38 protein-coding genes, 2 tRNA genes and 2 pseudogenes (1 of these 42 cut by a window edge) are annotated in these 45019 nt (G+C 66.8%); 26 read left to right on the top strand and 16 right to left on the bottom strand.

Going from position 1 to position 45019, the window contains the following annotated elements; all coding sequences use genetic code 11:
• Positions 1 to 83 precede the first annotated feature (83 nt).
• From ACOGXD_RS15670 to fabD, 5 genes and pseudogenes are all read right to left on the bottom strand, one after another.
• Positions 84 to 314, bottom strand: a pseudogene (locus ACOGXD_RS15670) (beta-ketoacyl synthase); the annotation flags it as partial.
• Between the two features lie 53 nt (positions 315 to 367).
• On the bottom strand, positions 368 to 601 hold the full coding sequence (gene acpP / locus ACOGXD_RS15665) for an acyl carrier protein (RefSeq protein WP_419853812.1): 234 nt from the start codon (positions 599 to 601) through the stop codon (positions 368 to 370).
• Positions 602 to 707: 106 nt separating this feature from the next.
• The gene (gene fabG / locus ACOGXD_RS15660) at positions 708 to 1427 is read right to left on the bottom strand and encodes a 3-oxoacyl-ACP reductase FabG (RefSeq protein ID WP_419915939.1); all 720 of its coding nucleotides are present in this window, start codon (positions 1425 to 1427) and stop codon (positions 708 to 710) included.
• A gap of 58 nt (positions 1428 to 1485) precedes the next feature.
• A complete protein-coding gene (locus ACOGXD_RS15655; RefSeq protein ID WP_419915938.1) occupies positions 1486 to 2451 on the bottom strand; it encodes a beta-ketoacyl-ACP synthase III in 966 nt (321 codons plus the stop codon).
• Between the two features lie 29 nt (positions 2452 to 2480).
• A complete protein-coding gene (gene fabD, locus ACOGXD_RS15650; protein WP_419915937.1) occupies positions 2481 to 3665 on the bottom strand; it encodes an ACP S-malonyltransferase in 1185 nt (394 codons plus the stop codon).
• Positions 3666 to 3856: 191 nt separating this feature from the next.
• Here fabD and ACOGXD_RS15645 point away from each other — a divergent pair.
• The 5 genes from ACOGXD_RS15645 (at position 3857) to coaE (ending at position 9740) form a co-directional block, all read left to right on the top strand.
• Positions 3857 to 3939 (top strand) — tRNA-Leu (locus tag ACOGXD_RS15645).
• Positions 3940 to 4056: 117 nt separating this feature from the next.
• On the top strand, positions 4057 to 4632 hold the full coding sequence (locus ACOGXD_RS15640) for an ANTAR domain-containing response regulator (RefSeq protein WP_419915936.1): 576 nt from the start codon (positions 4057 to 4059) through the stop codon (positions 4630 to 4632).
• 62 nt (positions 4633 to 4694) lie between these two features.
• Complete coding sequence (gene polA, locus ACOGXD_RS15635; RefSeq protein WP_419915935.1) at positions 4695 to 7421, top strand: DNA polymerase I; 2727 nt, start codon at positions 4695 to 4697, stop codon at positions 7419 to 7421.
• A gap of 322 nt (positions 7422 to 7743) precedes the next feature.
• A complete protein-coding gene (gene rpsA / locus ACOGXD_RS15630) occupies positions 7744 to 9051 on the top strand; it encodes a 30S ribosomal protein S1 (RefSeq protein WP_419917422.1) in 1308 nt (435 codons plus the stop codon).
• 65 nt (positions 9052 to 9116) lie between these two features.
• A complete protein-coding gene (coaE, locus tag ACOGXD_RS15625; protein WP_419915934.1) occupies positions 9117 to 9740 on the top strand; it encodes a dephospho-CoA kinase in 624 nt (207 codons plus the stop codon).
• A 4-nt stretch (positions 9741 to 9744) separates the two neighbouring features.
• Here coaE and ACOGXD_RS15620 read toward each other — a convergent pair whose 3' ends face one another.
• The gene (locus tag ACOGXD_RS15620) at positions 9745 to 10269 is read right to left on the bottom strand and encodes a hypothetical protein (protein ID WP_419915933.1); all 525 of its coding nucleotides are present in this window, start codon (positions 10267 to 10269) and stop codon (positions 9745 to 9747) included.
• 173 nt (positions 10270 to 10442) lie between these two features.
• Between ACOGXD_RS15620 and uvrB the strand changes: the two genes are divergently transcribed.
• Positions 10443 to 12557: an excinuclease ABC subunit UvrB gene (uvrB, locus tag ACOGXD_RS15615; RefSeq protein ID WP_419915932.1), complete on the top strand. Its 2115-nt coding sequence runs from the start codon at positions 10443 to 10445 to the stop codon at positions 12555 to 12557.
• On the opposite strand, the gene ACOGXD_RS15610 is transcribed toward uvrB, so the two are convergent.
• The gene (locus tag ACOGXD_RS15610) at positions 12554 to 13645 is read right to left on the bottom strand and encodes an S-(hydroxymethyl)mycothiol dehydrogenase (RefSeq protein WP_419915931.1); all 1092 of its coding nucleotides are present in this window, start codon (positions 13643 to 13645) and stop codon (positions 12554 to 12556) included. The two genes, uvrB and ACOGXD_RS15610, sit on opposite strands and share 4 nt — an antisense overlap.
• Positions 13646 to 13801: 156 nt before the next feature.
• Here ACOGXD_RS15610 and uvrA point away from each other — a divergent pair.
• Positions 13802 to 16656, top strand: a pseudogene (gene uvrA / locus ACOGXD_RS15605) (excinuclease ABC subunit UvrA).
• 39 nt (positions 16657 to 16695) lie between these two features.
• A complete protein-coding gene (locus tag ACOGXD_RS15600; protein ID WP_419915930.1) occupies positions 16696 to 17274 on the top strand; it encodes a carboxymuconolactone decarboxylase family protein in 579 nt (192 codons plus the stop codon).
• Here ACOGXD_RS15600 and ACOGXD_RS15595 read toward each other — a convergent pair whose 3' ends face one another.
• The 5 genes from ACOGXD_RS15595 to ACOGXD_RS15575 form a co-directional block, all read right to left on the bottom strand.
• Positions 17275 to 19521: an ATP-binding protein gene (locus ACOGXD_RS15595; RefSeq protein ID WP_419915929.1), complete on the bottom strand. Its 2247-nt coding sequence runs from the start codon at positions 19519 to 19521 to the stop codon at positions 17275 to 17277.
• Positions 19518 to 20810: an ABC transporter substrate-binding protein gene (locus ACOGXD_RS15590; RefSeq protein WP_419915928.1), complete on the bottom strand. Its 1293-nt coding sequence runs from the start codon at positions 20808 to 20810 to the stop codon at positions 19518 to 19520. The genes ACOGXD_RS15595 and ACOGXD_RS15590 overlap by 4 nt, the downstream gene beginning before the upstream one ends.
• A complete protein-coding gene (locus tag ACOGXD_RS15585) occupies positions 20803 to 21231 on the bottom strand; it encodes an ATP-binding protein (protein ID WP_419915927.1) in 429 nt (142 codons plus the stop codon). Before ACOGXD_RS15585 ends, ACOGXD_RS15590 begins: the two co-directional genes overlap by 8 nt.
• A 91-nt stretch (positions 21232 to 21322) precedes the next feature.
• Complete coding sequence (locus tag ACOGXD_RS15580) at positions 21323 to 22495, bottom strand: PP2C family protein-serine/threonine phosphatase (RefSeq protein WP_419915926.1); 1173 nt, start codon at positions 22493 to 22495, stop codon at positions 21323 to 21325.
• An 8-nt stretch (positions 22496 to 22503) separates the two neighbouring features.
• Entirely contained in the window at positions 22504 to 22839 is a 336-nt protein-coding gene (locus ACOGXD_RS15575; protein WP_419853797.1) for an STAS domain-containing protein, read from the bottom strand.
• 268 nt (positions 22840 to 23107) lie between these two features.
• Here ACOGXD_RS15575 and ACOGXD_RS15570 point away from each other — a divergent pair, with 268 nt between their 5' ends.
• The 7 genes from ACOGXD_RS15570 (at position 23108) to ACOGXD_RS15540 (ending at position 31063) form a co-directional block, all read left to right on the top strand.
• The gene (locus ACOGXD_RS15570; protein WP_419914603.1) at positions 23108 to 23950 is read left to right on the top strand and encodes an IS5 family transposase; all 843 of its coding nucleotides are present in this window, start codon (positions 23108 to 23110) and stop codon (positions 23948 to 23950) included.
• A gap of 38 nt (positions 23951 to 23988) precedes the next feature.
• Complete coding sequence (uvrC, locus tag ACOGXD_RS15565; protein WP_419915925.1) at positions 23989 to 25863, top strand: excinuclease ABC subunit UvrC; 1875 nt, start codon at positions 23989 to 23991, stop codon at positions 25861 to 25863.
• A 35-nt stretch (positions 25864 to 25898) separates the two neighbouring features.
• Positions 25899 to 26813 (top strand): RNase adapter RapZ, encoded by a 915-nt coding sequence (rapZ, locus tag ACOGXD_RS15560; RefSeq protein ID WP_419915924.1) that lies wholly within the window; start codon positions 25899 to 25901, stop codon positions 26811 to 26813.
• 89 nt (positions 26814 to 26902) lie between these two features.
• A complete protein-coding gene (gene gap, locus ACOGXD_RS15555; RefSeq protein WP_419915923.1) occupies positions 26903 to 27904 on the top strand; it encodes a type I glyceraldehyde-3-phosphate dehydrogenase in 1002 nt (333 codons plus the stop codon).
• Positions 27905 to 27921: 17 nt separating this feature from the next.
• Entirely contained in the window at positions 27922 to 29100 is a 1179-nt protein-coding gene (locus tag ACOGXD_RS15550; RefSeq protein ID WP_419917421.1) for a phosphoglycerate kinase, read from the top strand.
• 19 nt (positions 29101 to 29119) lie between these two features.
• Entirely contained in the window at positions 29120 to 29893 is a 774-nt protein-coding gene (gene tpiA, locus ACOGXD_RS15545; protein WP_419915922.1) for a triose-phosphate isomerase, read from the top strand.
• Positions 29894 to 30154: 261 nt separating this feature from the next.
• Positions 30155 to 31063: a hypothetical protein gene (locus ACOGXD_RS15540; protein WP_419915921.1), complete on the top strand. Its 909-nt coding sequence runs from the start codon at positions 30155 to 30157 to the stop codon at positions 31061 to 31063.
• A 111-nt stretch (positions 31064 to 31174) separates the two neighbouring features.
• Here the strand turns inward: ACOGXD_RS15540 and ACOGXD_RS15535 are convergent, their stop codons facing one another.
• Together ACOGXD_RS15535 and ACOGXD_RS15530 are read right to left on the bottom strand one after the other, a co-directional pair.
• On the bottom strand, positions 31175 to 31528 hold the full coding sequence (locus ACOGXD_RS15535) for a DUF5615 family PIN-like protein (RefSeq protein ID WP_419915920.1): 354 nt from the start codon (positions 31526 to 31528) through the stop codon (positions 31175 to 31177).
• 10 nt (positions 31529 to 31538) lie between these two features.
• The gene (locus tag ACOGXD_RS15530; RefSeq protein ID WP_419915919.1) at positions 31539 to 32024 is read right to left on the bottom strand and encodes a hypothetical protein; all 486 of its coding nucleotides are present in this window, start codon (positions 32022 to 32024) and stop codon (positions 31539 to 31541) included.
• A gap of 201 nt (positions 32025 to 32225) precedes the next feature.
• On the opposite strand from ACOGXD_RS15530, the gene ACOGXD_RS15525 reads away from it, so the two are divergent.
• From ACOGXD_RS15525 to ACOGXD_RS15505, 5 genes are all read left to right on the top strand, one after another.
• On the top strand, positions 32226 to 33821 hold the full coding sequence (locus tag ACOGXD_RS15525) for a thioredoxin (protein WP_419915918.1): 1596 nt from the start codon (positions 32226 to 32228) through the stop codon (positions 33819 to 33821).
• A gap of 555 nt (positions 33822 to 34376) precedes the next feature.
• Complete coding sequence (locus ACOGXD_RS15520) at positions 34377 to 35213, top strand: hypothetical protein (protein ID WP_419915917.1); 837 nt, start codon at positions 34377 to 34379, stop codon at positions 35211 to 35213.
• 107 nt (positions 35214 to 35320) lie between these two features.
• Entirely contained in the window at positions 35321 to 35548 is a 228-nt protein-coding gene (gene secG / locus ACOGXD_RS15515) for a preprotein translocase subunit SecG (RefSeq protein ID WP_419917420.1), read from the top strand.
• Positions 35549 to 35614: 66 nt separating this feature from the next.
• Complete coding sequence (locus ACOGXD_RS15510; protein ID WP_419915916.1) at positions 35615 to 36454, top strand: TIGR03560 family F420-dependent LLM class oxidoreductase; 840 nt, start codon at positions 35615 to 35617, stop codon at positions 36452 to 36454.
• Between the two features lie 81 nt (positions 36455 to 36535).
• Positions 36536 to 36619: transfer RNA gene (locus tag ACOGXD_RS15505), tRNA-Leu, on the top strand.
• Positions 36620 to 36637: 18 nt separating this feature from the next.
• On the opposite strand, the gene ACOGXD_RS15500 is transcribed toward ACOGXD_RS15505, so the two are convergent.
• A complete protein-coding gene (locus ACOGXD_RS15500) occupies positions 36638 to 37480 on the bottom strand; it encodes a phytanoyl-CoA dioxygenase family protein (RefSeq protein ID WP_419915915.1) in 843 nt (280 codons plus the stop codon).
• Between the two features lie 183 nt (positions 37481 to 37663).
• On the opposite strand from ACOGXD_RS15500, the gene ACOGXD_RS15495 reads away from it, so the two are divergent.
• From ACOGXD_RS15495 to ACOGXD_RS15485, 3 genes are all read left to right on the top strand, one after another.
• Positions 37664 to 38965: a Rieske 2Fe-2S domain-containing protein gene (locus ACOGXD_RS15495; RefSeq protein WP_419915914.1), complete on the top strand. Its 1302-nt coding sequence runs from the start codon at positions 37664 to 37666 to the stop codon at positions 38963 to 38965.
• Positions 38966 to 38968: 3 nt separating this feature from the next.
• Positions 38969 to 40375 (top strand): glutamine synthetase family protein, encoded by a 1407-nt coding sequence (locus ACOGXD_RS15490; RefSeq protein ID WP_419915913.1) that lies wholly within the window; start codon positions 38969 to 38971, stop codon positions 40373 to 40375.
• 342 nt (positions 40376 to 40717) lie between these two features.
• Entirely contained in the window at positions 40718 to 41050 is a 333-nt protein-coding gene (locus ACOGXD_RS15485) for a hypothetical protein (protein ID WP_419915912.1), read from the top strand.
• Positions 41051 to 41466: 416 nt separating this feature from the next.
• Here ACOGXD_RS15485 and ACOGXD_RS15480 read toward each other — a convergent pair whose 3' ends face one another.
• Complete coding sequence (locus ACOGXD_RS15480) at positions 41467 to 41862, bottom strand: hypothetical protein (RefSeq protein WP_419915911.1); 396 nt, start codon at positions 41860 to 41862, stop codon at positions 41467 to 41469.
• A gap of 244 nt (positions 41863 to 42106) precedes the next feature.
• On the opposite strand from ACOGXD_RS15480, the gene ACOGXD_RS15475 reads away from it, so the two are divergent.
• The 3 genes from ACOGXD_RS15475 to ACOGXD_RS15465 form a co-directional block, all read left to right on the top strand.
• A complete protein-coding gene (locus tag ACOGXD_RS15475; RefSeq protein ID WP_419915910.1) occupies positions 42107 to 43195 on the top strand; it encodes a hypothetical protein in 1089 nt (362 codons plus the stop codon).
• Positions 43195 to 44187, top strand: a complete 993-nt coding sequence (locus ACOGXD_RS15470) for a hypothetical protein (RefSeq protein ID WP_419915909.1) — start codon at positions 43195 to 43197, stop codon at positions 44185 to 44187. Before ACOGXD_RS15475 ends, ACOGXD_RS15470 begins: the two co-directional genes overlap by 1 nt.
• Before the next feature lie 77 nt (positions 44188 to 44264).
• A protein-coding gene (locus tag ACOGXD_RS15465) for a DNA cytosine methyltransferase (protein ID WP_419915908.1) crosses the window boundary here: on the top strand, positions 44265 to 45019 show its 5' portion. Its footprint extends 163 nt past the window's final position; only the first 755 of its 918 coding nucleotides appear in the window; it begins with the start codon at positions 44265 to 44267; its stop codon lies off the right edge, out of view.

The raw sequence follows: 45019 nt of genomic DNA, 5'->3' as shown, positions 1-45019 counted from the left end.
AGTACCTGGTCTTCGAAGGTCTGCAGGCCGCCGACACCGGTGCCGTAGATCACGCCGCAGCGATCCGGGTCGGTCGCCAGTTCCCCTGCGTCGGCGATGGCCTGTGCCGCCGATGCCATGCCGAGCTGGGTCGAGCGATCTGCCCGTCGAGCCTCCTTGGGATTGTCGTAGTACGGCGACGGATCGAAGTCGGCGACGCGCCGTTCGCCCTCCGGCGGCTCGGAGTTCAGCCCGTGCCAGAAGTCGTCGACGCCTGTCCCGGCGCACGAGACGACGCCGAGGCCGACGACAGCTACCCGACGGCTGGCGCTCATTGCTGAGCCCTCATTGGCCCGCGCTCACTGTCCATGACGCTGCAGGACAGGGCTCACAGTTTCGATTCGACCAGCTGGATCGCGTGGGCGACGGTGGTGACGTCTTCCAGTTCTTCCTCGTCCACGCTGATGTCGAACTCCTCTTCCAAGGCCATCACCAGCTCGACCAGGTCCAAGCTGTCGGCGTCGAGGTCGTCGGCGAAGCTGGCCTCTGGCGTGACTTGCTCGGGATCCACGGCCAGCACCTCGACGGCGCAGTCACGGAACCGATCCAACGTGTCACTCATGCTGATCCCCTCATGTGTGGGCGGTCTCCGCACGAGCCCCCGACGGCCGTGCGAATGCGCAGTGTAGGTCCCGCAGCGCTACGGCCCTGCACGGTTTGAGTGTCGCTCAATGGCCCATTCCCAAGCCGCCGTCGACAGGTATCACGGCGCCGGTGATGTACGCGCCCTCGTCGGACGCGAGAAACGCCACCGCAGCGGCTATCTCGGACGGTTCTGCCACCCGGCCCAGCGGCACCGCATCGGTGATGGCGGCTTGCTGGTCGTCGTTCAGTGCACCGAACATCTCGGTGGCCACCGGCCCGGGCGCGACGACATTCGCAGTGATGCCGCGCGAACCGAGTTCACGCGCCAGTGATCGGGCCATGCCCACCAGGCCTGCCTTGGATGCTGCGTAGTTGACTTGTCCGGCCGAGCCCAGCAATCCGACCACTGAGGACACGAAGATCAACCGCCCCCAACGGGCGCGCAGCATCGGGCGGGCCGCCCGCTTGGCCATCCGGTAGGCGCCGGTCAGATTGGTGTCGACGACCGCCGCGAAGTCGTCGTCTGCCATGCGCAGCACGAGCTGGTCACGGGTGATGCCGGCATTGGCCACCAGGATCTCCACCGGACCCAGCTCAGCCTCGATGGACCCGTAAGCGGCATCGACGGCGTCGCTGTCGGCCTGATCGCATGCCACCCACAGCAGGCGGCTGTCGTCTGGGGCCTCGGTGCGGCTGGTCACGGCTACGCGGTGGCCTGCATCGGCAAACAACCGGGCGGTGGCCAGGCCGATGCCGCGGCTGCCGCCGGTGACGAGGACGGTGCGTGCCGTTGCGGGGCGCACTCGAGGCAGGCTCGTGGGCTGATTCATCGTGAGCCGTGTGCGTGACGCTCGGGGGCGATCAGCAAGCTCGGGCGGGGGCGCCCGACCAGCGCAGCAGTGCCGAAGCCGAGGTCATGCCGGCGCCGAAGCCGACGAGCAGCACATTGTCGCCCTCGTTGATCCGGCCGCTGCGCACGGCGTCGTCGAGGGCGAGGGGGATGGAGGCCGATGAGGTGTTGCCGGTGCGCTCGATCACCATGGCGGCCTTCTCATAGGGGATGCGCAGCCGCTTGCAGGCCGTCTCGACGATGCGGACGTTGGCCTGATGGGGCACCACCACGTCGATGTCGTCGGCCGTCAGGCCTGCCTGCTTCATCGACTGGCGCGCCGACTCCTCCATCACCAGCACGGCCTTCTTGAACACCGCCTGGCCGGCCATCTGGATGTAGCCGTCGTGCTCGCAGTACAGCTGCTCTTCCATGGAGCCGTCGCTCGCGACGTGCCAGCCGAGCAGGTCGGAGCCCTGCTCGCTGCGCTCGAGCACGGCGGCGCCCGAGCCGTCGGCAAACAGGATGCAGGTGGCCCGATCGGTCCAGTCGGTGATCCGGGAGAGCACTTCGGCACCGATGACCAGCACCCGCTCGTGACCCATCGCGATCATGCCGTGACCGGCCACCAGCGAGTAGACGAATCCCGAGCAGGCGGCGTTCACGTCCATCGCGCCGCAGTCGAGGCCCAGCGCCTCTTGCACCCGCGACGACGAGGCCGGAACGCAGCGATCTGGTGTCGTGGTGGCCAGGATCAACATGTCGATGCTCGACGGGTCGACGCCGGCGACCTCCATCGCAGCGGATCCGGCTCGTGCGGCCAGGCCGGCAGTGGTGCCGCCGATGTTCCGCTGCCTGATGCCGGTGCGCTCGATGATCCATTCATCTGAAGTGTCGACCATCTCGGCCAGTTCATCGTTGGTGAGAACGCGCTCGCCGAGTGCCGTCCCGATGCCGACAATGCGCGCGCTAGATGCGTTACCCACGCTGAGCGTCATCTGTGGCCTCCCCTTCTGGTGCCGGCTGTTCAGCTGCCAGCCGGCGTCCGCAGCCACGCAACGGGCTGCCGTGCGGTGACCCGTTCGCCTTCTACGGCCATGATCCCCATGACAGTACCCGCGAACGCAGAGCGCACTTCCTCCCCGGCCACATGGCCGATGACATCGCCCACCGCGATCTGCTGGCCGTCGCCGGCACCGGCGCTGAGTGTGAAGATGCCGGCGCACGGGCTCACGATGAGGCGCTCGGTGACGTACAGGTTCTCGCCGCCGAGCACGGTCGGTGCCGACGGGGCATCGGTTGCGAGCGTCTCCATCAGCGTGTCGATCTCGGCGGGTGTGCCGACCGACATAGATGTCGCACCTCGATGCGTCCGCTTGGTCATGCCGGTCAGCACCTTGCCGGGGCCGAGCTCCACAAAGGTGGTGACGCCGGCGTCGGCCAGCGCATGGAGACTGGCGCGCCACAGCACCGGGCTGGTGAGCTGCTGTGCCAGCAGGGTTCGCCATTCGTCAGCGTCGGCACGCGGCCGGGCGTCGACATTGGCGACCACGGGAACGCTCGGGGCCCGGATCTCGACTTCGGCCAGCGCCTTGCGCAGCCGATCCCTGGCCGGCTGCATGAACGGCGTGTGGAATGCACCGCCCACGGGCAAACCCATGAGCCGTTTCGCGCCCGCCGCCTTCGCTTCGTCGCCGGCGACGGCGACGGCGTCCGGTGCGCCCGCAATCACCACTTGGCCGGGCGCGTTGTAGTTGGCGACCCAGACGTCGCCGGGCGTGGCGTCGCACGCCTCTGCCACGAGGTTGTCGTCGAGACCCAGCACGGCCGCCATGGTCCCTTCCTGCTCGTCGGCTGCCACCTGCATCGCCTCGCCGCGCTCGGCAACGAGTCGCACGGCGTCGTCGTAGGCCAAGGCCCCGGTTGCGGTCAGAGCGCTGTATTCGCCCAGCGAGTGCCCTGCGGCACACGAGAACGTCGCGCCGGTGCGCTCGACCGCATCGAGCACCACCATCGACAGCACGAACGTCGACAGCTGCGAATTGCGCGTATGGCGCAGCTCGTCGGCATCGGCCTCCAGCAGCAGCGCGCCGACATCACGCCCGCAGGCGTCGGATGCCTCGGTGACCAGCTCCCACGAGTCGTGCGCTGTCCATGGCTCGCCCATGCCTTGCTGCTGCGAGCCCTGGCCCGGGAATGTGAATGCGAGCACTCAGCCTCCTACGCAGCGCCTAGGCGGGAGACCGGGTCGGTGCTCGAACCGCAGCGCAGTGAACGCACAATGGGATTAGGGCAAAAGGGTAGGTGGCGGCCCATGCCGAGAGCGACCTTTCCGGCCACCGGCGCCGCGCCGTGGATGGCTGCCTCTCGGCGCCGCCCCTCGGTACGCTGAGCCGCTCCACGGCCCGGGTGGTGAAACGGCAGACACGGGGGACTCAAAATCCTCTGCCCTCACGGGCGTGCGGGTTCAACTCCCGCCCCGGGCACTCGACGCCTGCATGAACTTCTGAGAGGCATGACAACCCGACCGGTAGGCTGACCGATCCGCACCAGCCCGGCAGGAGCTGCCTGCTGAGCGATCCTGTCCCGCGAGGGGAGCGCGAGTGTCGAAGCGAGTCGTGATCGCAGAGGACGAGGCCATCATCCGGCTCGATCTGCGCGAGATGCTCGAGGACGAGGGCTACGTCGTGGTGGCGGAGACGGGCCGCGGCGACGAAGCCGTGGAGCTGGCACGCCAGCACCAGCCCGAGATATGCATCTTCGACATCCAGATGCCCGGCCGCGACGGCCTCGATGCGGCACGAGAGGTCGCCGGCGACCGTACTTCCGCAGTGCTCATCCTCACTGCGTTCAGCAAGCGCCATCTCATTGCCGAGGCTCGCGACGCCGGCGTGCTCTCGTACCTGGTGAAGCCGTTCCAGCGGGAAGAATTGGTCTCGGCCATCGAAGTGGCGTGGGGTCGTTTCACCGAGATGCGAGAGCTCGAGGACACGGTGGAGAGCCTCGAGGACAAGCTGGAGACGCGCAAGGCGGTGGAGCGCGCGAAGGGCCTGCTCATGGACGAATTCCAGCTCTCCGAGCGCGACGCCTTCGAGTTCATCCGGAGTACGGCGATGGCTAACCGTGCGAGAATGCGGGACATCGCCCAGCAGATCGTGGATGGACTGCTGACCCCCTGAGCCCGCTCCTCGACATGGGCAGGCTTCCGCAACCGTTACCCGCCACCGTTGGGAGAATTCCCATGTCGAAGCTCCTCTTGCTCGACGGGAATTCGCTCACGTACCGGGCCTTCTTCGCTGTGCCCGAAGACATGGCCACCCGGTCGGGGCAACCCACCGGCGCCGTGTTCGGATTCACGTCGATGCTGATCAACCTTCTGCGAGATCACCGTCCTGACGCGATCGCGGTGTGCTTCGATCGCCGGGAGCCGACGTTCCGCCACACCGCGGCCCCCGAGTACAAGGCTCATCGCGACGAGACGCCTGCGACCCTCATCGAACAGCTGGGCCTCGTGCGTCAGGTGCTCGAATCGCTGAGCATCCCGGCGTTCGACTGTGCCGGCTTTGAGGCCGACGACCTGCTGGCGACGCTGGCCTCAGAAGCGGAACAGCGCGGCGACGATGTGCTGATCGTGAGCGGCGACCGCGATGTGTACCAGCTCGTGCACGACCCCAGGGTTCAGGTGCTCTACAACCGCCGGGGGGTCACCGACTACGCGCTCTACGACGAGGCGGGCATCGCCGAGCGCACCGGCGTTACGCCCGATCTTTACGTGCAATACGCGGCGCTTCGCGGCGATCCGTCCGACAACCTGCCGGGGGTTCCCGGCGTGGGGGAGAAGACGGCCGCCAAGCTCCTCAACAAGTACGGCAACGTCGAGGCGCTGCTGGCCGCAGCCGCCGAGCAGACCCCGAAGCTGGCCGAGAACCTTGCGGCTCACGGCGACAATGTGCGGCGCAACGTCGAGCTGATGACTTTGCGGACCGACGCACCGATCGACGCCACGCCCGTCGACCTGCAATGGAGCGGGTTTGACGCCGACCTCGTGACGCGCACGTTCGAGTTCTTGGAGTTCGGCACCCTGCATGCGCGACTGCGCGACGCCTTGGCGGGCACATCGTTGGACGGTCTGCTGGTGCCGAGCGCGAGTTCCCCCGAGGCTGCCCAGCTCGCAGAGGTACAGCTGCAGCCGGTGGATGCCGAGGGTGGCGCCAGTGCCGCTGGGCTGCTGAGCAAGCTGTCGCGCCGAGACGAGCCGGTCGCGCTCGGGTTCACCGTGGAGGCTGACGGCGGCCTGGGTGTGCTGGCTGTTGCTGCCGACCCATCGCAGGGCGAGGTGCTGGCGCTCGGTCCCCACGATCTCGTTGTGCCTGAGATCGCAGCGGAATGCGCTTGCCTGCTGGGAGCTGACGGGCCAGGCGTTCACGTCCACCAGGCCAAGGAGTTGATGCGTGCGCTCGGCTGCCTGCCTGGCGATCTGGACACTGGCGCTGCGCTCGCCGGGCTGGCCGTCGACACTTCGATCGCCGCCTATCTCATCCATCCTTCAGAGGGCCGCGACGAGCTGAGCGCGTTGCTCGCCCGGCATTGCGGCATGGAGCTTGCCGGCGGCATCACCGAGGGCCAGCTGGGCTTCGACGACCTCGACGCCGACGGGCCCACCGACGGCGTCGTGGCCGGTCGTGACGCCTTGGCGGTGGCGATGCTGGCGCCGATACTCGATCAGCAGCTCGACAGCTTGGGCATGTCTGACCTGTACCGGGATGTGGAGCGCCCGCTCATCAGCGTTCTGGCTCGCATGGAAACCGCCGGCATCGGCGTCGACCGAGGCGAGCTGGAATCGTTGCGCGACCATCTCACCGGCGAGGTGTTCGCGCTGGAAGCCGAGGTGCGCGAGCTGGCCGGCCGTGACGACCTCAACGTCAACTCGCCCAAGCAGCTTGCCGAGGTGCTCTTCGAGGACCTGGGGCTGACCCCCCAGCGCAAGACCAAGACCGGCTATTCCACGAGCGCAGCGGCGCTGGAGTCGCTGCGGGGCGAGCACCCCATCGTGGACCGGCTGCTGGCGTTCCGGGAAGTGGAGAAGCTGCGCTCCACCTACGGCGTCAGCCTGCTCGAGTGCGTCGAGCCCGACGGACGCATTCACGCCACGTTCAACCAGACGGTGGCGCGCACCGGCAGGCTCAGCTCCGAAGACCCAAACCTGCACAACATCCCGGTCCGCACCGAGCAGGGCCGGCTGTTCCGGCGTGCATTCGTGCCGGCCGAGGGCTGCGAGCTGCTGATCGCCGACTACAACCAGATCGAGCTGCGGGTGATCGCCCACCTGTCCGGCGATCCGGGCCTCGTGGGCGCCTTCGAGGCAGGCCACGACATCCACAGCGCGACCGCCGCATCGCTGTTCGGCATCGGCCCCGCCGACGTCGACCCGCGGCAGCGGTCGGTGGCGAAGATGGTGAGCTACGGCCTGGCCTACGGGATGGAGGCGTACGGCCTCGGCCAGCGACTCGGGGTGCCCACCGGCGAGGCGGCTGAGATCCTGGACGCCTACTTCGAGGCGTTCCCCAAGGTGCGCTCGTTCATGGACGGAGTGGTGGCGCAGAGCCGCGAGCGGGGCTACACCGAGACGGCCTTCGGCCGGCGCCGCCCGCTGCCCGAGCTGACATCGCGCAACTTCCGGGTACGCCAGGCCGCCGAGCGGCAGGCCATGAATGCTCCCATCCAGGGGCTCGCGGCCGACATCTTCAAGGTGGCGCTCATCCGGCTGGACGAGGCGCTGCAGGCCCGGTCCGCAGCCAGCCGGCTGGTGCTGCAGGTGCACGACGAGGTGATCCTGGAAGTGCCTCCTGCCGAAGCCGCCGAGGTGACCGAGCTGACGGTCGACGTGATGCGCAATGCCGCCGAACTGGCGGTGCCGCTGGAAGTGCATGTCGCCACCGGCGCCACCTGGGCAGACGCCAAGGGCTGACCCGCGAACAGGCCACGTCTGAGCGCTCTGGGCCTGATGGCCGCTGGCGCCGGTAGCCTTTCCGTGCGCTGTGCGCGGCATGCTCAGCCGCCTGCGCCCGTACTCCCGACCTGAGCATCCCCCCGTGACCGACGCCATTGCCCCCGCTCCAGACCTCGAAGACCCAGCACTCGCCGAGTCGCCGCCACCCGACGACTCGCCGGAGACACCGCCCGAGGCGCCAGACGGGGAGAGCACGAGCGAAGAGAGCGGTAACGGAGCCTCGACGGGCGACTTCGGCACCTTCACTGATGCGGGCGACTATGTGCCGCGCACGGTCACGATGGATGACCTCGGCGACACGTCGTTCGAGGACGCCGTCGCGCAGACCATCGTCGAGTTCGACGACGGCGACATCGTGGCCGGCACCATCGTGCGGGTCGACCGCGACGAGGTGCTGCTGGACATCGGCTTCAAGTCCGAGGGTGTGATCCCGTCGCGCGAGCTCTCCATCCGTCACGACATCGACCCGTCGGAGGTCGTGGACGTCGGCGATCAGATCGAGGCCCTCGTCCTCCAGAAGGAAGATCCCGACGGCCGCCTGGTGCTGTCCAAGAAGCGGGCGCAGTATGAGCGTGCCTGGGGCCGTATCGAGGAGATCCGCGAGTCCAACGGGGTCGTCAAGGGCCCCGTCATCGAGGTGGTGAAGGGCGGGCTGATCGTCGACATCGGGCTGCGCGGCTTCCTGCCGGCATCGCTGGTGGAGCTGCGGCGCGTCCGCGACTTGGCCCCCTACGTGGGCCAGGAGCTCGAAGCCAAGATCATCGAGCTCGACAAGAACCGCAACAACGTGGTGCTCAGCCGGCGTGCCTGGCTCGAAGAGAGCCTCAAGGAGGAGCGGGAGGGCTTCCTGCGGGACCTCCAGCGCGGCGAGCGGCGAACCGGCCGGGTCTCGTCGGTGGTCAGCTTCGGCGCATTCGTCGACCTCGGCGGCATGGACGGTCTCATTCACGTCTCGGAGCTGTCCTGGAAGCACGTCGATCACCCCAGCTCGGTGGTCAGCATCGGCGACGAGGTCACGGTGGAGGTGCTCGAGATCGATCGTGAGCGTGAGCGCATCTCGCTCTCGCTGAAGGCGACGCAGCAGGATCCGTGGGAAGCGTTCGCGAACTCCCACCGGGTCGAGGAGCTGGTGTACGGCCGGGTCACCAAGCTGGTGCCATTCGGTGCGTTCGTGCAGGTCGGCGACGGTATCGAGGGCTTGGTGCACATCTCGGAGATGTCGGCCCACCACGTCGAGCTGCCCGAGCAGGTGGTGACGCCCGGCGAGGAGCTCTGGGTGAAGATCATCGATCTCGACCTGCAGCGCCGCCGCATCAGCCTGTCGATCAAGCAGGCAGCCGAAGGCGGTGTGGTCGCGGAGGAATACCGCGAGGCATTCGGCGATCATGCCTACGACGAGGAAGGCAACTTCATCGGCGAGTTCAGCTACGAGACGCCTGCTGACGGCGAGGAGTCCGAAGCCGAGCGGGCGTGGCGCGAGTACTACGAGGAGCACGGCGAGGAGGCCTACCGCCAGGCCCTCGCGCACTACGAGAACCAGGGTGCCGACGGCGAGCCTGCTGCGGCCGCCCCAGAAGGCGACGCCTAGCCCGCTGGCTCCCTGCCGAGCCTGAACCTGCAGCCGTCGGGCTCCATTCAGTTGACTGCAGTCTGGTGATCACAATCGGACTGACCGGCGGCATCGGCAGCGGCAAGAGCACAGTTGCCTCGGGCTTTGCCCGCCGGGGTGCCGCGCTGATCGACGCTGACGCCATCGTTCGCGAGCAGCAGGCACCGGGCAGCCCGGTCTTGGCGGAGATGGTGGAGCGCTTCGGCGATCACATCGTGGCGCCCGATGGCACGCTCGACCGAGGCTCGGTTGCGGCCATCGTGTTCAACGACGCCGACGCCCTTGCCGATCTGAACGCGATCACCCATCCGCCGGTCGGTCGGGAGATCCGTCGCCGGCTGGGCGAGCTGGAGGGCACAGATCGACTGGTGGTGCTCGACATCCCGCTGCTCGGCGAAGGCTTGGCCAAGGGCCGGCCGCCGCGCTACCAAACCAGCGGGATCCTGGTGGTGGACACGCCGACCGAGGTTGCTGTGGAGCGGCTCGTGACCTCGCGGGGCTTCTCCGCCGATGACGCACGTGCGCGCGTCGCAGCGCAGTTGTCGCGTGACGAGCGACTGGCCATTGCCGACTGGGTCATCGACAACTCCGGCGGCCCCGACGAGCTCGAAGCCGCCATCGAAGCGGCTTTCAGCTGGGCCAGCGCACTCCCGCACGTGCCGACCTGAGCAGTCAGATGATGATCGGGGTTCCGCAGTGAGGGCAGCTCGGCTCGGGTGAGCGCGTATCGAACTGCGACGGCTTGATCAGCAGGAAACAGCCTTCGCAGAGGATCTCGTCTTCCTGCTTGGAGGCTGAACGGGAACCTGTGACCATGCCGATCTCATCGTCATCGTCGTCCTCGTCTTCGTCTTCCGACGCCAGCCGTTCCTTGAGGATCTCGCCGAGGTCTGCCTCGAGCTCCTCGTCGTCTTCGTCGTCGTCTTCGTCGTCGGAGGCGGGGCGCACCCCGGCGGGCACTTCGCGGCTCGGCCCGGCGTCATCGTCCGACGACGCTGTCTCGCCATCACCCAGCCCGTCCGTGTCCAAGTCGTCGACATCGTCGACGTCGTCGTCGAGGTCGGCCACGCCCAGCTCTTCGTCTTCGAGATCGTCGGGGACCGGCTCGAAGTCGTCGCCCAGCAGGTCTGGGTCATCCATGGCGTCGTCGAGCGCGTCGTCGTCGGACTCAGATGCGTCTGGTTCGTCGCGGCTCATGGGCGGTCTCGGGTCGTGAAGGAGTCGGGTTTCGACAGGTCGGCGGTCAGCGCGGCAGGATAACCACCCGGCCGGTCGCACGGGGGCACCGCTCCGGCGGGGTCGTTCCCCCTGCGCGCGAGCGGTTGATTGCTGCCGGAATCGCGTGGCGCTGCGGCCGTAGCCTCTCGGTCATGGCATCCGTCTCTACGGCGCCGTCGCAGCAGGACGCAGGCGCAGTCGAGCCCGGCCGAGCCCGCCCTTGGCTGCCCGAACCGACTGCCGCCCACCCGTTCCGGGTCAGCGCAGGCTTCGAGCCGGCCGGCGACCAGCCGCGCGCCGTGGCCGAGCTCGCGGACGGCGTCATCCGCGGCGACCGGTTCCAGACGCTGCTCGGCATTACCGGTTCGGGCAAGAGCGCCACGATCGCATGGACGATCGAGCGGGCGCAGCGCCCGACGCTGGTGCTCGCTCCGAACAAGTCGCTGGCGGCACAGCTTGCGAACGAGTTCCGCGAGTTCTTTCCCGACAATCGCGTGGAGTACTTCGTCTCGTACTACGACTACTACCAGCCCGAGGCATACATGCCGGCCTCGGACACCTACATCGAGAAGGACTCCAGCATCAACGACGAGATCGACCGGCTGCGGCACTCGGCCACGGCGGCCCTGCTGACCCGACGGGACGTGATCGTGGTGGCATCGGTCTCGGCCATCTACGGCTTGGGCGCACCGGAGGAATACCTGCGCCAGATGCTGTACCTGCGCGTCGGCGAGGTGGTCGACCAGCGTGCGGTGCTGCGCCGGCTCGTCGACATGCAGTACGAGCGCAACGACACGAACCTGGTGCGGGGCCGGTTCCGGGTGCGCGGCGACACGCTCGAAGTGCATCCGGCCTACGAGGAGTTCCTGGTGCGGGTGGAGCTGTTCGGCGACGAGATCGATCGGATCAGCCGCATCGATCCGGTAACCGGCGAGCGCCTCGGCGAGCTCGAAGAGGTCACGGTCTTCCCGGCGTCGCATTACGTCACCGGCGAGGACAAGATGCGGACGGCGATCGCCAAGATCGAGGCTGAGCTCGCCGAGCGGCTGCAGTTCTTCGAGAAGGAGAACAAGCTGCTCGAGGCGCAGCGGCTGCGCATGCGCACCGAATACGACCTCGAGATGCTGGCCGAGCTGGGCTACTGCAACGGCGTCGAGAACTACTCGATGCATCTCGACGGTCGGGTGTACGACGAGCCGCCGTACACGCTGCTCGACTTCTTCCCCGACGACTACCTGCTGGTGATCGACGAGAGCCATGTTGCCGTTCCCCAGCTGCACGGCCAGTTCGCCGGCGACCGGCGGCGCAAGGACACCCTGGTGGAGCACGGCTTCCGGCTGCCCTCCGCGCGCGACAACCGGCCCCTGCGCTTCGACGAGGTGATGGAGCGGCTGAACCAGGTGGTGTTCCTGTCGGCCACGCCGGGCGACTACGAGCTGCGCACGAGCAGCCAGGTGGTGGAGCAGATTGTCCGGCCGACCGGTTTGGTCGATCCTGAGATCGTGGTGCGCCCCACCAAGGGCCAGATCGACGACCTGATGGGCGAGATCGAGCGGGTCACTGAGCAGGGCCAGCGGGTGCTCGTGACCACGCTCACCAAGAAGATGGCCGAAGACCTCACCGACTACCTGCTGGAGCTGGGCGTGCGGGTGCGATACCTGCACAGCGAGATCGACACCATCGAGCGCATCGAGATCCTGCGCGACCTGCGGCTCGGCCACTTCGACGTGCTGGTGGGCATCAACCTGCTGCGGGAAGGCCTCGACCTGCCCGAAGTGAGCCTCGTGGCGATCCTGGACGCCGACAAGGAGGGGTTCCTGCGCAGCGAGACGTCGCTCATCCAGACCATCGGGCGAGCGGCACGCAACGTCGACGGCCAAGTGGTGATGTATGCCGACGAGTTCACTCCGTCGATGCACCGCGCGGTGTCCGAGACCAACCGGCGGCGGGGTTTGCAGCAGGCGTACAACGCCGAGCACGGCATCGACCCCCAGACGATCCGCAAGGCCGTCACCGACATCCTCGAAGTGCTGCGAGGCCCGGCCGAGACGGCACCGGTGCCCGAGAAGCTGGTGTCGGGCCGCGTAAACGCAGAACGGATGAAGGCCGCCTACGGCGACCTGCCGGCCGATGACCTGACCCGGCTCATCGCCTCGCTGGAGGAGGAGATGGCCGAAGCGGCCGCCGACCTGCGATTCGAGTACGCAGCCCGCCTGAGAGACGAGCTCAGGGAGCTCCGCCGGGACCTGCGCGACGCCAGCGCCTAGAGCATCACAACGGAGCGCAGCACTTCGCCGTGCTCCATTTTCTCGAACGCTTCCTCGACGCCTTCAATCCCGATCGTCTCGCTGACGAACTGGTCGAGCGGCAGGCGGTCCTGCAGGTGCAGGTCGATGAGCATGGGGAAGTCACGGCTCGGCAGGCAATCGCCGTACCACGAACTCTTGAGCGAGCCGCCGCGCCCGAAGACCTCGATCATCGGCAGCTCGATCTTCATGGTGGGGTTCGGCACGCCCACCAGCACCACCGTGCCGGCCAGGTCGCGGGCATAGAAAGCCTGCTCATAGGTCTGGGGCAGACCCACGGCCTCGATGGCCACGTCCACGCCGTTGCCGTCGGTCAGCCCGCGGATCGCCTCCACGACTTCGTCGTTGCTCAAGCCCGCCGAGTTGACGGTGTGGGTGGCGCCGAAGTCGCGGGCCCAGTCGAGCTTGCGGTCGTCGAGGTCGATGCCGATGATCGTGTGCGCTCCGGCCAGGCGGGAACCGCAGATCGCGGCATCGCCCACGCCGCCGCAGCCGAACACGGCCACGCTGTCGCCGCGTCCGACGCCGCCGGTGTTCATTGCGGCACCCAAGCCGGCCATGACACCGCAGCCGATGAGACCGGCAACCTGGGGCGGGGCCGCAGGGTCCACCTTGGTGGCCTGTCCTGCCGCTACCAGGGTCTTCTCGGCGAACGCACCGATGCCCAGCGCGGGGGACAGCTCCACGCCGTCACGGGTCATCTTCTGCGACGCGTTGTGCGTGGCGAAGCAGTACCACGGGCGGCCACGCTGGCATGACCGGCAGAGGCCGCAGACTGCTCGCCAATTCAAGATCACGAAGTCGCCGACGGCGACGTTGGTGACGCCGGCGCCCACTTCCGACACGACGCCTGCGGCCTCATGGCCGAGCAGGAACGGGAACTCATCGTTGATGGCTCCCTCGCGGTAGTGCAGGTCGGTGTGGCACACGCCGCATGCCTGGACGTCGACGATCACCTCGCCCGGCCCGGGGTCGGGCACCACGATCGTCTCCACCGTGACCGGTTCGCCGACTGCTGCGGCTACGACACCTTGTACTTCATGTGGCATGACGCGACCCTACTTCTGCCGATTGCAGCTCTAGAGCGTGCGCGGATTGGCGCACGAACTTGTGTTTGCGTCCGGGATGACTGGCGGGGTCGCAGGTAGGCTCCACCCGAATGGGCGGACGCCGGACCGACAGACGCCGACGGGGCGGGCGGCAGGATGGGTGAGCGGCTCATCGTTCGCGGGGCGCGAGAGCACAACCTGCGCAATGTCAATGTGGAGTTGCCCCGCGATCGCATGATCGTGTTCACCGGGCTGTCGGGCAGCGGCAAGTCGTCGCTGGCCTTCGACACCATCTACGCCGAGGGGCAGCGGCGCTATGTGGAGTCGCTGTCGGCCTATGCACGCCAGTTCCTGGGCCAGATGGACAAGCCCGACGTGGACTTCCTGGAAGGCCTGTCGCCGGCGATCTCCATCGACCAGAAGAGCGCCAGCCGCAACCCGCGTTCCACCGTCGGGACGATCACCGAGGTGTACGACTACCTGCGGCTGCTCTACGCCCGCATCGGCACTCAGCACGACCCGCAGACCGGCGAGATCGTCGAGCGCCAGACGGCCCAGCAGATCGTGGACCGGATCATGCAGCTCGGGGAGGGCTCCCGGTTCGAGGTGCTGGCCCCGGTGGTGCGCGGACGCAAGGGCGATTACCACACGCAGCTCGGCGACTTCGCCCGGCAGGGCTACGCCCGTGTGCGTGTGGACGGCGAGATGCTGGATCTCGGCAGCACCGACGAGATCGAGCGGCTGGATCGCTACGTCAACCACGACATCGAGGTGATCGTCGACCGGCTGGTCATGCGTGCCGACATCGAGCAGCGCCTGACCGAATCGGTGGAGGCTGCGCTGGGGCTGGCCGACGGGCATGTGTGGATTCACCAGGTTCCGGGCGGCAACGGTGTCCCGGACGATGCGCCCGAGATGCTCACCTTCAGCCAGCACCTGTTCTCGCCCACCACCGGCCGCTCCTTCGAGGAGCTGGCGCCCCGCAACTTCTCGTTCAACTCCCCGTACGGTGCCTGCCAGACCTGCGACGGCCTCGGCACCCGGTACGAGGTGGACCCGGAGCTGGTGGTGCCCAACACCGAGCTGTCGGTGGCGAACGGCGCGCTCGCCCCGTGGGCGGGAGCGACCGGCAAGTGGTTCACCCGGCTGCTCGAAGCGATCGGCGAGCAGCAGGGCATCCCGCTCGATGTGCCGTGGGCAGAGCTGGAACCGGGACAGCGAAAGCTGCTGCTCGAGGGCGCGCCTGCCGGCGAGCAGATCACGGTGCGCTACCGCAACCGCTATGGCCGCTCGCGCAGCTACACCACCCGCTACGAGGGCGTGATTCCCTTCTTGCGCCGCCGCCATGCCGGCACCGAGAGCGACTGGTCGCGCAACCGCATCGAGGGCTACATGCGCGAGGTGCCGTGCGGCACCTGCCACGGTGCGCGGCTCAATGAGGTGTCGCTGGCCGTGCGCGTGGCCGGCCGGAACATCTTCGAGCTCTGCTCGGCATCCATCGGGGAGGCAGCGAAGATCGTCGACGGCCTGGATCTCACCGAGCGGCAGCGCATCATCGCCGCGCCGATCATCAAGGAGATCGATGCCCGGCTGAACTTCCTGCTCGACGTCGGCCTCGACTACCTGACGCTGAACCGTTCGGCGGCCACGCTGGCCGGCGGCGAGGCGCAGCGCATCCGGCTGGCGAGCCAGATCGGCAGCGGGCTGGAGGGCGTGCTGTACGTGCTCGACGAGCCGTCGATCGGGCTGCACCAGCGCGACAACCGCCGCTTGATCGACACGCTGCTGCACCTGCGCGATCTGGGCAACACCGTGCTGGTGGTGGAGCACGACCTGGAGACCATCTCGGTTGCGGACTGGGTAGTCGACATCGGCCCGGGCGCCGGCGAGCACGGCGGCGAGATCGTTTACAGCGGGCCGGTGGACGGCCTAGCGGGTGCACCGGGCTCGGTGACGGGGGAATACCTGGCCGGTGTGCTGGAGATTCCGATGCCGTCGCTGCGGCGCCCCCGCGGCGATGACCGGCTGGTGGTACGGGGCGCACGCGAGCACAACCTGCGCAAGATCGACGTGGAGTTCCCCCTGGGCTGCTTCATCTGCGTGACCGGGGTGTCGGGCTCGGGCAAGAGCACGCTGGTGAACGAGATCCTCTACAAGGCGCTCATGCAGCGGATCTATTCATCCAAGCAGGTGCCGGCCTGCACACGGCAATCGAAGGCGCCGAGGCGCTCGACAAGGTGATCGACATCGATCAGTCGCCGATCGGCCGCACGCCCCGGTCGAACCCGGCCACCTACACCGGTGTCTTCGACCACATCCGCAAGCTCTTCGCCGCTACCAACGAGGCCAAGGTGCGGGGCTACCTGCCGGGCCGATTCAGCTTCAACGTGAAGGGTGGGCGCTGCGAGGCCTGCTCGGGCGACGGCACCATCAAGATCGAGATGCACTTCTTGCCCGACGTGTACGTGCCCTGCGAGGTGTGCAAGGGCGCCCGGTACAACCGCGAGACACTCGAGATCCGCTTCAAGGGCATGACGATCGCCGACGTGCTGAACATGCCCTGCGAGGACGCGTTGGAGTTCTTCTCTGCCCAGCCGCCCATCCGCCGTCACATGCAGACCCTCGTCGACGTCGGGCTGGGCTATATCCGGCTGGGACAACCCGCGACGACGCTGTCAGGCGGCGAGGCGCAGCGAGTCAAGCTGGCCAGCGAGCTGTCGAAGCGATCGACCGGCCACACCATCTACATCCTCGACGAGCCCACCACCGGCTTGCACTTCGAAGACATCCGGCGCCTGCTGGGCGTGCTCGACCGGCTCGTGTCGGGCGGCAACACCGTGGTGGTCATCGAGCACAATCTCGACGTGATCAAGACCGCCGACTGGATCGTCGACATGGGTCCCGAGGGCGGCATCGGCGGCGGCACCGTGGTGGCCGCCGGCACGCCTGAGCAGGTCGCGGCCACGCCCGAGTCTCATACCGGCCGCTATCTGGCGCCGCTGGTCGGCTGAGCATCCCCCAACGAATTCTCCGAACGAAGGAGCACTGAGATGAGACTGCCCGAGATCACTCCTGAAGAGCTGACCGGCGGCGGTCGCGAGGTGTACGACGCCTTGCGCAGCGGGCCGCGCAGCGCAGCCACAGCCGACCTGAACGTCAAGAGCATCGTGGGCCCGTATGGCGTCTGGGTGCGGGCGCCTGCCATCGGGGGGCCCACCCAGGCGCTCGGTGCCGCCGTCCGGTTCGCGGGCGGCCTGCCCGAGCCGGTCAAAGAGGCGGCCATCTGCACGGTCGGGGCGCACTACCGGTCGAAGTTCGAGTTCGCCGCCCACGAGCGCCTGGCTCAGATGGCGGGCATCGAACAGCGCCACCTCGATGCGCTCCGCGACGGCAGGCTCGCGGAGTTCACCGGGCAGGAAGCCATCGCTCACCGCGTTGCGGCAGAGCTGCTCGAGTCGCACGCCATGAGCGATGAGACCTACGCAGCTGCGGTCGAGGAGTTCGGCACCGAGGGCGTCATCGAGCTGGTGACCACGGTGGGCTACTACTGCCTGATCTCGCTGACGCTGAACGCCTTCGAGATCCCGCTGCCGCCCGATTGGGAAGATCCCTTCCCCGACGGAGACTGATCAGCTCGCCGGAGACGGTTCTTCGGTTTCGATCGGCTCGACGGGGGCTGCGCGCTCGAGCGGCAGCTCCACCGTGAACTCGGTGTACTCGCCGGGCTCGCTCTCCACCGAGATCTGCCCGCCGTGACCTCGCACGATGTCATTCGACATTGCCAAGCCCAGCCCCGTGCCCTCGTTGGTGGGCTTGGTGGTGAAGAACGGCTCGAATATGCGCTGAACGACGTCTGGCGGGATGCCGGTGCCGTTGTCGCGAACCTTGATCACAGCCGACTCGTCGGTTCGCTGCGTGCTGAGCCAGATCGTGGGGAAATAGGGCGTGCTGTCGCCGTCGCCCGCCGTGACCATCTTGCCTGGCTCGCCGCCAAGATCCCGCCAGCGCTCGTTTGCTGCATAGCCGGCATTGGTGACCAGGTTCAGGAACACGCGGCCCATGTCCTGCGGGATGACCTCCAGCTCGCCCACATCGGGGTCGAAGTCGCGCTCGATCGTCACGTTGAAGTCGGCGTCCTGCGCTCGGGCGCTGTGGTAGGAGAGCATTGCGTGCTCGTCGAGCAAGGCGTTGATCTCCACGGGACGTGACTCGCCGCCGCCCCGGCCCATCATCAGCATGCTCTCCACGATGCGGTTGGCCCGGTCGCCGTGCCCGCGGATGCGGGTCAGGTTCTCCTTGAGGTCGCCGGTGATCTCGGTGATGTAATCGGCCTGATCGTCGGGCGGTTCGGGATCTGCGATCGCTTCGAGCAGTTCTTCGAGCAGCTCATCGGACGACTCGGCGAAGTTCTTGACGAAGTTCAGCGGGTTGCGGATCTCGTGGGCGACGCCGGCGGTCACTTCGCCGAGCGCTGCCAGCTTCTCGTTGGCCACGATCTGGTCCTGCGCACGGTCGAGGTCGGCGAGCGTCTGCGAGAGCTGCTCGTTGCGCTCGCTGAGCTGGCCGGCGAGCTCCTCGACCAGGTTGAGCCGCTGCACTTCGAGTGCGGCCTTGCGGAACTGCTCGAGCGCGTCGGCCATCTCGGCAACTTCGTCGCGGCCCCTCGTGTCGACGGGGGTCTCTAGGTCGCCGCCCGCCAGGGCCCGCATGCGGTTGGACAATTGGCCGACGCGCCGCAGGATCCGCTTGCCCACGAACAGCCAGCTGATGAGCAGTGCGCCCAGAATGCCGACGATGCTGATGACGACCAGCAGCAGGCGCCCGGTGTTCACCGCCTGCTCCGAGGCCTCGGTGGCGACGTCGACATCGGTCTCCACCGCACCGACAAGCGACTCGATCTCGCCCACCAGCGCCACGCCCAAGGCCTGGTTCTCGGCGAGCTGCCGGCGCTGGGACTCCTCGATCTGCAGGCGTCGCTGGGTGACGTCGAACACGCTGCCGTCGTTGAGCCCGAGCGCGAAGAGGCGGTCGACGGAGGGTCGCAGGTCGTCGCCGGCGGCCTCGTCGAGTGTTGCCACGCTGATCTCGATGCGGTCTCTTGCAGACTCGAAGCTCTCCCGCAGCGGCTCGATCAGCGCCGACTGCGATGCGCTGAATGCGCTGGCCAGCAGCTCGGCAGACTGCGCCACGTCGCCGCCGAGGGCGGACCAGTGGCGGTACAGGCGCACCTCTTCATCGGAGCGGTGGACGGCGTCGGGGACCGGCGGGGTGTCGAGATCTCGCTGCCCGGCTACCAGGTAGAAGAGCTGGTCGTCGAGCGCCGGCACTATCTGGCGCTCGAGGTCGCGCACCGCGGCATCCACCTCGGCCCTGAGCTCGTCGGCCTCCGTCCCGAGATTGAAGTACTCGGGCATCTCGGCCTCGATAGCGGCAATGTTCGAGTTGAGCTGCGCGGCGTACCCGCGCATCTCGCCCAGCCACATCGAGCCCGTGCCGCGGTTCCACAGCAGCTCCAGCTGCGTCTCGAACTCGGATCGCGCCGCGGCGATTCCTGTCACGACGGTCTCGAAGTCGTCCGGGGTGGAGGACACGAGCGCCGGCCCGCCGGCTACCAGCCGGTTGCTCGACTCGGCGACGCCGAACGCGGCGCTCAGCTCCGGGATGGCGCCCTCGTTGACCTCCTTCTCCGCCTCGCCGACACGGGTGAAGGAGATCCAGGCGACGAGACTCGCCGCCAGCGTCAGCAGCAGCGGGGCGGCGATGCCCGCGTACATCTGGGTCGAGATCCGGTGATGTACGGACGGCTTGCGGTGCTCGAGCACCGCGTTGTCGTTGCTGCTCGGCGGCGTCTCGTCGGTGGTCGCTGCGTCGGTCATGGCTCTGTGCTGGTCAGCGTTTCAATGGATCGGTAGGCGCCGTCGGGCCCGATCTGGGTGACGAAGACAGCGTCGGATCCCTGGTTGTCTTCGGTAATGCTCTCACCGTCACCGAAGTTCATCATGAAGCCGTCGATGTCCAGTTCGTCAGCCCCCAATATGGAGTTCAGGAAACACTCACGCGTCACCGAGCTGCCGCACTGCTCCAGACCTGCAATCGCCAGCCTTCCGGCGATGTATCCCTCCAGCGACACGAATCCGGGAACCGCGTCGGGGTCGATCTCGTGCAGGGCGGCCTGGTAGGCCGCGACGACCGGCGTGGAATCGTCGAAGGGGAACGGCACGACCTGGGTGACCAGCACTCCCTCGCCCTCGGCGCCGAGCTGGTTGGCCAGCGCATTGGCTCCGACGAAGGACAGCGTGATGAACACGGGATCGAAGCCCGTATTGCGTGCCCAGGAAATGAGCGTGCCCACGGGTTCGTAGGCACCGACCATGATGACGGCCTCAGGGTTGCCTGCTCTCAAGTCCAGCAGCGCCGATTTGATGGCCGTGGTGTTGCGAGGGTAGAAGCCGATGGCGACCGGTTCCATGTCGCGTCGCTCGAGCGCGGCCAGTGCGCCGAAATAGCCCGCCCGCCCGAACGAGTCGTCTTGGAAGAGCACGCCGATGCGATCGATGCCGAGGTCGGTGGTGAGCCGTTCCACCATCTCCTCGGTCTCCTGGGCGTAGGAGGCGCGCAGATTGACGATGTTGGTCCAGTCGTCGTTCCGCAGGAAGCCAGCCCCGGTGAACGGCGCGACATACGGCACGTCGGCTGCCGCGGCCACCGGTGTTGCGGACCGGGATGTGGGCGTGCCCACGGCACCGATGAGAGCGAACACCTCTTGTTCCTCGATGAGCGAGCGGGTGTTGGCGATGGCCTCTTCGGGCTCGTACCTGTCATCGAGCGACTCGAGCACGAGCTGCCGCCCGTTCACGCCGCCGGCGCGGTTGGCCTCTTCGAATGCCGCTTGGATCCCGAGTTGCATGCCCAAGCCGAGTTCGGCTGCGGCACCGCCGAGGGCGGCGGACTGCCCAAACACGACTCGATCGGCGTATACACCGGTTTCGTCGCTGAGATTGTCGGGAACGGTCGGGCGAGCCGGCGCAGCGACGGTGCCGGTGGGACCTGAGGCGTCCGAGCCGCTGCTGTCTGGGTCGCTGCAGGCGCCGAGCAGGGCAGCGGCGGCAATGGCAAGAGCCGCCGCCGAGGCGCCGGCGCGCATTCTTGCCGTGCCGTCAGGCACCAGCCCGGGCGACCAGCGTCAGGTGGTTCTTGCCATCGGCGTGCTTGTACGCAAGATCTTCGGCCATCGTGCGCACGAGGTGCAGGCCCAAGCCGCCGATCGATCGCTCCTGCAGCGGCAGGTCGGTGTCGGGAGACGGCTCATCGTTCAGCGGATCGAATGCGGCGCCGTCGTCGACGAGGGTGATGGTGACCGAGTTCTCGCCGCTCTCCAGCGTGATCTCGATGTCGCTGAGCCCGCTGGTGCGCCCGTGCGTGAGCGTGTTCAGGATGAGCTCTTCGAGGATGAGGTTGGACCTCAGGACAAGGTCTGGCGCCCAATCGTCCAGCTCGGCCATCTCCTCCACGAATGCCACGATCCGCGGCAGCGCTTCGGCTGCCGCAGCGCCCGGCACTGGTGTGATGTTCAGCGAACGTCGCATGGCTGATGCTCCGTAGTGGGAGTTCTGCGGCGCGGCCGAGTGCGCATGAGCGGGTCAATCGCCGGACGGGCGCCGCTGAGCGTGAACCTGTTCATGAGGCATTCCGATGCAGCGCCAGGCAGGTGATGTCATCGGAGGCGGGGGCTTCGCCGGCGAACTCGTGAACCGCGTCGAATATCGCAGTCATTGCCGCGTCAGCGTTCTGGGGCGGGTTGCCGACGAAGAGATCGAGGAGTCGAGCAAGACCGAACTCCTCGTGGTCCACGTTCATGGCCTCGCTGACGCCGTCGGTGTAGAGAATGAGCGTCTCGCCGAGGCCCAGCGAGACCGTGTGCTCGCTCAGATTGGCCGTGAAGAGTTCCTCGGGCGCGACGCCCAAGGCGATGCCTCCGGTGGCGGGCAGTTGCTCGGCGCTCCCGTCGGCCCGGACCACCACCGGCGGGTCGTGGCCGGCGCTCGAATACGTGACGTCGCCGTTGTGTGGGTCGTAGACCGCCATGATGACCGTCACGAACATGAAGGTGGGGTTGTCGGCTTGGAGCACCCGGTTTGCTTCGATGAGGGCCTCGCGCGGCGAACCGGTACCGATGGCCGCGCCCTTGAGCGCCGTCCGGCTCGACATCATGAACAGCGCTGCGGGAATGCCCTTGTCGGAGACATCGGCAACTGTCGCGAACATCCGGTCTTCCGGAACGCCGACATAGTCGTAGAAGTCGCCGCCGACGTTGCGCGCCGGGACCATGTTGGCGTTGATCTCGTACATGGCCGTCGCCGGGAAATCGGACGGCAGGATCGACTGCTGCACGTTGGTGGCGATGTCGAGCTCGTTCTGGAGCGTGACCAGCTTGTCGCGCGATGCCGTGGCCTCCCGCCACTGCCGGAGATGCTCGACCGTGCGCTCGATCGTGATCTGCAGGTCGTCGAAGTCGACCGGTTTGGTGACGAAGTCGAACGCGCCCCGGTTCATGGCCGTGCGGATGTTGCCCATGTCGCCGTAGGCGGAGATGATGACGGCGCGCAGATCCTGATCGAGCGAGCCGAGCTGGGACAGCAGGGTCAGCCCATCCATCTGCGGCATGTTGATGTCGGACAGCACTAGGTCGATGCTGTCGTCGGCCCGCAGCTTCTCGAGCGCCTCCAAGCCGTTTCCAGCGAACTCGAATTCGTATTTGCCGCTGCGGATGTGTCTCCGCATGCGCTGCAGGACGAGCGGCTCGAGATCGGGCTCGTCGTCGACGACGAGGATGCGCCAGGGCTGGGACATGGGCGTGGCTACGCCAGCTGTGCCTTCGCCTCGTCGAGCGTTCCGAACACCGTGATGATCTGATTGAAGCCGCTGATGCGGAACACTTCGTCGACCGAGGCTGCGAGCGAGCAGACGGCGAACGGCGTCGAACTGCCGCCCAGATGCTGGGCGAGCAGCAACAGGACACGCAGGCCGGCGCTGCTGATGTAGTCGATGCCGCCCATGTCGAGGATGACGCGGTTGTCATCGCCCGAAAGCGCAGCCATCAGCGACTCGTGAAATTCGGCGGAATTCGATCCATCCACCCGGCCCGCGGGACTGATCACGTTCGTGCCTGCGTCCCGCTCCTGTGCGAGTTCCATATTGTGCAGCCTCCTGCGCAGCTACGAGATGCGGAAGTACCGCATCATGCCAGTCCTGAGGCATGCCCGATCCGACACCCCAAAGTTCAGGCCTTACGTCGGCGAAACCTACTACACGCCTTCGCGGTATCCACCTCATCGGCCCACCTCCGGGGCGCTTGCTCTTAGGACCCGCGCCGGTAGGTGAGCATCCACCGGTCGTTGTGGTGTCTCGCGTTTGATGGCGAGTGCATTCACCCACCAACGACCAGTGGAGGCTGTGGGGATCATGACACGCGCTATGGACCCGGAGGTGTCAGACGCGATCTGGGCGGCTGTGAAGCCGTTGGTGCCGCCGCCCGATGACAGCCATCCGTTGGGCTGCCACAACCCCAGAGTGGCTGATGAGGTGTGTTTTCGGGGGCTGTTGATCCGGCTGGTGACGGGCTCGTCGTGGACCGACATCGAGGCGATCATGGACTATGCGGTGTCGGACACGACGCTGCGCCGTCGACGCGACGAGTGGATCGCTGCGGGTGTGTTCGACAGGCTTCGTGCTGAGGCGCTCGCGGCGTTCGACCGGATCGTCGGCCTCGACCTCGGTGTGGTGGCGGTCGACGGGTCGATCCACAAGGCGCCCGGCGGCGGGGAGGGCACCGGCAAGAGTCCCGTGGACCGGGGCAAGCTGGGCTGGAAATGGTCCGTCGCCGCTGAACGGCACGGCATCCCGATCGGGTGGAGCATCGACGGCGCGAACCGCAACGACGTCGCTCTGCTGGGGCCCACCCTCGACGCTGTGGACGCCGCCGGTCTGCATCACGACATCGGCACCCTGAGCCTGGACCGCAGCTACGACTACCCCAAAGTGCGCGCAGCTCTCGCCGCCCGCGGGATCACCGATCTCGACATCCAGCGACGCGGCACCAAACCCCCGCCCGGCTCGCGGGGCCGGCTCACCTTGGGGCTTCGCTGGATCGTCGAGGCCACCAACACCTGGTGGTCCAACTACGGCCAGCTCCGACGCAACACCGACCGCAAACCCCTCCACCGCCACGCCGCCCTCTGTTTGGCCACCGCAATCCTGATCACCGCACGCCTCATCGACCACCGAAACCGCTGGACACGCAACTGACCAACACACCTACCGGCTCAGCTCCTTAACCTGCGAGTGTGGGTCTGCGTCCTGAGGGGGGATCAGTTCCGGATACGCCCGGCAGCTACCAGTTCCTGGACGCGGACGGGCGCATCATCTACGTGGGCAAGGCGAAGAGCCTTCGATCCCGCCTGAACAGCTACTTCGGCGATCCCGCCGGTCTGCCCCTGCGCACGGCGCAGATGGTTGCGTCGGCCGCGTCCGTCGAGTGGATAGAGGTGTCGACCGAGGTCGAGGCGCTCATGCTCGAGTACAGCCTCATCCAGCGGCACCAGCCGCGATTCAACGTGAGGCTGCGCGACGACAAGTCGTATCCATTCTTGGCGGTGACCCTGCTCGACGAGTGGCCCCGCGCCATGGTCATGCGCGGGCGGCGCAAGCGCGGCAACCGGTACTTCGGACCGTACGGGCACGCGTATGCCATCCGCGAGACGCTCGACCTGCTGCTGCGGACGTTCCCGATCCGCACGTGCAGCGACAACAAACTGGCCACCCACCAGCGCCTCGGCCGGCCGTGCCTGCTGTACCACATCGAGCAGTGCGCAGGGCCGTGCGTGGGCGAGATCGGGCGAGACGAGTACGACCGGCTCGTGCGGGAACTGGTGCGTTTTCTCGAAGGAGATACCGACGCGATCGTCAACGATCTCGAGCAGCGCATGGCCGATGCGTCGACCGAGCTCGAGTTCGAGCTGGCGGCCCGGTTGCGGGACCGGCTTGCCAGCGTGCGACGCGCCATCGAAAAGCAGCAGCTCGCCGGGACGCGCAACGAGGATTTCGACGTGATCGGCATCAGCGACGACGAGTTGGAAGCGGCCGTCCAGCTGTTCTTCGTACGCAAAGGGCGGGTGATGGGCCAGCGAGGCTTCGTCGTGGACAAGGTGGAGGCACTGGACGGCCCGCAGCTCGTCTCCCGCGTGCTCTCGGGGCTGTACCACGAGGAGAACCCGCTGGGCTGGCCCAAGCTCGTGCTGGTGCCGGAGCTGCCGTCGGACACGGCGGTGTACGAGCAATGGCTGAGCGAGCAACGTGGCTCCCGGGTGACGCTGCGCGTCCCGCAGCGGGGCGACAAGAGCGCCTTGATGGACACGGCGTGCCACAACGCGCGCGAATCGCTCGCACGCCATCGGATGCGTCGAGGCAGCGATCACAACAGCCGCGCACGGGCGCTGAATGAGCTGGCCGAGCACTTGGAGCTGCCCCGGCCGCCGCTGCGCATCGAGTGCTACGACATGAGCCACCTGCAGGGCACGAACTATGTCGGCTCCATGGTGGTGCTCGAGGACGGGCTGCCGCGCCGCAGCGAGTACCGGCACTTCCGGCTTCGCAACGTGGACGGCAACGATGACTACGCGGCCATGGACGAGGTGCTGCGACGCCGGCTGCGGAACTACCTGGCGGAGCGTGACCTGCCTGCATCCGAACAGGGCCGCTTCGCCTACCCGCCCCAGCTGCTGGTGGTGGATGGCGGCAAGGGGCAGCTCGGCGTGGCGGCTTCAGTGCTCGACGAGCTGGGGCTCCGCGAGCAGATCCCGGTGTGCGCTCTGGCCAAACAGTTCGAGGAGGTGTTTGTGCCGGGCCGCGCGGAGGCGGTGCGCATCCCTCGCCAGTCCGAGGCGCTGTACCTGCTGCAGCGGGTGCGCGACGAGAGCCACCGCTTTGCCGTGTCGTACCACCGCAGGCTGCGCAGCAAGGCCATGAAGCGGGGGGTGCTCGACGGCATCGCCGGGCTGGGGGACAAGCGGCGAGCGCGGCTGGTGCGCGAGCTCGGCAGCGTCGGTGCGGTCAAGTCGGCCTCGCTCGACGACTTGCGGGCGCTGAGCTGGCTGCCCGACACCGTGGCGGAGGCGGTGTACGCCGCAACGCACCCGGAGGCAGCGCTGGCGGGTCCCTGATGCTCAGCCGAGAGGCGCCCCGTACCCTCGGCTGCATGGCTGGGGGGCCGGAGTTCGTGATCGTGGCCGGCTCGTCGGGTGCGGGCCGGTCCACCGCGGCAAATGCGCTGGAGGACGTCGGCTGGTTCGTCATCGACAATCTGCCGCCGCACTTGATCGGTGATGTGGCGGACATGGTGGCTCGGCCCGGTGCGCGGCTGCGTCGCGTGGCGCTGGTAGCGGGAACCCGGGAGTACCGGGAGGATCTGGTGACGGCGATCACGCAACTGCGCGAGCGCAATGCCGCCGTGCGCGTCGTCTACCTGGATGCTCCCACCGACGTGCTGGTGCGGCGCTACGACGACACCCGCAGGCGGCACCCGCTGCATACCGGCGATCAACCGGCCATTGCCGATGCGCCCGAGCAGGCGATGGCGGAACCGGTGGCGGAGTCGGTCATCGACGCCATCGAATTGGAGCGTGAACTGCTGGCCGACGTGCGCGAGACGGCCGACGTCGTCATCGACACGGGCGACCTGAACGTCCACGAGCTGCGAGACCGGGTGCACGACGAGTTCGGGACCACCGGCGATGAACTCCAGATGCGCACCGCAGTCATGTCCTTCGGGTACAAGCACGGCGTGCCGCGCGAGGCCGACCTGGTGCTCGACTGCCGCTTCCTGCCGAACCCGCACTGGGTGCCTGAGCTGCGGCCATTTACCGGTCTGCATCCGGGTGTGCGCGACTGGGTGCTCGGCCAGCCGGCGACCATGACGTTTCTTGAGCACCTGATGCCGTTGCTCGCATCGCTGTTGCCGTCGTACCGGACCGAGGGCAAGGCGTACCTGACGATCGCGCTGGGCTGCACCGGCGGACGCCACCGCAGCGTGGCCATCGCGGAGGAAGTGACCCGGCTGCTCGCCGATCAGGGCCACGATCTGCACTGCCGCCACCGCGACATCGCCCGCTAGCCACCATTTGCCCGCTAGACAGCTAGCGACGGAATGGGCCGGGGCGCAGGCAGCCCGCCAGGCCCGCAGAGCGAAGAGGACAGCAGCAGATGAGCGTGCGCGTGGGCGTCAACGGCTTCGGCCGGATCGGGCGCAACTTCTACCGGGCGGCCGACCGCCCCGACTGCGACATCGAGATCGTGGCGGTGAACGATCTCGGCGAAACCGCCACCATGGCCCACCTGCTCAAGTACGACTCGGTGCTCGGCAACCTGCCGCACGACATTGCTGCTGCCGAGGGCGGCATCTCGATCGACGGCACGGTGCTGCCGGTGCTGTCCGAGCGCAACCCGGCCGACCTGCCGTGGGGTGACTACGACGTCGATGTCGTTGTGGAGTCGACCGGCATCTTCACGTCCCGTGACAAGGCGGCGATGCACCTGGACGCCGGCGCACCGCTCGTGATCGTGTCGGCGCCGGCCTCGGGTGCCGATGCGACGTTCGTGGTGGGGGTCAACGACGCCGACTTCGACCCCGAAGCGCACAAAGTGGTCTCGAACGCGAGCTGCACCACGAACTGTTTCGTGCCGATGGTGCAGGTGCTCGACCAGGCCTTCGGCGTGCAGCAAGGCCTCATGACCACCATCCACGCCTATACCGGCGACCAGTCGCTGGTGGACGGGCCGCATGGCGACCTGCGGCGGGCCCGAGCGGCAGCAGTGAACATCATCCCCACCTCGACCGGAGCCGCCCGGGCCACGGGACTGGTGCTGCAGGCCATGGACGGCAAGCTCGACGGCACCTCACTGCGGGTGCCGATCCCCGATGGCTCGATCACCGACTTCACGGCGACGCTGGACGCCAGCCCCAGCGTCGACGAGGTGAACGAAGCCTTCGCCGCCGCTGCGGCCAGCGGCCCGCTGGCCGGTGTATTGGACTATTCAGAAGACCCGCTCGTGAGTGCGGACATCGTGGGCAATCCGGCGAGCTGCGTGTTCGACGCTGGGCTGACCATGGCGATGGGGAGCATGGTCAAGGTGCTCGGCTGGTATGACAATGAGTGGGGCTACTCGAATCGGCTCGTCGACCTCGTGGGCATCACCTGCAACTGATGAACGACGTCAGCAGCCTGCCAGCGCTGGAGGATCTCGAACGGCAGCTCGGAGGCCTCGACGGCCGGCGCATCCTGGTTCGCTGCGACTTCAACGTGCCGCTGCGCGACGGCGGCGGTCGGCAGGAGATCGCCGACGACCTGCGCATCCGGGCGGCACTGCCGACCCTGCGCTGGCTGACTGAGCGCGGAGCTTCCGTCACCGCGTGCTCGCACCTGGGCCGGCCGTCAGGCGCACCAGATGAGCGCTGCTCGCTGGCCCCGGCGGCGGAACGTCTCGCGGAGCTGGCTCCCGGTGTCGCGCTGGCCGAGAATCTCCGCTTCAGTCCGGGAGAGACAGCCAACGACCCGGCCTTCGTGGAGGCGCTCGTCACCGGCCGCCTCCCTGTCCCGTTCGGCGGTGCGCCATCGGGCTCAGGTTCGGCTTCGGTCTCGGCTGCGTTCGATGGCTACGTGAACGACGCCTTCGGTGCGAGCCATCGGGCGCACGCCTCCATCGTGGGACCGCCACAGCACGTGCCCAGCGCGGCGGGCCGCTTGCTGGCACGCGAAGCCGAGGTGCTCGGCGGCCTGCGCACCGACGCCAGGCGGCCATTTGTGGCCGTGCTCGGCGGCGCGAAGGTGAGCGACAAGCTCGGCGTGGTCGAAGCGCTGCTGTCGGTCGTCGACACGCTGGTGATCGGCGGCGGCATGTGCTTCACGTTCCTTGCAGCGCTGGGTCACCCGATCGGCGACTCGCTGTGCGAGCCCGACTTCATCGAGACCTGCGAACGCCTGCTGGGGGGCGGCGCCAACATCGTGCTGCCCAACGACATCACCGCCCTCGATGCCGGCGGGACGGTGCGTCAGATGGGTCGCAGCCTGCCCGACGGCTGCCGCGGCCTCGACATCGGCCCCGGCTCGGCGGCCGAGTTCGATGATGTGATTGCAGGCGCCCGAACGGTGTTCTGGAACGGTCCGATGGGCCTGTTCGAGGACGAGCGCTTCGCCGCAGGGACCCGTGCGGTGGCCCAGTCGATGGCGGACTCCCGCGCGTTCACGGTGGTCGGCGGCGGCGACAGCGCCGCGGCCGTGGCCCAGTTCGGGCTGGCACCGTACATGGATCACATCTCGACAGGGGGAGGGGCCGGCCTCGAGCTCATCGAGCACGGCGATCTGCCCGGGCTTGCCGCCCTGCGAGACTCGCCGCAGCAGTGAGCCAGTCGGGAGAGCAACGATGAGCCGAACGCCACTGATCTCGGGCAACTGGAAGATGCACCTCAATCACCTGGAGGCCATCCAGCTCTGCCAGAAGCTCAGCTACGAGCTGGCCCGCCACCGCTACGACCAGGTGGAGGTGAGCCTGCACCCGCCATTTGTCGATCTGCGGAGCTGCCAGACCGTCATCGACGCCGACCGCTTGGAGTTCAAGCTCGGCGCCCAGAATTGCCACGATCAGGCTCAAGGCGCGTTCACCGGCGAGGTATCGCCGGCAATGCTGGCCAAGCTCGACGTGAGCTACGTCATCGTCGGTCACAGCGAGCGTCGAGCGCTGTTCGGCGAGACCGACGGGTTCATCGCCGCCAAGGCGGCGGCCGTGGCCAAAGCTGGCATGACGCCGATTGTCTGCGTCGGCGAAACGCTGACCGAACGCGAATCCGGACAGGCGGTCGACGTGGTCAGCACGCAGCTGCGAGGCAGTCTCGCCAAGCTCACCAAGGCCCATTTCGAAACCTTGGTGGTGGCCTATGAGCCCGTCTGGGCCATCGGCACGGGCCGCAATGCTTCGCCCGCAGACGCGCAGGAGATGTGTGCAACCGCGCGTGGCGTTGTCGACGACCTGCGCCGGGGAACCGGTGAGCACGTCCGCATCCAGTACGGCGGCTCAGTCAAGCCCGCCAATGCGCCCGAACTCCTAGCGCAGACTGACATCGACGGCGCCCTAGTAGGAGGCGCCTCCCTAGACCCCGTCCAGTTCGCCCGCATAGTCCACTCCGCGCTTCGACCCTGAACTGCCGATGGGTCAGGCCTAGGTAGCGGCAGTCGTCTGGGCCAGGGATGCTCTGGCGCTCGCGAGGCAGAGGCTGCGCGCTGGCCGCAGTGGTATCTGCCAAGGTATCTGCCAACTCGGGGCGACGCCCTCTCGTGCTGACGGCCCCGCGACTCCAAGGGAAGCGTGGTGCCTCGGCAGCCGGGAGTGAAGCCTTCCTCTGTGAGCGGGTTGGGGACCGCGTGTTCGACATCGCTCAGGAGCGACCCGGTGGTCAGGCACATGAGCAGGGTTACCGTGTTCATCGATATGCGATTGTTCCCGTCCCCATTGGCCCGTTCGTCCACCCAGTCGAGAATCGCCGATCATCGAGTCCGACGCGGGCGGTACGCGGCACTGGTAGCCGTCACGCTCATAGCACTCGTGATTGGTGTGCCGGCTTCCGGAGCGCAGCCGCGCACTGACGCATTCACATTGGGTTCGGAGCCGTGGACCGACTCCGATTGCGCCGGTGAGGTCGCAGTGGTCGCGGCATCGGACTCTCGCGCGCAGCCTGATCTGTACGGCGCAGTCACACTGGCGGCTGCGCTCGGCACCAATTGCGTGATCTTGGCAGGCCATCGCGACGAGTCGATGCCCGCAGCACAACGGGCGCGACTCACAGCATCGATCGGCACCGTGTACGTGGTCGGCGGCACCGCGGCGGTTCCCAACTCCAAGCTTGCAGGTCGAACCGCGGAACGCGTGAGCGGCACAGACCGCTGGCTGACGGCCGCCGCGATCGGAATGCGCGCCGCAGGCTTGCCGGAAACCGCCGAGCCGGCCGATGACAATCGTCCTGATTGGCCGCAACGCATCGAGTTGAGCGGCACTGGCGATGCAGTGAAGCACGTCACACTGCGACCAGGCCGCTGGCACATCAACGTCAGCCTCAAGGACAACCGCGACGACTATGGGGCTCTCGCCGCCACTATCGAGATTTCCGCACCCGACGGCGTGCCGTGTTGGCGTCCTTTCGTGGATCAGATCATCCCCGGCAGTGTAGCGACCGGCATCTATATGACGATCACCGCTGATGTCGATACCCACGAACGAGCTGTGTGCCGCGCAGGTCGGTTCGCCCTCATGATCGATACCGGCGGTCCGCTTCGCAACATAGGATCTTGGGCTGTCACGTTCACAGAACGGTGACGAAGAGGTTGCGGTTCGCTGAGTTCATTCCAGGCATCGTGACCTTCGCCGGAAGCGGTTTGTTGCTGACACCTGTCACGACCGCAGGGCTATCGCGGGCGCTGCATTTGGTCATGCCGACAGGTAGTGCGGGCCGGGCCATGGTGAGGGGACCTGTTGCGACCAGCGGTTGAGTGCGTCGGCCAAGTGATGAGGCAGCGCGCCATGTCGCCCGAATTCATCGCGATGGACGATGACAATCGGTACCGCAGGTCGCCCAGCTTCGAGGTCTGCTTTCGCGATCGGCACGAAGCCGCTGCGGTCCTCTGTTACCAGTATGCGATCCTCTGCGAGCGCCAGTTGGTACACGACCGAGTCTGGAGCCTGACGGAACCCCATGGTGGACACGCTGACTGCATCGTGACCGAGGCGACTCAATACCTCTGCAGCCGCGTGCGGAAGCATCTCGTCAAGAAGCCACCGCATGGTTGTCGGATCAGAGATTTGGGGCGGAGCGGTTGCCTCGCGACTTGGCTTGTGTGGATCTCGGTCTCTCTGACTGCGTTAGCGCAGCAGTCTGCTCGCGTTCGGCGATCATCTTTTCGATGAGTCCGACGGTGGCGGCGTCCTTGGCAATCATCTCATCGATCTCGTCTGGATACGACTCGTAGAACTGCACTGCACGCTCGACCTGCTGCGCATGCAGGTCCGATTCGATGCATACGGTCGCCACAGGATCGAACTCACTCGCCGGAACCGTTCGGAGCGCACGAATGACCTGCCAGACATCGGGGCCACCCGACAGGCACGCACGCCGGCCAGCAGTGCCGTCCATGTAGACGATGCCGGGATGTCGGCGCACCTTGAGGCCCTCGTCGAGCAACGACGCAGCCAGTGCAGCCGGTTCTTGGCCGCTGGATCGACCCTCGGCGCGCAGTCGCTTGGCCAGATCCTTGGAAATCGGCAGCGATCCAGCACTCATCACGACCCTAAGCGTAGGCGCAGGCCACGAGCACTATCCAGCGGTTATCGCGTGCGGGGCGTGCTGCCAGAGCGAGGTTGACGCTTTCCGCGCTTCGACCGGCTCGGGGACATCATGCGGGTGCAGCGTGAGCCGATGGAGTTGAGCCAGCGTCAGCTTGCTGGGAGGCCGCGGGTAGCGGCTCAGACCTAGAGTCTCAGCGTGCCTGCTGAAGAATCGTCCACCGCCGCCGAGATGCCGAGTCTGCGCGATGGCCTCGTGGCGTTTGTGAAACGCGATTGCCCCACCTGTCGCGACGTGGAGCCGGTGCTCGCCGAACTCGTCGACCACGCCGTGCGCAGCGGCACTCGCCTGACGGTGTTCACCCAGGACGATCCCGAGTTCATGGCTGGGCTCGGCGGGCAGTCTTCCGAGGTGGTGCACGACCACGACCTGTCTGTTTCCTGGCACCACGACATCGAGACTGTGCCGACGCTCATGGCCGTGACGGACGGTCGTGAGATGGCGCGCACCGTGGGCTGGGATCGCACGAGCTGGGAGGCGCTGAGCGGCGCTGACGATCTCGGCATCGAGCTGCCCAGCATGCGTCCGGGCTGCGGTTCGATGTCGGTGGACCCGTTGCTGGCAGATGAGCTGGCATTGCGTTTCGGCGCCACGTCGTTCGCGAGCCGCAAGGTGGAGCTGGCTTCGGCGGAGGACCCCGTCGAGGCGGCGTACGACCGCGGCTGGTCTGACGGGCTGCCGGTGGTGCCGCCAACCGAGGCACGGGTGGCTGCCATGCTGGCGGGAACGAGCCGAGCGCCCGACGAGATCGTTGCGGTGGTGCCGCCGACGCTGGCCGAATGCACGGTGGAGAAGGTGGCGGTCAACGCCGTCATGGCGGGCTGCAAGCCCGAGTACCTGCCCGTGGTGCTGGCCGCGGTCGAAGCTGCCTGTACCGACACGTTCAACATGCACGGCCTGCTGTGCACGCTGTGGTTCTCAGGGCCGATCGTGATCGTGAACGGCCCGATCCGGCATCGCATCGGCATGAACACCGACAAGAACGCCCTCGGCCAGGGCAATCGCGCCAACTCCACTATCGGGCGGGCCCTGCAGCTCGTGATTCGCAACGTCGGCGGCGGCAAGCCCGGCATCGGCGGCATCGACCGCTCGGCGCTCGGGTCGCCATCGAAAGTCGGCTGGTGCTTCGCCGAAGACGAGGAGGGGCTGCCCGACGGCTGGCCGCCGCTGTCGGTGACCCGCGGGTTCGAGCCCGGGCAGGACACGGTGACGCTGTTCGCCGGGCATGGTCCGGTCGGTTGCATCGACCAGGTGTCGCGCACGCCCGGCTCGCTGATCCGCACGCTCGCCCAGCAGCTCCTGTGCGTGGGCAACCGGAAGCTGCCGGCCGAGGCGATGGTGGTGATGACGCCCGAGCACATGTCGACGTTCGCCGATTCGGGCTGGACCAAGGAGCGCTTCTACGACGAGCTGGATCCGCTGCTGCAGATGGATCTCGACTTCGCCTCGTGTGGTGCCGGGGGCATCGAGGAGGGGCTGCCTGCGTCGTTCGTGCAGCACCTGAGGGGCACTGCTAACGCCGACGGCGATGGTGACAGCGGCGTCCCGGAGGACGGCGGGCACGTGTTCGGTTCGTCGGAGGGCACTGCCAGCGGGGGCTTGCGCAAGTTGCCGCCGTGGTCGCCCATGGTGGTGCGCGCCGGCGGGGGAGCGGGCGGCTTCAGCGCCATCATCGAGGGGTGGGTGCCCGGCGCCAAGGGCAGCATCCCGATCACCCACCCGATCACTCCGTAGCGACCCGCCCGAGCGGTCAACGCCCTCGGTGCTGGCTCAAGTGGCGCTTTCAGCCAGCCGACGTCGCATGCCTAGTCACGATTCGGACTCAGACCAGCAAATGTCGACTCGCGCTCGGCGAGCCACCAACCCGTGACGAACCTGCGACCAAGCCTCGTCGTCGCGCCCCCAAGTCCGTCGGAGAATAACAACTATCCTTCAAACTGAGCATCGCTCGTGGGTATACCGCTCCCGAGCGACGGGAGGTGCAGATGGCCGGGAGATGCAGCGTGGCGCCAAGTGCCTCCGGAGTCGGTTGTGGCTGAGCGGCGATCTCCGGTCGTGCCTGCAGGTGCTGCGCCGGCCAAGCGACAAGTCAGCACCCCGAAGCTGCTCGTGTGGCTGGCAGGTGCAGTGGTTTTGGCTATTGCCGTATTCGTCGGTATTCGCCTCGTCGGCGGAGGCGGTGGAGAATCACAGCCCGCCGCTACGCCGGCGACGCTTCCGCCCGATCCAGAGCCGCCAGCGACGACCACAACCACAACTCCGCCTACCACCACGACGGCACCTGCTGTCGTGGGCACCGTCGACGACTCGGAATCACCCGTAGGCGAGACGGAGCTCCTAGAGTCGGCGGAGCAGGGGGACGACGACCCGGAGAGCGCGACGGACGGCACGACGGCCGAGACCGGCGCTGTGCCGCCTGCGGCCGACGCTGAAGTCGTGGAGATCCGTGATGCGGGCGATTTCGGCACCGTGATGACGCTGCAGTGCATCAACTACTTCGTATCGCTCGAATGGCAGGTCGATCCCCCCTATGACCTGCCGCCTGATGCCGAAACGACGATCGGGAGAGTGCGGTCGCCGGCACCCTTGGGCAGCGCAGGCCGCTTGCGTCTCGATATCGACACGTTCGTTCCTGCAGATCCCGAGTCCGAGCCCGAGGCGACTGAGGAAGCGTTGCCGGATGATGCGAACGGGGATGGCGGGACGGACGATCCGGACACGCCCGAACAAGAATCGCCCGAGGAGACAGACGCCGAGCCCGGTCCCGAAGCAGCCGCCGAAGAGCCAACACTGGCGCGTGAGACCGTGCTAGTGCTGGAGGCCACAGACATCAGCGGGCGCGGACACAACCGCGAGGGCACAGGCGAAGCCATCGGGATTCTGCGGCACCGCTGCCCGACGCCGACGACTGCGGAATACGCCGAGTGGGCGCTGACGGTGGAGGCGCACGCGGAGGTGGCATGGGTGCTGTCCTTTGCGCCCGCACTCGATTACGACGACGCCGATATCGAGGACTTCATCGACGAAACCGCCCAAGAGATCGTCGATGAGATCGTCGATGAGATCTTCGAGGGGGACGAAGACGGCGCCGGCGACGACGAAGGTGCGGGCAGCACCGACCAGTGACGTGGGCGGGCCATGTCAGGGTGCCCTTCGTCGACGGACCATGCGAACGCCGCGTACGCCGGCCTGCATCGTCGTGACAGCTGTCGGCGGTAGCCTCAACAGCCGTGATGACGTGGTTTGTCGGTGCGATTCACCTGCTGTCGGCCTTCGGGCTGATCGGCTTGGTGCTGCTGCACAGCGGCCGTGGCGGCGGCGTGTCCGACATGTTCGGCGGCACCGTGGGCTCTACCGCAGCGGGCTCGACGGTTGCCGAGAAGAACCTCAGCCGCATCACGGTGGTAGTGGCCGTCTCCTTCGGCTTCACCACGCTGATACTCGGCCTCTTGCTCGCCTGACGGCACGGGCCTACTGCTCGCCTAGCGGCGACGTATCGTTCGGCTGGCCTGCGACAAGGAGCCCACATGGGACGTCACGCAATCAAGACACCGCCGCACCACGCCACGTGGCCCGAGTATCTGGCCATCTGGCAGGCCGCCGATGAGATCGAGGTGTTCGAGTCGGCGTGGAACTGGGACCACTTCTATCCACTGGCGCCTCCCTATGACGGTCCCAACTTGGAGGGCTGGACGATGCTGGCGGGCTTGGCGCAGGCCACTACCCGGATCCGCCTCGGAGCGATGGTCAACGGCATGCACCACCGTCATCCAGCGGTCACGGCGAACATGGCGGCCACGCTCGACCACATCTCGAACGGCCGCTTCGAGCTGGGGATGGGCGCCGGCTGGAACTTCATGGAGAGCGATGCGTACGGCATCGAGCTCGGGCCGCTGCGCGACCGGTCGGATCGGCTCGAGGAGGGCATGGAGGTGATCGTCAAGCTGCTGACCGAGACGACGACCACCCACAAGGGCCGGTTCTTCGAGCTCACCGATGCCTGGTGCGAGCCCAAGCCGATCCAGGAGCGCATCCCGATCGTGATCGGCGGGCAGGGTCGGGTGCGGACGCTGCGAACGGCGGCCAAGTACGCCGACCAGTGGGACATGACGTTCCCTCCCGATGTCGCTGCGTGGCGGGAGCTCGACGACGTCTTGCGGGTGCACTGCGAGCGCGTCGGGCGTGACGAGGCCGAGATAGACCGGTCGATCCACCTCGGTTTTGAGGCCGGTGGTGATGTCGACAAGGCGGTCGCGGGCGCGCAGGATTTCTTCGACGCTGGGGTTGACATCGTGGTGTGGTCGTGGCGAGGCGAGTTGGATCCGGTGCGCCTCGACGCCCTGGCAACGGCGATCAGCGAGGCCTGATCCCCGCCGAAAATCTGACCCTGCAGCGCTATGCTGATGCGCCCCGAAATGGCTGCCCACCGGCCGGTTTTGGGGCGTTCAGTCGGAGTGGCGGAATTGGCAGACGCGCTAGATTAAGGATCTAGTGCCCGAAAGGGTGTGGGGGTTCAAGTCCCCCCTCCGACACGAACCATCAGCGCGTAGCTACAGCGTCGGGGCCCGTTCGGGCGGACGCTCGGCCCCTTGGTAGAGGAGTTCGCGCAGTGCCACGCCGGCTCGCTGGTGGAACTCCACGGCGACCGGATCGAAGTCTCTCTGTGGTCGCGGGGTCAGCTCGAAGTTGCCGTAGTCGTCAGTGCCGCGGACGAGGGTGGCGAAGTCCCAGTCGACGAGGCGCTGCTTGGTCCGGGTGGGCATGTACTGCAGCGACACGCCGATGCGACGGTCGTCGGTGGTGTTCGGCCCCGATCCGTGGGCGAGCCGCACGTTGTGCATGGACATCTGGCCGGGCTCGAGTGCCATCGAGGCGACCTCTCGCCCGGAGACGTCGATCTTGAGTTCCTGGCCCCGCGTCAGCATGTTGTCCGCGTGGTAGGTCTCGTCGTGGCCGAGCAGTTCTCGGTGGCTTCCGGGGAGAACCGACATCGCACCGGCTGCCTCGGAAGCGGGTGAGAGTGCGATCCACGCGCTGACGAGTTCGTCGTTGTCGAGTCCCCAGTACTCGAGGTCCTGGTGCCAGCCGACGTAGCTGGGCGAATCCGCCTCCTTGATCCAGAAGATCGAGTTCCAGCACAGGATGTCCGGGCCGATCAGGTCCTCGACCGCGTCGAGCAGGGTCTCGTGGCGCATGAGTTCATCGAGCCAGGTCCACAGCAGATGGCCGCCCGCACGCTGAGCGCCGCCAAGTGGGCCGCCGCTGCGGGCCTCGTAGGCCTCGAGCTTCGCCCGCGCCTCGGCGGCCTCGCTCGCGGTCAGAAGATCGACCGGCGAGACGTAGCCCCGGTCGCGGTAGTGGCCGATCTGGGCGTCGGTCAGGTGCTTCGGCATCGCATCCCCCACTTCGGCCTGCCACGGCTGATCGCTCTGGTTCGTCTCCGAAACTACCGCTCGTCACGACCGGCAGGACGTGCTGTCCCGCGCTGCTGGGCGTACTCGCGCCTGGACGTACCTCTTAGCATCGCCTGATAGACGACGGTGAGTCCTCGTATTGCGCGACTGGGGGAGGCTCGCATGGTGAGTGCCGATGAGAACCGGCTCTTGACCGAGAGCGGTCCGGGCACTCCGGGCGGCGACGTGCTTCGCCGGTATTGGCAGCCGGCGGCCCTCACGGAAGAACTCGACAGCGATCGGCCGGTGGTCCCGGTTCGCTTGCTGGGAGAGGACCTCGTGCTGTTTCGTGACGACCAAGGCCGGCTCGGCATGATCGGGCGCCGGTGCCCCCACCGCGGAGTCGATCTGTCGTATGGCCGGGTGGAAGACGGCGGTCTGCGCTGCCCGTTCCATGGGTGGCTCTTCGATGTGACCGGTGCGTGTCTCGAGACCCCCGCAGAGCCGCCGACATCGACGTTCCACACGAGGGTGTGCCAGGTCCACTACCCGGTGGCCGAGCGCAACGGCATCGTGTGGGCCTTCCTGGGCGACGGCGATCCGCCCGAGCTTCCCGGGTTGGACTGCTTCGTGGCGCCGGGCCCGCAGGTGTTCGCCTTCAAGGGCATGTGGGGGTGCAACTGGCTGCAGGCCCACGAGGTCGGCATAGACCCGGCGCATGCCGCGTTCTTGCATCGCTTCCTCGGCGCAACCGACGGCACCTATGGGCTGCAGTTCCGCGACACCATCGCGGACACCGACGTGACCGTCGCCGAGCTGATGCGGGAAGCCGCTGCGCCCGACATCACGATCGAACCCACCCCGTTCGGCTTCCGGTCCCGGACGCTGCGCCGGTACCGGGATGAGTTCACCCATGTCCGAGTCTCGAACTGCATCTTCCCCAACGCCATCACGATCGCGATGAGCCGGGAGATGAGCATCTTCCAATGGCATGTCCCCATCGATGATCAGCGCTGCTACTGGTACTCGATGTTCGTCAGCTACGGCGAACCGGTCGATGCCGAGGTCATGCGCGAGCAGCGCGTCAACCAGGTCACCCTGCCGGAGTACCGCCCGATCGCCGACCGGTCGAACAGATGGGGGTTCGATCCGGTCGAGCAGCGCGAGCGGACCTACACCGGCATGGGCGCCGACATCAATGTTCACGATCAGTGGGCGGTCGAGTCGCCCGGTCCCATCTTCGACCGCACCGCCGAACACCTCAGCCCGACCGATGCCGGCATCCGCACCCATCGCCGCATGTTCCTGGCCGCCCTCCGCCAGCCCGACGCGGACACGCTCATCGGTACGGCTGATCCCGGCGGGCTCCGTGGCCCCGGCGCCATCGACGGTGTCACCACCGGCGACGACTTCGATGCTGCGTGGCGCAATCTCGAGACCCAACGACGCGAAGCCTCAGGGTGGGCTCCCGCGCTGGCGGACTGACCATTGAGCGACACACCCAAGCTGGAGGACCGCTGGGACGCCGAGTGGGCCGACGCTGCGGCGGCGGTCGAGGACCAGGTGCGCGACAAGCGGCTGCGCAGCGTTCGGGTCTCGTTCGCCGATCAGCACGGGTTGCTGCACGGCAAGGTGCTCGATGCGGCACAGATCCCGCAGGCGCTGCGGAGCGGTGTCTCGTTCCCGGGTTCGTTGCTCACCAAGGACACCGGCCAGGACTACGCGTTCAGCCTCTGGGAGCCCGACGGCGGCCCGACGCTCGCCTCGGTCATGGGGGCGCGCGACGTGCGCATGATCCCCGACCCCACCACGTTTCGCGTACTGCCGTGGCTGGACGGGACCGGGTGGCTGCTCAGTGACCTGTACAGCGTCGAGGGCGCTCCGATCGAGCTGTCGACGCGCCGAATCTGTGCCAGGGCGCACCAGAAGCTGACGGACCAAGGGCTACGGCTTCGGGCGGGTCTCGAGATCGAGTTTCACCTCTACCGCGTCGACGAATCCTCGGGTGACCATCAACGCGTCCACCCGGGATGGGATCTGCTGGCTGAGGACTACTCCGACCGGATCGAACCGCTGCTCGAGCCAATCCAACGCCACCTCACGGCGCTCGGCCTGCCGCCGAGGACCATCGAGGCCGAGCACGGACCGAGTCAGGTCGAGCTCACCTTCGCTCCCGCCGACGGCATCGAGCTGGCAGATCAAGCAGTCCTGATCCGCGCCGCGGTGAAGCAGATAGCGAGACGGCACGGCCTGCATGCGACGTTCATGTCCCGGCCATCAGGCGACGACACCTTCACAACCGGCTGGCACATCCATCAGTCGATCGTCAGCGTCGACGACGGCAGCAACCTGTTCGCCCCGACGATCCCCGGTGAAACGCTCTCGGAGCTGGCAATGCACTATCTCGGTGGGCTCCTCGCCCACGCCCCCGAGTCGTGCCTGCTCACCACGCCGACCGTCACCGGCTACAAGCGCTACCGGCCTTACAGCATCGCTCCCGATCGGATTGTGTGGAGCCGCCAACACCGTGGCGCCATGCTGCGCGTCATCGACGAGCCGCCGGGGCCTGCAACCAGGATCGAGAACCGCGCCGGAGACCCCGCCGCGAACCCGTACCTCTACCTCGCATCCCAGATCCTCTCGGGGCTCGACGGCATCGATTCGAGAATCGAGGCGCCACCTCCCAGCGAGACGCCGTATGAGGCCGAGGCCGGGCCCCTCCTGCCCCGCACGCTCGGCGATGCCATCGACGCGTTCGACCGCAGCGGCTTCTACCGCGGCACGCTCGGCGACGAGATCGTCGACTACTTCGTCACCCTCAAGCGGTCCGAGTGGGCGCGGTTCGAGGCAGCCGTGACCGACTGGGAACAGCGCGAGTACTACGACACCTTCTAGCCGCAGCGAGACTGCACTTTGGCGGCGAAAGCTGATCTTCCTCAGCCTGCTGCGGCACGGCCTCGAATTGAGCTGGCGCGCACCAACGAAGCACGCTTTGTACGTGAATGGCCGCGCGGTCGAAGCCAGGCCAACTGGACCGACTGCCGGGTCCCCGTCACCGCTGCACCGACCCCGGTTGGTTACTCGTTCACGTGGCACCGCTACAGTGCCGATTCGTGAACGCGGCGACACCACTCACTGCCGTCGCCGATGGGTAGCGCGTCGGTGCGGGCCAACTCGTCGATCAGTCCTCCGCTCCCGGTCAAGGGAATTCGTTGGGCTGAGGAAGAACGAGTCCTGGTGCTCGACCTCTACCTTCGCGCAGGTTCTCTCAGCAAGTCGGATCCGCGCGTCGAAGAGCTGTGCCGCATCCTCGACGCCCTACCAATCCACCCGACTCGTTCGGTCTCGGACCGCATTCGGAGCGCGGACACCGTTGTGCTCAAACTCAAGAACTTCGCTTGGCTCGACCCCGACGAAAACGGTGGCCTGCAGAATGCCGCAAAGGGCGACATAGATGTGTGGAACCGGTACGCATCAGATCGGGACGCGCTAGACACAGCCGTCGCTGCGATCAAGAAGGACGGCCGACTGCCGGCACGGCTGCCTGGTGAATCTCGCGGCTCAGATTGAGGCTGCGAGTCCCGATCCCGCTGATCAATTGTCGTTCGGCAGCCCTCGGCAGCCTTCTGGTACAGGCGTCGATGAGGGGTCGCTCGCTACGTCGACCCGGTCGGTGCCTCACGCCTGCGCGTTCCCTCAGGGGAGATCTGCCCGGCTGGCGCCGACATTCCTGGAGGACGCCGCGCAGCGCGTCCTTGGGTGGAAATTGGCGCAGACTTAGCCGCGGGTGTCTGGCTGAATCGTCCCAGGCTTGGTCGAGGCCTCTGGGGTGCCGAAGTTTCGATGAGGCGGACTACTGACTGCCGGTTTGTGTTGATATCAGGTCTCGACCTCAATCGGTGCCAGCAGGCCGAGGGGAGCATGGTTTCGCTGCCGGTTGCGCCAGGTTTTGTCGCCCTTGCAGATCGCGTTGGCTAGGTCGACGATCACAGATCGCCTTCCAGCAGTTGATCGATGCCTGTCGTCAGGTTCGAGGCCATGGCTCTCATCATCTCCTGGTCTGCCCGCAGCACAACCTCTGCCTCTACGCCGTCAGCCGTGATTCCCAGCACTGCTGCAACGACAAACGCGAGGCGACGGGAACCAGCAACTCCAAGAGGATGGACCTCGACGGTGTCGCCGTCGGCTGACGACGGCCGCACGGCTACAGCGACTGCGGCCTGTTCGGTGCCGGGCCGCTCGACGAACACTCCCCATGCCGACCGGTACTCCAGTTCTGGATCTGGCCCGCCGGGGACGCCTAGCGCCATGAGTTCCTTGAGCTGCGTCAGAGATATCGGAGTACTGCGCAGTCGCAGTAGCTCGGTCTCGGAGCCACTCACGTCACAATCCTATTGTCGGCTGTTGTCCCCCGGCCGCTTCAGTCGGACGCTCGGTCGAGACCTCGTGCATCACTGTTGGCCTGTGCAAGGCGAAGTCGCGGCGACTCGCGCAGTTCGCATCGCCGGACGCGCCCGGCCACTCGCAATGTGCATTCCAAGCCGGCGCGCCGGGACGGCCTTCGCTGACGCGGGGTTACGCTTGGGCGCCCGCCGTGAGGGTTTGAGGGATCGAGGAGGGACGCCGATGCCAGAGGAGGAGTTCGATAGCGTCCCCTTGGAGTGCCTCTCGCTGGATCCGCTCAACCCGCGCTTGCCCAACGATCGCGATTGGACAGAGGCCTCCGAAGACGATCTGCTCCGCTGGTTTGAGCGCCACTACAACCTCTTGGAGCTCGCACGTTCGATAGCAGACAAGGGCTTTCGGCCTCGTCACGCTGAAGCTCTGTTGGTGTTCGAGGATCCTCCCGACTCCCAGTCGTTCGTGACTATCGAGGGAAACCGGCGACTCGCGACCTTGAAGCTCCTGCTGAGCGAGGATCGCCGGAAGACTGCACGTGTCCGAAGCGCTGAATGGGAGGAACTGGCGGCGAGCGACAAGCTGGAGGGCCTTCGGGAGGGGGTTCCGGTCGTCAAGTATCCAGGCAGGAGCGCGCTCGACGACTATCTCGGATTTCGGCACATCACTGGGCCGACGCCTTGGCGACCAGAGGCGAAGGCGCGCTTTGTCACCAAGCTTCTCAGCGACGGCGAGACAATCGACGAAGTCGTTAAACGCATCGGCAGCAACCATCGAACCGTCCGACGGCTAGTCGATGCACATGCCGTCTACGTCCAAGCGCAGAATGCGGGATTCGCCTTGGAAGGCGTCGAGGCGGCGTTTGGCGTCTTCTACAACGCGCTTGACCGTCCGGGCATCCGAGGCTTCTTGGAGCTAGATCCGCAGAGCGCGATCATCGGCCTCGTGGTCGATCCTGTGCCCGTCGGCGCGATGGACAACTTGCGAGAGTTGATCGGATTCCTCTACGGCGACGACGACGGCCTCGAAAAGGTCATCATCGAGTCGCGCGAACTGAAGAAGCTCGAAGAGGTGCTGGCCGATCCCCGGGCTCTGTCAAACCTTCGAAGTCATCGCGATCTCGATGGCGCATGGCACGTCAGTGGCGGCGGTCGCCAGGAATTGATCACTTTGCTCGATGATGCACACAGGGCTCTGGCACGGGTAAACGGTCAGGCGTTGGAGTATTCCGACGACGAGGATCTCCAAGAGGAAGTGAGGCGTGTAAGGGATCTTGTCCTGGACATGGCTGGGCGCTATCGAGTCCAGGACTCCTGATGTTCGTGGTTCCCCAATCCGCGCTCGAACGCGCGCATGACGTGATCCGTCTGGCCGACTGGGTGGAGCTGAACCTCGTCATGGACGAGGAAGCGGGAATGTCGATCGCGCAGGTCACTGGCTGCCTCGCAGAGATGCCTCCGGATGACGCACGCGACAGTGAGTTTCGCTACTCCTACGAATCAGAGGACGACCCGAGTGGTGAGCTACGTCCGGGATTCTGGGAGATGGCGGAGGAACGGGCCGAGAGCAGTTTCACGGAGCTGACGGAGCGCGCGGCTTGGCTAGGCGACAGCTATCCGATGGAGATAGACGCCGAGACGGTGCAGCTGTCAGAGGACCCGCCGGGAAGCGATGTGTATCGCTTCCTCATGCTGCTGCGCGCACGGCAGCTCTACCCGGATGCCATCGAGGACGATGCCAATGTCTCGGGGCGTCTCTTTGAGTCCTTGGTGAAGCACGCTCTCGGTGCGTATGCGAATACCGTTGATCGAGTGCGCTTCGGCGTCGCAGGGGGTTATCGAGGGAGTGGCCTTCCCGATCCGCTTCCGGATGCCGTTGAGGCATTGCGCCGCATGATGCACGAAGAACCTGGCAGCGTGCCGTCGGGTGCGGAAGGGGACTACAAGGCCGACGCCATCGCGTGGAAGCCATTCGGCGATAGACGACCCGGACAACTCGTCGTGATTGGACAGGCAACGATCTCGGAGGGCGATTGGACCAGAGAGAAGGTGGCGAGGCGATGGACTGACAGGCAGCCCCCTGACTCCCGGCTCATCAACTTCCTCGCACGACCAGTCACTGTCGTCGCATTTCCGGAGACGCTGTCGCTCACGCCAAGCGAGGTATTGAATGGCCTCGTGTATTCGAGCATTCCGATCGATCGGTTGCGCCTCGCCAGCCTGCTCCGCGACAGCGACCTCCCAACCGACTTGCGCGATGAGATGAACTCGTGTGCGAGTGATCTCGGAAGCAGGCTGCCGCAGCAATGAGGCCACCTGCGGACAGTTCCAATTGGGTACGAGATCTGAACTCGGAGCTCCAGCCCAGAGAGCACCTAGGCCTGCAGGTGCTTGATCTGTATTGCGGAGCAGGTGGGCTGTCACTGGGGTTCTGGGCCAGCGGATTTGATGTCGTCGGCATTGACGAGAACCTTGATTCCGTCCGCACGTTCGAGCTCAACCTAGGAGAAGCTCGCCGTGAGACGCTCGATGAGGAGTCGACTCTTCCCGCAGCCGACGTCGTAATCGCAGGTCCTCCGTGTCAACCATGGAGCCGAGCTGGGAAGCGCCTCGGCGCAACGGACAAGCGCGATGGCCTGAGAGTTGTGTCGCGGGCAGTCGACTGCTTGCGCCCCTCGGCGGCAGTCATTGAGAACGTCCCAGACCTAGCCCGAAAGGGCCGACGAGGCCATCTTGACGACTTCAAGAGTGAACTAACGGAGATCGGCTACAACGTCCAAGAGCACGTCCTGAATGCGGCTGACTTCGGCGTGCCCCAGAATCGGCGCAGGGTCTTTGTCGTCGCAACCACTGGCGATCTTCGCGCCGATCTGTTAGCTGAAACGAAAGAGACTGTCACTGTGCTTGACGCCATTCCGGAGTCATGCAAGCAACACGCACCGGGTGCTCGCCTGCTCTCGGACGGGATGAGCGCATACATCGAGCGTTACGAGAAGGCCTCGAAATGTCGCACCCCTCGAGACCTGCACCTAGACCGGCCGGCGCGCACCCTCACAGTTCGCAATCTGAGCGGTGCGACAGGTGACATGATTCGGCTCAAGCTCCCGGATGGGGATCGCAGGATGCTGACTGCTCGGGAAGC

This window comes from Candidatus Poriferisodalis sp. (assembly GCF_965204125.1).
GTDB lineage: Bacteria > Actinomycetota > Acidimicrobiia > Acidimicrobiales > Poriferisodalaceae > Poriferisodalis.
This window is presented reverse-complemented; position numbering and strand designations above follow the sequence as displayed.

Bases quoted from the DNA above. Each gene is read 5' to 3' on its own strand.
- acpP (WP_419853812.1), bottom strand. From the start codon at position 601: ATGAGTGACACGTTGGATCGGTTCCGTGACTGCGCCGTCGAGGTGCTG.
- ACOGXD_RS15655 (WP_419915938.1), bottom strand. From the start codon at position 2,451: ATGACGCTCAGCGTGGGTAACGCATCTAGCGCGCGCATTGTCGGCATC.
- polA (WP_419915935.1), top strand. From the start codon at position 4,695: ATGTCGAAGCTCCTCTTGCTCGACGGGAATTCGCTCACGTACCGGGCC.
- rpsA (WP_419917422.1), top strand. From the start codon at position 7,744: ATGGATGACCTCGGCGACACGTCGTTCGAGGACGCCGTCGCGCAGACC.
- ACOGXD_RS15620 (WP_419915933.1), bottom strand. From the start codon at position 10,269: ATGAGCCGCGACGAACCAGACGCATCTGAGTCCGACGACGACGCGCTC.
- uvrB (WP_419915932.1), top strand. From the start codon at position 10,443: ATGGCATCCGTCTCTACGGCGCCGTCGCAGCAGGACGCAGGCGCAGTC.
- ACOGXD_RS15610 (WP_419915931.1), bottom strand. From the start codon at position 13,645: ATGCCACATGAAGTACAAGGTGTCGTAGCCGCAGCAGTCGGCGAACCG.
- ACOGXD_RS15600 (WP_419915930.1), top strand. From the start codon at position 16,696: ATGAGACTGCCCGAGATCACTCCTGAAGAGCTGACCGGCGGCGGTCGC.
- ACOGXD_RS15595 (WP_419915929.1), bottom strand. From the start codon at position 19,521: ATGACCGACGCAGCGACCACCGACGAGACGCCGCCGAGCAGCAACGAC.
- ACOGXD_RS15585 (WP_419915927.1), bottom strand. From the start codon at position 21,231: ATGCGACGTTCGCTGAACATCACACCAGTGCCGGGCGCTGCGGCAGCC.
- ACOGXD_RS15580 (WP_419915926.1), bottom strand. From the start codon at position 22,495: ATGTCCCAGCCCTGGCGCATCCTCGTCGTCGACGACGAGCCCGATCTC.
- ACOGXD_RS15575 (WP_419853797.1), bottom strand. From the start codon at position 22,839: ATGGAACTCGCACAGGAGCGGGACGCAGGCACGAACGTGATCAGTCCC.
- ACOGXD_RS15570 (WP_419914603.1), top strand. From the start codon at position 23,108: ATGACACGCGCTATGGACCCGGAGGTGTCAGACGCGATCTGGGCGGCT.
- rapZ (WP_419915924.1), top strand. From the start codon at position 25,899: ATGGCTGGGGGGCCGGAGTTCGTGATCGTGGCCGGCTCGTCGGGTGCG.
- gap (WP_419915923.1), top strand. From the start codon at position 26,903: ATGAGCGTGCGCGTGGGCGTCAACGGCTTCGGCCGGATCGGGCGCAAC.
- tpiA (WP_419915922.1), top strand. From the start codon at position 29,120: ATGAGCCGAACGCCACTGATCTCGGGCAACTGGAAGATGCACCTCAAT.
- ACOGXD_RS15540 (WP_419915921.1), top strand. From the start codon at position 30,155: ATGAGCAGGGTTACCGTGTTCATCGATATGCGATTGTTCCCGTCCCCA.
- ACOGXD_RS15535 (WP_419915920.1), bottom strand. From the start codon at position 31,528: ATGCGGTGGCTTCTTGACGAGATGCTTCCGCACGCGGCTGCAGAGGTA.
- ACOGXD_RS15530 (WP_419915919.1), bottom strand. From the start codon at position 32,024: ATGAGTGCTGGATCGCTGCCGATTTCCAAGGATCTGGCCAAGCGACTG.
- secG (WP_419917420.1), top strand. From the start codon at position 35,321: ATGACGTGGTTTGTCGGTGCGATTCACCTGCTGTCGGCCTTCGGGCTG.
- ACOGXD_RS15510 (WP_419915916.1), top strand. From the start codon at position 35,615: ATGGGACGTCACGCAATCAAGACACCGCCGCACCACGCCACGTGGCCC.
- ACOGXD_RS15500 (WP_419915915.1), bottom strand. From the start codon at position 37,480: ATGCCGAAGCACCTGACCGACGCCCAGATCGGCCACTACCGCGACCGG.
- ACOGXD_RS15495 (WP_419915914.1), top strand. From the start codon at position 37,664: ATGGTGAGTGCCGATGAGAACCGGCTCTTGACCGAGAGCGGTCCGGGC.
- ACOGXD_RS15475 (WP_419915910.1), top strand. From the start codon at position 42,107: ATGCCAGAGGAGGAGTTCGATAGCGTCCCCTTGGAGTGCCTCTCGCTG.
- ACOGXD_RS15470 (WP_419915909.1), top strand. From the start codon at position 43,195: ATGTTCGTGGTTCCCCAATCCGCGCTCGAACGCGCGCATGACGTGATC.